20 protein-coding genes and 1 pseudogene are annotated in these 42,364 nt (G+C 70.3%); 4 read left to right on the top strand and 17 right to left on the bottom strand.

What is annotated here, in order from left to right; translation table 11 throughout:
* The 6 genes from FJV41_RS20220 to FJV41_RS20195 all read right to left on the bottom strand — a co-directional run.
* The coding region (locus FJV41_RS20220) for a condensation domain-containing protein (protein WP_246137303.1) at positions 1-643 on the bottom strand (643 nt) is incomplete at its 3' end.
* Between the two features lie 112 nt (positions 644-755).
* A complete protein-coding gene (locus FJV41_RS20215; protein ID WP_246137302.1) occupies positions 756-5,126 on the bottom strand; it encodes a type I polyketide synthase in 4,371 nt (1,456 codons plus the stop codon).
* Positions 5,127-5,146: 20 nt separating this feature from the next.
* Positions 5,147-6,439, bottom strand: a complete 1,293-nt coding sequence (locus FJV41_RS20210) for a glycosyltransferase (RefSeq protein ID WP_141644150.1) — start codon at positions 6,437-6,439, stop codon at positions 5,147-5,149.
* Between the two features lie 41 nt (positions 6,440-6,480).
* Positions 6,481-11,172, bottom strand: coding sequence for a type I polyketide synthase (locus tag FJV41_RS53765; RefSeq protein ID WP_141644149.1), 4,692 nt, complete (start codon positions 11,170-11,172; stop codon positions 6,481-6,483).
* 21 nt (positions 11,173-11,193) lie between these two features.
* Positions 11,194-15,756 (bottom strand): type I polyketide synthase, encoded by a 4,563-nt coding sequence (locus FJV41_RS20200; RefSeq protein ID WP_141644148.1) that lies wholly within the window; start codon positions 15,754-15,756, stop codon positions 11,194-11,196.
* A 7-nt stretch (positions 15,757-15,763) separates the two neighbouring features.
* On the bottom strand, positions 15,764-22,237 hold the full coding sequence (locus FJV41_RS20195; RefSeq protein WP_141644147.1) for a MupA/Atu3671 family FMN-dependent luciferase-like monooxygenase: 6,474 nt from the start codon (positions 22,235-22,237) through the stop codon (positions 15,764-15,766).
* A gap of 381 nt (positions 22,238-22,618) precedes the next feature.
* Here FJV41_RS20195 and FJV41_RS20190 point away from each other — a divergent pair, with 381 nt between their 5' ends.
* Entirely contained in the window at positions 22,619-23,971 is a 1,353-nt protein-coding gene (locus tag FJV41_RS20190; RefSeq protein ID WP_141644146.1) for a cytochrome P450, read from the top strand.
* 27 nt (positions 23,972-23,998) lie between these two features.
* Here FJV41_RS20190 and hppD read toward each other — a convergent pair whose 3' ends face one another.
* Entirely contained in the window at positions 23,999-25,072 is a 1,074-nt protein-coding gene (hppD, locus tag FJV41_RS20185) for a 4-hydroxyphenylpyruvate dioxygenase (protein WP_181790794.1), read from the bottom strand.
* 199 nt (positions 25,073-25,271) lie between these two features.
* On the bottom strand, positions 25,272-26,909 hold the full coding sequence (locus tag FJV41_RS20180) for a cyclic peptide export ABC transporter (protein ID WP_141644144.1): 1,638 nt from the start codon (positions 26,907-26,909) through the stop codon (positions 25,272-25,274).
* 177 nt (positions 26,910-27,086) lie between these two features.
* On the opposite strand from FJV41_RS20180, the gene FJV41_RS20175 reads away from it, so the two are divergent.
* Positions 27,087-28,106: an Lnb N-terminal periplasmic domain-containing protein gene (locus tag FJV41_RS20175; RefSeq protein WP_141644143.1), complete on the top strand. Its 1,020-nt coding sequence runs from the start codon at positions 27,087-27,089 to the stop codon at positions 28,104-28,106.
* On the opposite strand, the gene FJV41_RS20170 is transcribed toward FJV41_RS20175, so the two are convergent.
* The 3 genes from FJV41_RS20170 to FJV41_RS20160 form a co-directional block, all read right to left on the bottom strand.
* Complete coding sequence (locus FJV41_RS20170) at positions 28,095-28,841, bottom strand: hypothetical protein (protein ID WP_141644142.1); 747 nt, start codon at positions 28,839-28,841, stop codon at positions 28,095-28,097. The genes FJV41_RS20175 and FJV41_RS20170 overlap by 12 nt on opposite strands.
* A gap of 74 nt (positions 28,842-28,915) precedes the next feature.
* Entirely contained in the window at positions 28,916-29,872 is a 957-nt protein-coding gene (locus FJV41_RS20165; RefSeq protein ID WP_141644141.1) for a ketopantoate reductase family protein, read from the bottom strand.
* A 73-nt stretch (positions 29,873-29,945) separates the two neighbouring features.
* On the bottom strand, positions 29,946-31,253 hold the full coding sequence (locus FJV41_RS20160; RefSeq protein ID WP_141644140.1) for a styrene monooxygenase/indole monooxygenase family protein: 1,308 nt from the start codon (positions 31,251-31,253) through the stop codon (positions 29,946-29,948).
* A gap of 239 nt (positions 31,254-31,492) precedes the next feature.
* On the opposite strand from FJV41_RS20160, the gene FJV41_RS20155 reads away from it, so the two are divergent.
* Entirely contained in the window at positions 31,493-32,494 is a 1,002-nt protein-coding gene (locus tag FJV41_RS20155) for a TIR domain-containing protein (protein ID WP_141644139.1), read from the top strand.
* 7 nt (positions 32,495-32,501) lie between these two features.
* Here FJV41_RS20155 and FJV41_RS20150 read toward each other — a convergent pair whose 3' ends face one another.
* The 3 genes from FJV41_RS20150 to dacB form a co-directional block, all read right to left on the bottom strand.
* Entirely contained in the window at positions 32,502-33,665 is a 1,164-nt protein-coding gene (locus FJV41_RS20150; RefSeq protein ID WP_246137300.1) for an alanine racemase, read from the bottom strand.
* Positions 33,666-33,733: 68 nt separating this feature from the next.
* On the bottom strand, positions 33,734-35,911 hold the full coding sequence (locus FJV41_RS20145; protein WP_141644138.1) for a prolyl oligopeptidase family serine peptidase: 2,178 nt from the start codon (positions 35,909-35,911) through the stop codon (positions 33,734-33,736).
* Positions 35,912-36,074: 163 nt separating this feature from the next.
* A complete protein-coding gene (dacB, locus tag FJV41_RS20140; RefSeq protein ID WP_141644137.1) occupies positions 36,075-37,562 on the bottom strand; it encodes a D-alanyl-D-alanine carboxypeptidase/D-alanyl-D-alanine endopeptidase in 1,488 nt (495 codons plus the stop codon).
* 232 nt (positions 37,563-37,794) lie between these two features.
* Here dacB and FJV41_RS20135 point away from each other — a divergent pair, with 232 nt between their 5' ends.
* Positions 37,795-38,736, top strand: a complete 942-nt coding sequence (locus FJV41_RS20135) for an SH3 domain-containing protein (protein WP_141644136.1) — start codon at positions 37,795-37,797, stop codon at positions 38,734-38,736.
* Positions 38,737-38,778: 42 nt separating this feature from the next.
* Here FJV41_RS20135 and FJV41_RS20130 read toward each other — a convergent pair whose 3' ends face one another.
* From FJV41_RS20130 to FJV41_RS52390, 3 genes and pseudogenes are all read right to left on the bottom strand, one after another.
* A complete protein-coding gene (locus FJV41_RS20130; protein WP_141644135.1) occupies positions 38,779-40,902 on the bottom strand; it encodes a DUF4114 domain-containing protein in 2,124 nt (707 codons plus the stop codon).
* Between the two features lie 199 nt (positions 40,903-41,101).
* Entirely contained in the window at positions 41,102-41,635 is a 534-nt protein-coding gene (locus FJV41_RS20125; protein ID WP_141644134.1) for a hypothetical protein, read from the bottom strand.
* 283 nt (positions 41,636-41,918) lie between these two features.
* Positions 41,919-42,364: pseudogene (locus FJV41_RS52390) on the bottom strand (hypothetical protein); the annotation flags it as partial.

Below are 42,364 nucleotides of genomic sequence, written 5' to 3'. Positions count from 1 at the left end.
CGGGCGCCTGTCCCGTGACCTCCGCCGCGTAGAAGGCCATCAGCTCGCGGACGAAGACACCCAGCGACCAGCGGTCCGTCACCAGGTGATGCATGGTGACCAGGGCCACGTGGTTGTCGGGCCCCAGGCGCAGCACCTTGCCGCGCAGCAGGGGGCCTCGCGCCAGGTCGAACAGGCGCTGGGACTCCTCGCTCGTGCGGCGCTCCACCTCCTCGTCCTGCTCCGCCTTGCCGAGCCGGGAGATGTCCTCCACTGGGATGGTCAGCAAAAGCTCCGGCACGACGACCTGGATGGGGAGCCCGTCGTCCCTCGCGGCGAACACGGTGCGCAGCGACTCGTGGCGTCGCACCACCTGATTCACACACCGCTCCAGCAGCGGGACGTCCAGCACGCCGGTGAACTGCACGGTGATGTGAACGTTGTAGGCGAAAGCCTCTCCGCCCTCGAGCTGGTCCACCACCCACAGTCGCTGCTGCGGGAAGGAAGCCGGTGCGGGCTCCGTTCCGGCGCGACGCGGAATGGTCCGCTCGAGCGCCTGCGTCGTCGTGGCCTGGAGCTGCCCCTTCTTCTCCTTGAGGAGCAACTCGTACAACGCGCGCTGCTTGGGAGTGAGCTTGTCGAGATTCTTGGAGCTACCGCTCATTGCTGGACTCCAACTTCGGGGCCTCCGCGACCCGGGGGGACCCAGGGCGGAGGAGAAGGTTGCGGGGGGCCGATGACGTGTCCTGCTCGGCCCGGCTGAAATTCAGTGCGGGCTAGCGCGAGCGTCGCGCCAGCTCGGCTTCAATCTCTTCGTCGCTGAGGTTGGACAGCTCCTCGAGCGCGGCTTGACTGGCGGCCTCTTCGAGCGCGGTCTGGTGGTCGGCCACCAGCTTCGCGAGAGAGGCCACGGTGGCGGCCTCGAAGAGCTTCGCCAGGGGAATGTCGAACTCGAACTGGGTGCGCAGGCGTCCGGCCACGCGCGTGGCCAGCAGCGAGTGGCCTCCCAGGTCGAAGAAGTTGTCGTTGAGGCCCACGGAGTCCACGCCGAGGACTTCCTGCCAGATGGCCGCGAGCTGTTTCTCCAGCTCGCTCGCGGGCGCCACGAAGGGCGTCTTCGCGCGACGCGGCTTGCCGGCCGCCCGCGCACCCGACGTGGGCTGGGACGTGTCGCGCTGAATCCAAAGCTTCCAGCGCTGGGCCAGGTCTCCGGTGGCGACGATGACGTGTCCATCCACGCCGAGCGTCACCAGGCGACGGACGGCCTCGGCGCCTTCCTGGGGCGTCATGGCGTACTGGTCCATGCTGGTGCGCACGTGGGTGTGCTTCGTCTCTTCCGGCCACGGGTCCCACGACGCGCTCACCCAGCGAGTCCCAGTTCCTCCGGAGCGGGCTTGCGCGAAGGCGTCCATGAAGAGGTTGGAGGACGCGTACGTCAGGTAGCCGAGACCACCGAGGACCGCGGCGTTGGACGAGAAGAGCAGGGCGAAGTCCACCGAGCGACGGCTCAGCACCTTCTCCAGCGCATACGTGCCGTAGACCTTCGGGCCGAATTGCGTCTCGGACTCGCCCCGACCAATCTCCGTCAGCGGGTTGTAGAGCGACGGGCCGTGGGTGACGCCCGCGCAGTGGAGCACGCCATGCAACGCGCCGAAGCGGGCCTCCACCTGCGTCACCGCCGCCTCCAGTTGCTGGGCGTCCGCGACGTCCGCGCCCACCACCATCACCTGCGCGCCGCTCTGCTCCAGCTCCCGTACGCGGAGGATGCGCTGGGCCACCGCGTCAGTCTCCGGGTGCGTGGCCAGATACGAATCCCATTCGGACGGCGCCGGCAGGGTGGTCCGGCCCAGCAGCGCGAGCCGTGCCTTGAGGGTCTGCGCCAGGTGCCTGGCGAGCATCAGGCCCACGCCGCCAAGGCCTCCGGTGATGAGATAGACGCCCTGCTCGCGCAGCGGCGCGTGCGCCTCTCCCGAGGGCTCCAGGCGGAGCGGCGCATGGGTCTGCGTGAAGCGCTGGTTGGAGCGCCACGCGACGACCGCGTCACGCGTGCGTTGACTGAACTCGGCCAGCAGGCGCTCCGCGAGCTTCTCCACGCCCGCGCTCCGAGGCTCGGGGGCAATCAAGTCGATGCAGCGCGTGGTGACGTGCTCCTGCTCCTGCGGAATCACCTTGCAGGGCCCCAGCAGCGTGGCCTTCTCCGGGAGGGCGGTGCCCTCGCCCGCGACGTCATGCAGCCGGTCCGTCACGACCTCCAGCCGCACGGGGCGGGAGGTGTCGCCCTGGGCGAGCGCCTGCCCCAAGTGCAGGAGGCTGTAGTAGCCCGTGTCCTGGACCTTGCGGAACAGCTCGGGCCCCGGGAGGTCCTCGCCCGACGAGGCGAGGCTCCACAGGTGGACCACCACGGACGGGCTCAGCTCCTGGTCCGCCAGGTCCTTCCACAGCGTGGCGTAGTCACCGCGCAGACGCGGGTCGAGAGCGTAGCGGCGCGCGGCGTCTCGCATGAACGCGCTCCCCTGGCGCACGCTCACCACGTCCTGTCCTGACTCCTCCAGTCGACGGCACAAAGCCTCGCCGACGCCCAGTCCATCCACGAAGACGACCCAGCAGCGACGCTCGGCCAGGGCCTTGCGGTCCAGGGCCACGGGCGCCGTGCGATGCCAGGCGGGCACGTGGAACCAGTCCGCCATGTCCACCAGCTTGCCCTGCGGCACCTGTGCCTGCGTGGCCTCGACGCGCGTGCCCGGAGCCACCCAGTAGCGCTGGCGCTCGAAGGGGTACGTGGGGAGCGGCACGCGGCGCAGGACACGGCCCTCGCTCACGGCTTCCCAGTCCACCTCCACGCCCTCCAGCCAGAGCTGGCCCAGCGTGCCGAGCACCGCCACCGGCGCGGGCTGGCTGTCTCCAGCCGCGGGCAGGCAGCCTCGCACCGAGCGCGTCCCCGTGCTTCCCGCCAACGCGCGCGCCCGCTCGACGAGCGGCCCCGTGGCCCCCATCGCGAGCACGACGCGCGACGGCTCCTTCACCAGCTCACGAAGCGCGTCGTCCAGGCGCGGCGCGCGGCTCGCCGCGTCCTTCCACGTCTCCGGTCGAGTCGCCTCGGCGGCGGTGAGCAGGGCGCCCGTGGCGAGAGAGTAGAGCGGCACTTCCGGCGCCTTCAGCGTGGAGGCGCTCGGTGACAGCTCGCGGCCCTCGCCTCGGGCGACCACCAACGAGAGGGCTTCCTCTAGCGGGAGCGTGCCCGCGAGGCTCGCGGCGATCCACGCGCCCGTGCCCTCACCGAGCATCGACTCGGGCTGAACGCCCCATGACATCCACAGGCGCGCCAGGGCATACGGCTCGACGAAGCCCGCGGCGGCGCTCACCGGGCCGGAGCGGCTGGGATGGCTCCCGTCCTCCGGATACAGCACGGCGCGCAGGTCCACGCCGAGCCGCGACTGGAGCAGCTCCGCGCAGCGGTCCACTTCCGCGCGGAAGGCGGGCTCCGAGCGGTACAGCGACTCCAGCGGAGCCTCCGCTCCGGCGTTGGAGAAAAGGAAGGACACGGGGCGGTTGCCCGTCTCGTGCGTGCCCGAGAGGACGCGCTGGGGCTCCGCCATGCGCAACACGCGCACGGCATCCTGCCCGTCGCGAGCCACCACTACCCGACGGTGCGCATGGGCCTTTCGGCCCACCTGGAGCGTGTACGCCACGTCCGCCAGCGCCTGTTGCGGCTGGGACTCCAGGTGCTGCGCGAGCCGAGCGGTGGCCGAGTCGAGCGCGGTGTGGCTGCGCGCGGAGAGCACCAGCAACTCCCACGGGCGTCCGGTCGAAGCCGACGGCGCGGGAGGTGCTTCTTCCAGGACGATGTGCGCGTTGGTGCCGCCGATGCCGAACGAGCTGACGCCCGCGCGCCGGGGCGTCCTGCCGCGCGGCCAGGGCTGCAGCGCGGTGTTCACGTAGAAGGGGCCGCTGTCGAAGTCGATCTGCGGGTTGGGGGACTCGAAGTGGAGGCTGGGCGGAAGCTGCTGATGCTTCATCGCGAGGATGGCCTTGAGCAGGCTCGCGCTGCCGGCCGCCGCGTCCAGGTGGCCCACGTTCGTCTTCACCGAGCCGATGGGCACCGTGCGACGGCCCTTCGCCTTCGCGCCGAACACCTTCGTCAGGGCGCGCAGTTCGATGGGATCTCCCAGCGCGGTGCCGGTGCCGTGCGTCTCCACGTAGGAAATCGTGTCGGCGGAGACTTCCGCCGCGGCGAGGGCGTCCTTGATGACGGTGGCCTGGCCCTGCACGCTGGGCGCGGTGAAGCTGGCCTTCACGGCGCCGTCGTTGTTGATGGCGGAGCCCTTGATGACCGCATGGATGGTGTCGCCGTCGGCCAGCGCGTCCTCCAGGCGCTTGAGCACCACCAGACCGATGCCGCTGCCGAAGATGGTGCCCGCCGCCTTCGCATCGAAGGCGCGGCAGTGGCCGTCCGGCGAGGCGATGCCGCCGTACTGATACAGGTAGCCCACCTTCTGCGGGACGTTGATGGCGACGCCGCCCGCGATGGCCATCCGGCACTCGTCCGCGAGCAGGGCCTGTCCCGCCAGGTGCAACGCGACCAGCGCGGTGGAGCACGCGGTGTGCACGGAGTACGCGGGCCCGCGCAGGTTGAGGCGGTGAGCGACGCGCGTGGTGAGGAAGGCCAGGTCATTGCCCAGGCCAATCTCGAACGGGTCCAGTCCACCCAGCGCCGCGGGGTTGGAGAAGAGGTTGAAGACGTACGTGTCCGTGCGCGCGCCGGCGTACACGCCGATTCGGCCCTTGTAGCGCTCGGCGTCGTAGCCCGCGTGCTCCAGGGCCTCCACGGCGCACTCCAGGAAGACACGCTGCTGCGGGTCCATCACCTCCGCTTCCTTGGGGGTGACGCCGAAGTAGCCCGCGTCGAAGAGGTCCGCGTCCTCCAGGACGGCGGCGGCCTTCACGTAGTTCGGGTCCGAGCGGATGGCGGCCGTGTCCAACGCGCTCGCCTCCAGGTCCGCGTCCGTCAGGAAGCTGATGGACTCCACGCCGTCCCGCAGGTTGCGCCAGAAGGCCTCCAGGTCGCGTGCTCCCGGGAAGCGCCCGGCCATGCCGACGATGGCGATCTCCAGTCCCGTGGTGTCCGCGTTGGAAGAATCCGTGGCCATGTCTCTCTCCAAAGTCCCGCTCAAGTTTCGACCTTCCTCGCCCGCTGCTGCTTCAGCGCCATCCGCCGGCGCTGTTGCCGCCCCTCGTCATCCGCGTCCGCCTCGTTCTCGGTGCCTGAGTCCGAGGCGAGCCCTACTCGACGGACCAGGTCCTCGAGGAGGTGACGCGCCTTCATCGTTCCGTGCTCCGCGCGGAGCTGCTCGCCCAGCCGCGCCGCTGCCGCCTGGAGGTCCGCGCGAGCGTGCACCGTGCTCAGCGCATCCCCGAGTCGCTCCGCGTTCAGCTCCCCGATGGGAAGCGCCGCGCCTCCACAACCCAGCTCCTGGACGACCTCGCCCCAGGTGAACTGGTCATACGTGTGCGGCACGACGACCTGCGGGACGCCCGCCCGGAAGGCCGCGCCCGTGGTCCCCGCGCCACCGTGATGCACCACGCACGACACCCGCGAGAAGAGCCAGGCGTGCGGCACCTGACCCAAGGCCCTCACTGTCGACGGGAGGGCGCGCTGCCCCAGTCCGCTCCAGCCGTGCTGGATGAGGGCCCGTCGTCCCGAGCGCACCGTGGCCTGTACCAGCGCCTCCGTCAGCGCCTCCGGGTCCGCGTGCGTCATGCTGCCGAAGGTGATGCAGACGGGAGGTTCGCCCTCCGCGAGGAACGCGGCGAGCTCCGCGTCCGGCGTGAAGCCCGGCTCATCGAGGAAGCAGTACCCGACGGTGTGGTGGTGCGGCGGCAGGTCCGCGGCGGGAGGCCGCACGTGCCGGCTCAGCGCGGTGAGCACGAGCTGATTCGAGAGGCCATCCACCAGCGGATTGTCCAGCGGCGGCAGGCCGTGGGCTTCGCGCAGGGGATTGACCAGTCCGCGCACGGCCGCCTGGAAGGCCGGGCCGCCACCACCACTGCCGCTGTGCTCCACCAGCACCGTGACGAAAGGCAGGTGCGTCAGGTCATGCACCATGCGCGCGGCGGGCTGGACGCGCCCGCTGATGAGCACGTCCGCGCCCCGACACGCGGCGCGCAGGTCCTCGAACATGCGGGGCAGTGACTCCACGAGCGGCTGGAAGAGCTGGAGCATGCCTCCGGCGGAGTGCACGACGTCCGGGCTCCCCATCATCGCCTGGGTGATGCCGCTCTGCGCCGCCCTCAGGTCGGGACCCACCGGGATGAAGTCGAGGTCATGGAGCTGCGCGAGCGCGCGGTACGAGGGCGCGGCGGCGAGCACGGGCTGATGGCCGTGGCGCTTCAGCTCGACGGCCAGCGCCACGAAGGGCTGGATGTCGCCGAGGGTTCCGAAGTTGGTGAGGATGGCTCGCATGGGGTGAGGGCGCGGGGAGGTCGAGGCGGAGCCGCGACGACTCAGTCGCCGTCCTCCGGCTCTTCGTCGTCCGCGCGTCGGCGAGAGCGCTGACGCTGGAGGTTCTGTTTGCGGCGCTGGACGGTGGACTCGCGCTCGTCGGCCTCGCTGTTCGCCGAGCCCGGTCCCGCCTCGGGAGGCTGGAGCAACGCCGCGAGGGCCTTCACCGTGACGCCTTCGTAGAGGCTGGACGCGGGCACGCTGACATTGAGCCGCCGCTTGAGCCGGTCGCTGAGCTGCACGGCGATGAGGGAGTCACCGCCCAGCTCGAAGAAGTTGTCCTGGATTCCAATGGGCGCCACGCCCAGCGTCTGCTGCCACAGGTCCGCCAGCGTCCGCTCCATGTCCGTCGTGGGCGCCACGTAGGCGCTGCGCAGGTTCGACGGCCGAGGATGCTGAGGGCGCGCCGCGGGCTCTTCGCGGAGCTCCTCGGACACGGAGGCCCGGGAGCCCGAAGACTGGCGTGCGGCCACGTCATGCGTGGACACCACCAGCCAGGGGCCCGTGGCATGCGCGAGCGCGCGGCTCAGGGCCTCCGCGCCTTGCTCGGGAGAGAGCGCCAGGCGGTCCAGCGCCTCGCCACGTGCGCCCGGGTGCGCGCCGTAGTCCTCTACCTTCACCACGTCCCAACCCAGGCTCAACCACCGCCGGCCTTCATGTGACGCGGCCTGGGCGAAGGCGTCCTGCCAAGCGCTCGCGGCCGTGTGCGCGACCGTGGCCATGCCGCCGAGCACCGCGGAGATGGACGAGGCCACCACGCGGAAGTCCAGCGCACGCTCACCCAGCACCGCGTCGAACAGGGCCAGCCCTCGCGCGCGCGGGTCGAAATGCCAGGCGCTCTCCTCGGGCCCCGTCTCGGAGACGAGTCGCGCCACCTGGTCTTTCGGGAGCCACGCCGCATGCACCACGCCGTGGAGCGCACCGAAGCGGGCCACGGCCGTGTCGACGGCTTCGCGCAGCGACTCCTGCCGCGTCAGGTCGACGGGGAGCACCACCACCTCCGCGCCCAGGGCCTCCAACTGCCGTGCCCGGCGGATCCGCTGCGTCCAGGCCTCGGTCTCACCGTGACTCGCGACGTGAGCGTCCCAGGTGTCGCGTGACGGAAAGCCCAGGGGCTCCAGGCAGACGAGCTTCGCTCCTGGCGACAGGCTGGCCAGCGCGCGTCCATTCATCGCGCCCAGGCCGCCCAGCCCATGGACGAGCAGGTACACGCCTCCAGGGCGCGCGCTTGGGTGGGGTGTGGGCGCATCGGGCAGCGGCAGTGGCTCCAGGGACTGGACCCAGCGATGCGGACCCCGCAGCGCCACCACCGTCTCCGCGGGCACCGAACGCAGCTCCGCGCGGAGGGCCCGGAGTCCGGTGGAAGAGAGGCTCGCCGCCGGGCCCGTCACCACGTCCACGTGATGGAACCGCAGGCTCGGGTGCTCCTGCGGAATCACCCGGCAGGGGCCGAGCAGCGTGGCCTTGTCGGCGCGGAGCGACTCGTCGCCTGTCACGTCGTGGACGTGGTTGGACACCACCCAGACGGTGCAGGGCCGCTCGGGCGCGAACTCGACGAGCGCCCGAGCGAGCGCGACGAGCGTGAAGTAGCCGCTCGCCTGGACCTGCGCGAAGGACGCGGGGACGTCCGGAGTCAGGCTCCAGAGATGCAACACGGTGTCGGGGAGCCTGCCCGCATCCCGCAGCGCACCGAGGAGCGCGCGCAGGTCCGGAAGCGAGCCCGGCGCCACGGTGTAGTCCCACTCTCCCGTGCGACTGAAGCCCGCACCCGGCCGCACGCGGAGCACCATCCGCTCCTCGCCGGGCTCCGGCGTCAGCAGGGCCTCGGTGGGAGACGACTCGTCCTCGAGCACCAGCCAGACGCGCGGGTGTGTCGCCTTCGCGGTGCGCCCGGGAGCAAGCGGCGCGCGCTTCCACGACGGTGCATGGAACCAGCGCTCCATTGGCGCCTGGGCGAGCGGGACCCCGAGCGTCTCGGTCGTGACGGGCGCGGCCTCGGCGTGAGGCTTCGTGTCGGGCTCCACCCAGAAACGCTGTCGCTCGAAGGGGTAGGTCGGCAGCGGAAGGCGATGGCGACGCTCCTCGCCGTGGAAGCCACGCCAATCCACGGTGACTCCGGCCTGCCAGAGTCCGCCCAGCGTCGTGTACGCGAGCGGCGGCGCGTCCGTGGCCACGGTGTCCTGCGGCGTGGGCATGGAGGCGAGCACCGGGCGTCCCGGGGTGGTGTCGGGATACCGACGCGTGAGCCGGCTCAGCACCTGTCCGGGTCCCACCTCCAGCACGACGCGCTTCGGGTCCGAGAGCAGCGCGTGCAATCCATCCGCGAAGCGCACCGCGCCACGCAGGTGCTGGGCCCAATACTTCGGGCTCGTCGCCTGCTCCGTGGTGATCCACGTCCCGGTGACATTGGAGACGAAGGGCAGGGTGGGGGGCCGCAGCGTCACAGCCGCCGCGCGCGCGGTGAAGGCCTCCAGGATGGGGTCCATCATCGCCGAGTGGAAGGCATGGGACGTGACGAGCACGTGGCTGCGTACGCCCGCCTCATCCAACTGGCGCTTCAACTTCTCCACGGCCTCCGTCGGCCCGGAGGCGACGCACTGCATGGGCGCGTTCACCGCGGCGAGGCTCAGTTCGGTGCCGAGATAGGGACGGACCTCGTCCTCGCTCAGCGGCACCGCCAGCATGGAGCCCGACGGCAGCGACTGCATCAGCCGGCCGCGCGCGGCGACCAGTTGAAGCGCGTGCTCCAAGGTGAAGACACCCGCGAGGCATGCGGCCACGTACTCGCCAATGCTGTGACCGAGCATCGCCGCGGGCTTCACGCCCCAGGACATCCAGAGCCGCGCGGTGGCGTACTCGAGGGTGAACAACGCGGGCTGCGTGAACTCCGTGCGCGCCAGCGTCTTCTCGTGCTCCGCGGGCTCTCCCGACTTCGGGTACATCACCTCGCGCAGGTCGCGCCCGGCCAGATGCGCCTTGAGCAGCTCGGCGCAGCGGTCCACTTCGGCGCGGAAGACGGGCTCCGCGTCATACAGTGCGCGCCCCATGCCCACGTGCTGCGAGCCCTGACCCGGGAAGAGGAACGCCACCGGGCGCTCCACCGCGTCCTGCGCCTCCGTGTGGACGCGTGCATCCCCTGTCGTGGAGAGCACTTCCACCGCGTCGCCCACGCTTCGCGCGAGGACGAAGCGTCGCTGCGCGAAGCGCTGGCGTCCCGCCTGGAGCGTCCAGGCCACGTCCGCGAGCTTCGCGTCGGGCTGGGACTTCAGGGCCTCGGCCAGTCGCTTCGTGCTGGCCTCCAGCGCGGAGGCCGTGCGCGCGGACAGCGGCAGCAACTGCCACGCGCGACGCGGGGCCGCGCTGTCGAGCGACCGAGGCGCCTGCTCCAGCACCACGTGCGCGTTGGTGCCACCCACGCCGAACGAACTCACGCCTCCGCGCCGGGGCAGTGCGCCGGCGGGCCAGGGCTTGAGCGTCGCATTGACGTAGAAGGGACTGCCGTCGAAGTCGATGGCCGGGTTGGGCCGCTCGTAGTGGAGGCTGGGCGGCAGCTCTCCGTGCTTCACGGCCAGGGCTGTCTTGATGAGGCCGGTGATGCCGGCGGCGGCGTCCAGGTGGCCGACGTTGCCCTTGACCGAGCCCAGCGCGCAGAAGCGCCGCCGCTGCGTGGAGGAGCGGAAGGCGCGCGTGAGGGCCTCCACCTCGATGGGGTCTCCAAGGGGCGTCGCGGTGCCGTGGGCTTCCACATAACCGATGGAGTCCGCGTCCAGTCCGGAGGCCGCGAGCGCCTCCGCGACCACCTGGGACTGCCCTTCGATGCCCGGGGCGGTGTAGCCCGCCTTGAGCGCGCCATCGTTGTTGATGGCCGAGCCCTTGATGACGGCGTGCACCGTGTCGCCATCTCGCACGGCGTTGCGCAGCTTCTTCAGCAGCACGACGCCCGCGCCGCTGCCGAACAGCGTGCCCCGGGCCTTCGCGTCGAAGGGACGGCAGCGGCCATCCGGCGACGCCATCCCACCCTCGGCGTGTCGGTAGCCATGGAGGAAGCTGACGTTGACGGACGCTCCGCCCGCGAGCGCCATGTCGCACTCGCCATTGAGCAGGCTCTGGCAGGCCAGGTGCACGGCCACCAGGGACGTCGAGCACGCGCTCTGCACCGCGTGGCTCGCGCCCCGGAGGTTCAGCTTGTACGAGACGCGGGTGGCCAGGAAGTCGGTGCCGTTGCCGATGTTGACCTGCACCGGCTCGACGGACTCCAGCACGCGGGGATTCCGCGCCAGGTTCATCAGCAGATACGTGTTGAGCGTGGCCCCGCCGTACACGGAGATGGCGCCCGGGTAGTCGCGCGGCGAATAGCCCGCGTGCTCCAGCGCCTCCCAGCAGACCTCCAGGAAGACGCGGTGCTGCGGGTCCGTCAGCTCCGCCTCACGCGGCGGCATGTCGAAGAAGGTGGCATCGAAGGACTCGGGCTCCGGCAGCACCGCCGCCGCGCGCACGAAGTCGGGGTCCTCCACCAGCTCCGGAGCAACTCCCGCCGCGAGACACTCCTCGGGGGTGAAGAAGCGGATGGACTCCACGCCGCCGCGTACGTTCGCCCAGAACTCCGCCGTGTCGCGGGCGCCAGGAAAGCGCCCGGACATGCCGATGATGGCAAGGTCCGCGTCGTCGATGTCTGCTGGCTGCTTCACGTCCACGTCATCCACTCCTTGACTGCTTCACTCACGGCGACTGCGCCGCTCCCTGCGCTGGGCTCCCCGGTTCTGACTCGTCTCGAAGCTGGGGGACTCCTCCGGGGCGGGCAGTCCTCCCAGTCGCTTCGCCAGCGCGGCCACGGTGGGAGCCTCGAAGACGGAGGTGAGGGGGACTTCGCGCCCCAGCTCCCGCTTCAGGCGGCCGACAATCTTGAGCCACAGCAGCGAGTTGCCACCAAGGTCGAAGAAGTTGTCGTGGATGCCCAGCCGCGCCAGTCCGAGCTGCTCCTGCCACACCTTCGTCAGCGCCAGCTCCACGTCATCCGTGGGCGCCACGTACTCGGTGCCGAGCTGGGGCCGCTCGTGCGTCGCGCCACCCGCCGCGTCCGCGTGCTTCCCCGTGCCCTCGCGCCGCACCCAGCGCGCGACGCGCGCGACCAGGTCGCCGGTGGACACCACCACCTGTCCACTCAGGGGAGACTCCACCACGCGGCGGAAGGCCTCCACTGCTTCAGTGGGCGACATGGCGAACACGTCGATGCTCGTGCGGACCTCGCGAGTCACCTCGTCCACGCCGGGCCAGCCGTCCCAGTTGGTGCTCAGCCACCGGGTCAGCCCCTCGCGCGAGCGGGAGATGGCGAAGGCATCCAGGAAGGCGTTCGCCGCGCCGTACGCCGCGAGCCCCAGTCCTCCGAGCACCGCGGCGTTGGAGGACACGAGCAGCACGAAGTCCAGGGGCCGGCCCGTCAGCGCGCGCTCCAGCGCGTAGGTGCCATGGACCTTGGCTCGGAAGTGGGGCGCGCAGGCCGCCGCGTCCAGTCCGGAGAGCAGTGCCACCGCGCCTTCACCCGCGAGTCCCGCCGCGTGAATCACTCCGTCCACCGCGCCGAAGCGAACGTCCGCCTCCGCGAGCGCCATGCGCAGCCGCGACTCGTCCGCCACGTCCGCGCGGACCACCAGCACCTCCGCGCCCGCTGCCTCCAGGTCCTTCACCGCGCGCTGCTTGTGCCCGCCCGGGTCCACTTCCAACCCCGCGCGGCTCACCAGGATGAGCCGGGCCTGATGGGCGCTCGCCAGATGCCGCGCGAGCAGCAGGCCCACGCCACCCAGGCCGCCGGTGATGAGGTACACGCCGCGCGCCTTGAAGGGCTGCGCCGGCACGCCATCCTGTTCGAGCCGCAGCGACTCATGCGTCTGCGCCAGCCGGTGCGTCCCTCTCCAGGCGACCACGGGCTCCGGGGTGTCGGAGGTGAGCTCGCGCAGAAGGGCGCTCGAGGTCATCGCCACGCCGCCAGGGCCCAGGTCCACGTAGCGGCAGGCCAGGGTGTCGTGCTCCTGGGGAATCACCTTGCACAGCGCGGGCAGCGTGGCGTGCTCGGGATTGACCGCGTCCGTGCTCTCCACGTCGAACGCTCCGCGCCCCACCACCGTCAGCTCCACGGGGCCGGGAAGGGATTCCTCCGCCAGCGCGCGCGTCAGCCGCAGCAGGGGATGGAACCCGCGCTCCTGAAGCTGGTCGAAGCGGGCCTCGGCCGACTCGTGCTCCGCGCCGTCGAGTCCATCCAGGCTCCACAGGTGGACGATGCGCTCCACCTTGAACTCCTTCGCCTTCAGGGCCAGCAGCAAGAACGTGGGCTCCTCCGCGTCCATCGGGTCCAGGCTGAAGTGGTGCTCGCCCAGCTCCTGGAGTCGAGCACCGCGTGACACGCGCGCCACGCGGTGACCCGCGCTCTCCAGTCGCGCGGCCAGCGCCTCGCCCACGCCACCCGCATCCACGAACACGACCCAGTCGCGCACCGTGCTGGCGCCCGCACGAGGCAGGGGCAGCGGCGCGCGACGCCACGAGGGCAGGTAGAACCAGCCGCCGACGTCCGACGTCTTGCGCGCCGCGCCTCGCCGCTGAGTGGACGGGGCCTCCGGTGCGAGCCAGTAGTCCTGTCCCTCGAAGGGATAGGTGGGCAGGGGCACGCGCAGGCGCCGCTTGTCGCCGCGCACCGCGTTCCAGTCGACGCCGATTCCCGCCGCCCAGAGCTTGCCGAGCGTGGCGGTGAGCAGTTCCTCGTCGGGCACCGGGTCCTGCGGATGGCGCAGCGAGGGAAGGACTGGTGGCGCCTGGGGCCCCGTGAGCTGGAGGCGCGCGAGCGTGCTCAGCGTGCGGCCGGGGCCGACCTCCAGGTAGACGCGGTGGGGCAGCTCCGCCAGCGTGCGGATGCCATCGCCAAAGCGCACGGTCTGCCGCAGGTGACGCGTCCAGTAGACCGGGTCCGTGGCCTCCTCGGGCGTCATCCATGTGCCGGTGACGTTGGACATCAGCGGCAGCGTGGGCGCGTTGCGCTGGAGCGTCCCGATGAACTCCTGGAAGCGCGCGAGAATCGGCCCCACCAGATGCGAGTGCGCCGCCACGTCGATGGGGATGTGACGGAACTCCACCTCACGTCGCGTCAGCTCGGCCGCCAGGGTCTCCACGGCTTCCACCGTGCCGGCCACCACGCACTGAGAGGGGCCGTTCACGGCCGCCAGGGACAGCGTCTCCCCGAGCAGGGGCCGCACTTCCGACTCGGGCAGCGGCACGCTGAGCATTCCGCCACCCGGCAGCTCCTCGAAGAGCTTGCCGCGCAGCACCACCAGCGCCAGCGCGTCCTCCAGCGAGAAGACGCCCGCGAGACAGGCCGCCGTGTACTCGCCCAGGCTGTGGCCGATGACGGCCTCGGGCTTCACGCCCCAGGACTCCCAGAGTCGGGCCAGGGCGTACTCGATGGTGAACAGCGCGGGCAGCGCCAGCGAGGTCCGCTTGAGCCGCTGGCTCGCGCTCGCCGCGGAGTCCGCGTCCGGGTACATGACGGGCTTCAGGTCGAAGCCGAGTCGGGGGCGCAGCAGCGTGCAGCACTGGTCCACCGCTTCGCGGAAGGCGGGCTCGGCGGCGTAGAGACCCCGGCCCATGTCCGGGTACTGCGCGCCGCCGCCCGGGAACATGAAGACGGCCGAGGGCGTGGCGGAGCCGGGCGCGAGCGTGAAGAGGCGCTGCGGATCTCTCGTCTCCAGCACACGCACGGCATCGTCCCTGTCGCGGCACACCAGCACGCGACGGAGGTCCAGCGCCTTGCGCCCCGATTGCAGCGTCCACGCCACGTCCGCGAGCTGCTGCTCGGGATGCGCCTTCAGGTGCGCCAGCAGGGCGGTGGTCTGCTTCTCCAGCGCCGTCTGCGTCCGGGCGGAGAGCACCAGGAGCTGCCAGTCGCGAGGCGCATCGCCCGGCCGGACGAGCGGGGACTCTTCCAGGATGAGGTGCGCGTTGGTGCCGCCGATGCCGAACGAGCTCACCCCCGCGCGGCGCGGCGTGGCGCCTTCGGGCCAGGGCGTGAGCGCGGTGTTGACGTAGAAGGGGCTGTTGGCGAAGTCGATGCGCGGGTTGGGCGTCTCGTAGTTGAGGCTGGGAGGCAGCTCCGCGTGCTCCAGGGAGAGCACCGTCTTCACCAGTCCGGTGACTCCCGCCGCGGCGTCCAGGTGGCCCACGTTCGTCTTCACCGAGCCCAGGCCGCAGAAGGCGCGCTTGTCGGTGCCGGCGCGGAACACGGTGTCGAGCGCCTGCACCTCGATGGGGTCTCCGAGCGGCGTCGCGGTGCCGTGGGCCTCCACGTAGCTGATGGACTCCGGCGTCACCTCCGCGATGGCCTGGGCCCGGGCGATGACCTCCACCTGGCCCTCCACGCCCGGCGCGGTGAAGCCCACCTTCATCGCGCCGTCGTTGTTGATGGCCGAGGCGCGGATGACGGCGTGGATGGTGTCGCCGTCGTTGAGTGCATCCTCCAGGCGCTTCAGCACCACCACGCCCGCGCCGCTACCGAAGAGCGTGCCCTGGCCCTTCGCGTCGAACGCGCGGCAGTGGCCATCCGGAGAGGTGATGCCACCCTCCTGATAGTGGTAGCCGGTGCGCTGCGGGACGTGCACGGACACGCCGCCCGCGAGCGCCACGTCACACTGGTAGCCCAGCAGCGACTGGCAGGCGAGGTGCGTGGCGACGAGCGACGTGGAGCAGCCCGTCTGCACCGTCAGGGCCGGACCCTTGAGGTCCAGGTGATAGGCCACGCGCGTGGCGAGGAAGTCCTTGTCGTTGGCCACCATGGCCGGGAAGGTGTCCTCGGCCTGCTGGAACTCCGCGCGCGAGAGCAGGTTGAAGAGCAGGTAGCTGCTCAGGCTGGAGCCCGCGTAGATGCCCGTCGTCCCCGGGATGCGCCCCGGCGCGTAGCCCGCGTGCTCCAGCGCCGTCCAGACGCACTCCAGGAAGATACGGTGCTGTGGGTCCAGCAGCTCCGCCTCACGCGGGGCGTAGCCGAAGAAGCCCGCGTCGAAGCGGCCCGGCCGCTCCAGCACCGGCGCCGCGCGGACGAAGTGGGGGTTGGCCAGGAAGGCCGGGTCCACGCCCAGGGATTTCAGCGCGTCGTCGGAGAAGAAGGTGATGCCCTCGACTCCGTCGCGCAACAGGCGCCAGAAGGCGGCCACGTCCTCCGCGCCGGGCACGCGCACGGCCATGCCAACGATGGCCACCGCCAGCCCCAACTCCCCCTGGTACTCCGTGTGACGCCCCATGAAAGTCCTACCCCTGTTTCCTGGCCCGTTGCTGCTGTCGTTTCAGGCTTTCGAGCTGGCGCTTCGCCCGGTCCTGCGCCGTCTCCACCGATGAGGCACCCGCCGGAGTCCCCTGCCGCAGGAAACGCGCGAGCGCGCTGACGGTGGGGTGCTCCAGCAGCTTGAGCAGCGGCAGCTCGCCCCCGAGCGCCGCCTTGAGTCGTGTGTGCACCTGGACCATGAGCAGCGAGTGCCCACCCAGGTCGAAGAAGTTGTCGTTCACGCCCACCTGCTCGACCTTGAGCACTTCCTTCCAGATTTCGGAGATCTGCTGCTCGATCTGGCTCTGCGGCGCCACGTAGGCCGCGCGTGAGGAGCGCGCCGCGGTGGGCGCGGGCAGGGCCTTGCGGTCCACCTTGCCGTTGGGCGTGAGGGGCAGCGCCGGCAGGTCCACCACCAGCGACGGCACCATGTGCTCTGGCAACCGCTGCGCCACCGCATCGCGCAGCGCCGCCGCGTCGACGGCGTGTCCGTCACGCGCCACCACGTAGGCGACCAGTCGCACGTCGCCCGGGGTGTCCTCGCGGGCCACCACCACCGCCTCGCGGACCTCGGGGCGCGCGCTGAGCACCGCCTCGATTTCACCCGCCTCGATGCGGAAGCCGCGCACCTTGAGCTGGTGGTCCACGCGGCCCAGGAACTCCACCGTGCCATCCTCGCGCCAGCGAGCCCGGTCTCCGGTGCGGTACAGCCGCGCGCCCGGCTCGCGAGCGAACGGGTCCGGCAGGAAGCGGTCCGCCGTCAGCTCCGGACGTGCCAGGTAGCCGCGCACCACGCCCGCGCCGCCGATGAAGAGCTCTCCGGGCACGCCCACCGGCACCGGGCGCAGCCGCGCGTCGAGCAGGTAGAACTGCGTGCGCAGGAACGGCGTGCCGATGGAGACCACCGGCCCGGCCTCGCTCTTCACGTCGTGCGTGGACGACCAGATGGTCGTCTCCGTGGGGCCGTACATGTTGAGCAGCCCGGAGCCCTCGCCCAGGACCTGGCGCAGCGACGCACCCAGGGAGGAGGGGAGGGCCTCGCCGCCGACCATCAGCCGGCGCAGCCCGCCCACCGCCTCGGAGGACTCGGGCTCGGCCAGCAGCGCGCGCGCCAGCGACGGCGTGCATTGCAGGTGTGTGACGGCGTGCTCGCGCAGGTTGAGCGGGATGGAGCGCGCGGTGCCGGAGCGACGGCCATCGCGGTCCGCCTGGAGCTTCACCTCGAGGAGCAGGGGGAGGCTGGCCAGCACCGTGTCCGCCGGGATTCCGAAGTCGATGAGGCACCCCACCTCGTCCACGCCCAGGGCCCGCAACCGCTCCATCTGCTCGCGCACGGAGCGCGGTGTGCCGAACAAACCGCTCGTCTCGAAGTAACGCTCGAACGCCTGCGCCGCCAGCCGATCCAGATCCGCCTCGGTGGCCGTGTTCAGGTCCACGCCCAGCGTCTGCCCCAGGCCGCGCATCAGGTCCGCGGAGCTGCGCAGGTAGTCGCGGAAGGGCTTCTCCACCACCGAGCGCACCTTGGCGGCGTCCTCGCCGATGAAGGTGTGCAGCATCAGCGTGACGTGGCCGTCACCCGCGTGGCCCGCCGCGCGCCAGGCATCGCGGTAGAGGACCAGCTTCTTCTCCAGGTCCTCCCACGTCTGTCCCAGCAAGTGGGTGAGGACATGGCAGCCCAGGCGTCCCGCCGTGAGGAACGTTTCGGGGTTGCCCGCCGCCGTGAGCCACACCGGCAGCTCCTTCTGCACCGGACGGGGCCGCAGCGTGACGTCCACCTGCGCGCCCGCGCCGCCCGTCATCCGCAGCGTGTCACCGCGCCAGAGGCGGCGCACCGTGTCCAGCCCCTCCAGCATCAGCTCGCGCCGCTTCTCGTAGCGCTCGGGCGCGAAGACGAAGTCATTCGCGTGCCAGCCGGAGGCGACGGAGATGCCCACGCGGCCCCGGGACAGGTTGTCGACGAGGGCCCACTCCTCGGCCACGCGGACCGGGTGGTGCAGGGGCAGCACGACGCTGCCGGCGCGGATGGCCACGCGCTCCGTCACGGCGGCAATGGCGGCGCCCGCCACGGAGGGGCTGGGGTACAGGCCTCCGAAGGCGTGGAAATGGCGCTCCGGCGTCCACACCGCCGCGAAGCCATGACGGTCCGCGAACTTCGCGCCCTCCAGCAGCAGCCGGTAGCGGTCTCCCGACGACGCCTCCGCGTCATCCGCGAAGTAGAAGAGGCTCAGCTCCATCGACTTGCGCTTCGCGGCCGAGGCCCGGGCGGGCGCCTTGATGGATGCGCCCTCGCCCTGCACCACGACCTTGAAGCCGCGCGTGAGCGTCCACAGCAGCTCCAGCACGGAGATGTCGAAGGAGATGCTGGTGACGGCCAGCCACGAGCCCACGGGCTGATGGCCGATGCGCGCATCCATCGCGGTGAAGAAGTTGGCCACGCCGCCGTGGGGCACCATCACGCCCTTGGGCCGCCCCGTGGAGCCAGACGTGTAGATGACGTACGCCAGGTGGGCCGGGCTCATGCCGAACGGGGGCGGGCTGTCGCGCCGCTCGCCGTCGGCCAGGGCCACGCTCTCCAACGTCACGACGCGCGCCTTCCCCGGGGGCACGGTGCCCTCCAGGTGCGTCTCGGTGAGCAGCACGGCCGCGCCGGAGTCCTCCAGCATGTACGCCAGCCGCTCGCGGGGATAGTCCGGGTCCAGGGGCACGTACGCGCCGCCCGCCTTGAGCACCCCCATCATCGCGACGACCATGGCGGCCGAGCGCTCCACGCACAGGCCCACGCGCACCTCGGGCCCGACACCCATCAGCCGCAGGTGCCACGCCAGCGCGTTGGAGCGCGCGTCCAGCTCCGCGTACGTGAGCGTCGCGTCGTCACCCACCACGGCCACCGCGTCGGGCGTCTTCGCCGCCTGGGTGCGGAACTGCGCGTGGATGCACGCGTTGTCGTCCTCCGACTCCGAGGGCGTCAGGTCATTCCAGTCCACCAGCAGCCGCCGCGTCTCCTCGGCGTCGAGCAGGGGCAGGTCCTCCACCCGCGTCTCGGAGGAGTCCACCGCCGCGCGCAGCAGCGTCTCCAGGTGCCTGGCCAGGCGCGCCACGGTGGCGGACGAGAAGAGGTCCGTGCGGTACTCGAGCGCACCCGTCAGGCCGTCCGGCGTCTCCGCGAGCGACAGCTGGAGGTCGAACTTCGACGTGCCCTCTACCGCTCCGTCCGGCACGGGCAGCACCGGCTGCCACTGCATGCCCGGCACCGTCAGGTCCGTGGGAGGCAGCGCCTCCAGCAAGAGCGCCGTCTGGAACAGCGGGTTGTCCGCGCCACCCCGAGGGGCTCGCGCCGCGCCGACGACTTCCTCGAAGGGAAGGTCCGCGTGGGACAGCGCCTCGTGGAAGGTCTGACGCGTCCGGGAGAGCAGCTCGCGGAAGCTCGGCTGGCCCGCGAGGTTCGCGCGCAGCACGAGCGTGTGCGCGAAGAAGCCCACCACGTCACGCAGCTCGGGGCGCTCGCGGTTGGCCACCACGGTGCCCACGGCGAAGTCCTCCTGCCCGCTGTAGCGGTGCAGCAGCGCCGCCCAGGCCGCCGACAGGGTGACGAAGAGCGTGCAGCCCTCGCGACGTCCCAGCGCGCGCAGCGACTCCACCAGCGGACGCTCCAGCGTGAGCCGGTGCAGCGCGCCCTGGAAGCCCGGCTCCCGGGGGCGAGGGAAGTCGGTGGGCAGCTCCAGGCGTGACAGGCCCGCGAGCTGCTTCGCCCAGTACGCGCGCTGTCCGTCCAGCAGCGCGCCCAGACCCTGCTGCCAGCGCGAGAAGTCCGTGTACCGGAAGGCGGGCAGCGGCAGCTCGGCGGTGGCCCCGGAGACCTGGGCCCGGTACAGCGCCGCCAGCTCACGCGCCAGCACGCCGATGGACCAGCCATCCGTGGCGATGTGGTGCTGCGTCATCAGCAGCACGTGCTCGTGCTCACCCAGGGCCACCAGCGACGCGCGCACGGAGGGACCCTCGGCCAGCCGGAAGGGCTCTCGCGACTGCTCCAGCGACAGCCGTCGCAGCTCTCCTTCGCGCACCTCGGGCTCCAGCGTGCGCAGGTCGAACCGGGGGAGCGCCAGCGGGGCGGGGGCACGCGTCACCAGGCGCGGCTGTCCCTCCACCTCGGGGAAGGCCGCGCTCAGCATGGGGTGCCGCGCCAGCAGCGCGTCCAGGCTTCGGCGCAGGGCCTCCGCGTCCAGCGGGCCCGTGAGCCGCAGCTGGAAGTGGAGGTTGTAGAGCGCGCTGTCCGGGACCAGCCGGTCCAGGAACCACAGCCGCAGCTGGCCCGACGACATGGGCAGCTCACCCTCGCGAGGCCCCGAGGTCAGCGGCGGCGCGACGAGCGAGGCCACGGGCCGGATGCCCTGCCACGCCTCCAACAGCCGCGCGGCGGCCGACTCCAACGTCGGGCTGGTCCAGAGGAAGGCCGCGGGCAGGGCCACGCCCAGCTCGGACTCCAGCAGACCGTGCAGCTCCAGCACCATCAGCGAGTCCAGGCCCAGGCTCGCCAGCTCCGTGTGGCCCTGGAGCTTCGCGGCGTCCAGGCGCAGCGTGCGCGCCACGGCGTACCGCAGGAAGTCCGCGACATGCGCGGGGCGCTCGGCCTCGGACGCGGAGGCCAGCAGCTCCTTGAGGGGCAGGGACGGCGTCGCGGGTGCTTCGATGACCTCGGGCTCCGTCACGGAGGCCTCGACGATCTCCAGCTCACCCGCGAGGTATGCGGCCTTCGTCGCGCGCCGCTGGATCTTCCCGCTCGACGTCTTCGGGATGCTGCGCGCCTGGAGCAGCACCACGCCATGCGCGTGGACGGAGTGCTGCTCCGCGAGCACGCGGCGCACCGAGGCCACGACGGCCGAGGCATCGAAGCCGTCGCGCACGTCCACCTCGGCCGCGAGCACCAGCCGCTCCTCGCCCTCCACGTCCACGCTGAAGGCCGCGCAGCAGCCGGCGCGGATGGCGCGGTGGGCGCGCTCCGCCTCCAGCTCCAGGTCCTGGGGATACAGGTTGCGGCCCCGGATGATGAGCAGGTCCTTGAGCCGTCCGGTGACGAAGAGCTGCCCTTCGGGCGACAGGAACGCCAGGTCTCCGGTGCGCAGGAACGGGCCCTCGCCCGAGGCCAGCCGCGCCTCGAAGGCGTGCGCCGTCTCCTCGGGCCTTGCCCAGTAGCCTTGCGCCACGCTCGGACCCGACACCCAGACCTCGCCCACGGCGTTCGCCGCGAGCGGCTCACGCGTCTCCGGATGGACGATGAGAACCCGCTGATCCGGCGCGCTGATTCCCGCGCCCACCAGCGTGCGCACGCGCGCGCCCTCCACATCCGAAGCCGGCGCCTCCGCGCGACCCTGCTCCAGCGACTCCGCGGTGAAGCGTCCGTGGACGAAGGCTTCGCCCTGCGTGCCACCCGTGACGATGAGCGTCGCTTCGGCCAGGCCGTAACAGGGGTAGAAGGACGTGCTGCGGAAACCACAGGGCGCGAAGGTGTCCGCGAAGCGCTCCAGCGTCTCGCGCCGCACCGGCTCCGCGCCGTTGAAGGCCAGGTCCCAGCTGCCCAGCTTCAGCTTGGCCCGGTCCTCCTCCGTCGCCTTCCGCACGCACAAGTCGTAGGCGAAGTTGGGACCTCCGCTGCACGTCGCCTGGAAGTGGGAGATGGCCTCCAGCCACCGCAGCGGGCGCTGCAGGAAGGAGATGGGCGACATCAGCGTGCAGGGGAAGCCGAGATACATCGGCTGAAGCACTTTTCCGATGAGCCCCATGTCGTGGAACATGGGCAGCCAGCCCATCCCCGACGAGCGCGACGCATCCAGCCCGAACCCTCGGGAGATGAGCGCTTCGTTGTGGAGGATGTTGGCATGGCTCACCATCACCCCCTTGGGATTGCCCGTGGAGCCGGACGTGTACTGGAGGAACGCCAGCGTGCCGCCCTCCAATTCCGGGCGCCGCCATTCGGCCGCTTGAGACTCCGGCACCGCGTCGCTGGCCAGCCACGGCAGCTCCGCCAGCTCCGGCGCCTGCGGCTTGAACAGCTCCGACATCTCCAGGATGAAGCTCGTGGTGAGCACGTAGCGCGCGCCGCTGTCCTGGGCGATGGCGCGCAGGCGGGGCAGGGTGCGCTCCAGGCGTGTCGGGTCCGGCGGATAACAAGGCACCGCCACCACGCCGCCGTAGAGACAGCCCATGAAGCCCGCGACGAACTCCATGCCGGGCGGATACAGCAGCAGCGCACGCTGTCCCTGCGCCCCGGAAGCCCGCAAGAGCGCGCCCAGCGCGCGCGCCCGCGTGTCCAGCCGTGCGTAGCTCCACTCCTCGATAGGGCCGTCGACGTCTCCCGATTCGAGAAAGCGATACAGCAGCGAATCACCCTGTGTCTGCGCGCGATGGCACAGCAGATCCACGAGGTGGAGAAAGTCACCCGGTGACGGCTCGTTGCGCTGTTTCATCCCTGCTCCCAGGCGGACGGCTCGCGAAGTTGGTTCCGCGGGCCCGAGGAGTAGGCCGCTCCTGGGACCGCTTCAGTCCAGTTGGCTGCTGGTGAAGACCTCGCCCCTCAACAGCGGGCGGATTCGACAATCCGCCTCGCGGGAGGTACGGCCATGGAGCTCCCCCCGATCTGCCGCGAGAGGCCCGCTACCGCGCGGTGGCACGGCACCGTTGCTGGGAGCCGTGAACGAGGAAAATTAGGTCGGAGGTGAAGCATGCCCTCTGCCTTCATCCCTTGTTTTATCTGGAATGTCTAGTCAGCCTAGAACCGCGCTAACTCCTTGGTTTGTCAGGGGGTCAGGCACTTCTGATAAACTGGAAAGATTCGCTCCCGAGACCGCATGGCTTCGACTCCAGCTTCGTCTTACCCCCCGGGTCCCCGGGGTCTCCCCATCTGGGGCAACCTCCTGAGCCACGAGAAAGACCCGTTGGGTCTCTTCGTCGAGAGTTTCCGAGCGCATGGTGACGTGGTCCGCTTCAAGTTGGACGCCAAGCCCACCTACATGTTGAGTCATCCGGACCACGTCCGGTACTTCCTCACCGAGAACGCCCCCAACTACGCGAAGCCGGAGCTGGTGGACGACCCGTTCCTGGGCAACGGGCTCTTCGTGAGCGAGGGGAACTACTGGCGGCGGCAGCGGCGGCTCGTCCAGCCCGCCTTCCACCGGGAGCGGCTGGCCGGCCTGCTGACGGGCATGGTGGACCTCATCCAGCGCAAGCTGGCGCAGTGGGAGGCCGTGCGGGAGCCGGGGCGGCGGTTCGACATCGCGGAGGAGATGGGGGTGCTCTCGCTGCGGATGACGACGCGGGCGCTGTACTCGGATGAGCCCGACGAGCCGACGGCGGAGGCCATGCGCCGGATGATGTGGATGCTGAACGACCGCGGCTCGTTCCTGTACCGGCTCCTGAAGTTGGAGCGGCTGCCCATCTACAAGAAGAAGTGGGCGGACTTCTTCGCCACGTTGCGGCTGCTCAATGGCAAGGCCAAGGAGGTCATCGTCCAGCGCAAGCAAGGCGGTCCCGAGGACGACATCATGGCCATGCTGCTGGCGGCGAAGGACCGCGACACCGGCGAGGGCATGACGGACAAGGAGCTGCGCGACGAGTTCATGAACCTCTACTCCGCGAACGAAGGCGCGGGGGCCGCGCTGGCCTGGGCCTGGCATCTGTTGTCGACCCACCCGGAAATCGCCGACCGGCTGGCCGCCGAGAGCGCGGCGGTGCTCGGTGGCGGGGCGCCGACCCTGGAGTCCCTGCCGCGCCTGCGCTACGCCATGCAGGTGTTCGAGGAGACGCTCCGGCTCTATCCCACGGCCTGGAAGCTGGTGCGCGTGGCCAAGGAGGCGGACACCGTGGGTGGCTACCGCGTGGAGCCGGGCACGGTTGTCGTCGCCATCACCTACGTGCTGCACCGGCACCCGGAGTTCTGGTCGTCACCGGAGACCTTCGATCCGGACCGCTTCGCCCCCGAGTCGCGCGGGGCGCGCCACAAGTTCGCCTACATTCCGTTCGGCGCGGGCCAGCACATCTGCATCGGCAACAACCTGTCGCTGATGTTCGGCGCGCTGGTGCTGGCGATGGTCTCCCAGCGCTTCCGCCTGCGCGCCATTCCCGGGCGGAAGGTGGACATCTATCCGGGCATCTCGCTGCTCCCCCGGGGCGGACTGCCGCTGACGCTGGAGCCCCGGAAGTGATGTGACGTGCGTGGCCGCGGGCTCGTCTCAGCCCGCGGCGCGCGTGGCCTCCTGCTCCTTGGCCGCGTAGAGCGCCTGGATGTTGGCGCCACCGAAGCCTCGGGCCTGCTGCCGCTGGATGACCTCGAAGAAGAGGGTGCGCCGCGCGTGCTGGGAGCGGGTGAAGACCTGCAGCAGCACGCCCCAGGCGTCCCGGTCCATCAGGATGTTGCGCGCCTGGAGCAGCTCCCGGCGGAACGGGCCCAGGGTGCCGAGCCTCGCCTCCAGGTCCTCGTAGTACCCCCGGGGCGCGTCGAGCAGGCCCACGCCCCGCTGGGTCAGCGCATCCACCGCGCGGGTGATGTCGTCCGCGAGGAACGCCAGGTGCTGCACGCCCGAGCCACCATGGGCGTCGACGAAGTCCTCGAGCTGTCCCCTCCGCGCACCGGCGACGGGCTCCTGCAGCGGGAAGCACACCTGTCCCCCCGCGGCCTGCACCACCCGCGAGCTCATCCCGCTGTACTCGGTGCGCACGTCTTCCTGGTGCGTCTGCGCGAAGCCGAGCACGTCCACGTAGAACCCCACCGTGTCCAGCAGCCGGCCCCGCTCCAGGGCGAAGGCGAAGTGGTCCACCCCGGAGAACAGCGTCGCGCCGCCCGAGGGCCCCGCGTCCACCGGCAGGTATGCGCCCGGGAGGTACGCACCCGACGGCGTGTCGCGCTGGATGAACGAATGCACCCAGTTGCCTGGCCCCGCGATGGTGGCCTTCACCACGCGCTGGCCATCGGCTTCGTAGGTGAAGGGCTCGGCCACCGCCCGGGCGCCCCGGCTCACCGCCTCGCGAAAGGCCGTGTGCGCGTCCGGTGTCCCCAGCGCGATGTCTCGCACGCCGTCGCCATGGGCCCGCACGTACGCGGCGACTTCACCCTCGGCGCCCAGCGCGGACGTGACGACGAGCCGCGCGGCTCCCTGCTCAAGCACGAAGGAGCGACGGCCGGGCAGCCCCGTCTCCGGTCCACCGCTGGCCACCATCCGGAAGCCGAGCGCGTGGCAGAAGTAATAGGCGGAGAGCGCCGCGTCGCCCACGAACAGCTCGGCATGCTCCACCCGCGTGAGCTCCACTCGGAGAACCTCGATTCAAGTGGGCGAGGCCATTCCAGGCCAGCCCGATGGGAGCGCGAGACGGTGATTGCGTTGCAATAAGTCTTATCACGGATTGCCGCCGTAAACCTCTCAGCATGTCATCCGCGAAAGGTGTCGGACGCTGTATCACCCGGTGCTCACGCCGAGACATCACGTGGGGCGATGTATCACCCGCGGCTCACGCCGAGACGGCGGTGGGGGCGGTGTCTGGCATGGAGACGAGCTGTCCTGATTCGAGCTTGAGCAGACGGTCGGCCAGGTGGAAGTAACGGTCGTCGTGGCTGATGACGAAGACGAGCTTCCCCTGGTTCTTCAGCGCGGGGAGCATCTCCCGGTAGAACAGCTCGCGGAAGAGGGGGTCCTGGTCCGCGGCCCACTCGTCGAAGACGTAGATGGGGCGGTCCTCCAGGAACGACGTGAGCAGGGCCAGGCGCTTGCGCTGTCCCTGGGAGAGCGACACCGTGGACAGCTTGCCGTCCTCCACGCGCACCTTGTGCTGCAACTGGAGCCGGGACAGGAAACCTTTCGCCTTCTCCTCGAGCCCGGGTTGGTCCAGGCCGAGCATGCGCTCGAAGAGGTGGAAGTCGAAGAACACGGAGGAGAAGAGCTGGCGGTAGGAGCGGCGGTTGGCGGCGGTGATGGGCACGCCGTCCACTCGCAGCTCCCCCTTCTCCGGCGAGTACAGTCCGGTGAGCAGCTTGGCCAGCGTCGTCTTGCCGCTGCCGTTGCCGCCCACGAGGAAGACCAGCTCGCCCCGGCGCATCATCGTGTTGATGGGGCCCAGGGTGAAGGTCGCGCCGTCCTGCTCGCGGTAGTAGGTGTGGGTGATGTCCACGAGTTCGACTCGCTCGAACTTCGTCGGCACGGCGCCGTCGGCGGGAGGCTCCGGGTCCGCCAGCGACAGGCCCAGTTTCTCCAGCTTCTTCATCGCCACGTGGCTGCGAGACAGGGCGGGCCACTGGTTCATCAGGCCGTCGAGCGGCTGTTGCAGGTACAGCACCACCAGCGCGTACGCGGCCAGCGTGGACATCTCCACCGTCTGGAACCGGGGCACGCCGAAGAGGATGACGGCGATGACGGCCATCACCATGAAGCCGCCCCAGCTCCCGGTGATGATGAAGAGGTTGTTGGTCGTCAGCGAGACACGTGAGACCTCCTCGGCCGTCGGCTTGAGCTCCTTGTTGAAGAAGTCCTCGCTGCGCGCGTGGTGGAGCTGCAGCTCCTTGGCGCCGTCGATGAGCGTCCTGAAGTTGGAGTACAGGGCGTCCTGGCTCTCGCGCCGCTTGTAGAACTGCGAATACGCGTAGCGGTTGGGGATGGCCACGCTCGCCATCACCACGGCGATGACCGCGAGGATCATCATCAGGAGCGGCCCGGACAGCCACGCCAGGTAGACGAGGCAGCCCGCGAGCGTCGCCAGGCAGATGATGACGCCGGGGATGACGGAGATGGTGCTGTTGATGACGGCGATGTCCTCCGTCAGCGCGGCCAACAGCTTGTGCGGCCCGGCGCTCTCCAGCTTGCTCAGCGGGGCCTCCAGCATGCGCCGACACAGCGACAGCCGGAGGTCCAGCAGGGCCACCTGCTGCATGGAGCTGAGCTGCATCTGAGACACGATGCGCAGCACCAGCACCGCCACCGCGAAGCCGAGGAACGCGGGCATCAGCGTCAGCGCGTCCGCCACCGTCCGGGACGTCAGCGCCTGGTTCATCACCGCGACGAGCGCCGCGCTGCATGCACCCGTGAGGATGCCCAGGAGCGCCGCGAGAATGATGGGGAGTTTGGACTTCTGGAAGAGCAGGGCGAGCAATGACACGACGGCTCCCGGAGACCCGGAGGGACCTGAGAATCGGGCCCTCGCCGCTCTCATACGTCATTGCCGCGCGAAGTGATACCCGGGGACAGGCTGCTTATCGGGTTATCATGGTGCCAGGCGGGACGGGGTTGCGCCGCCCTTGGCGGCCGGCCCGGGGGCGCGGAATACTGGGCGGATATGCGACTGCCCTCCCTCGTCCCCAACGTCCTGACCGCCCTGGTGCTTTTCGGGGGGACCGCCTGGGTCGGGCTCGCGCTCGCCTTGACAGGGGCGGGGCCCGAAGGGGCGCACCTCCTCAGGGCATTGGGTGCCCTGGTCGTGGCGGGCCTGGCCCTCGTCGTGTGGCGGCGGTTCGGCTCGCGGTCGGGCGCGGTGGCGGTGGTGCTCGCGGCGTGTGGGGGGCTTCACGTCTGGGCCTGGTCCCAGGCGCCGTCGACCGAGCGCGACTGGGCGCCGGACCTGGCACGGATGGCTCGCGCGGACGTGGAGGGCTCGCGGGTGACGATTCACGACGTGCGCGACTTCCGCTACCGGAGCACGACGGACTGGGATGCGTCCTGGTACTCGGCCGCGTATGACGCGCGCGAGCTGACGGGGGCGTGGTTCATCGTGGAGCCGTTCTCCGGCTTCTTCGGCGCCGCGCACACCATGGTGAGCTTCGGCTTCTCGGATGGGCGCTACCTCGTCTTCTCCGTGGAGATTCGTCGCGAGAAGGGGGAGACGTTCTCCGCCGTGGGAGGGCTGTTCCGCCAGTTCGAGCTCGTCTACGTCGTGGGGGACGAGCGGGACCTGGTGCAGCTGCGCTCCAACCACCGGCATGACGACGTGTACCTCTACCCGGTGAACGCGTCGAAGGAGCGCATCTCCGACTTCTTCCTGGACATGGTGGCCCGGATGAACGCGCTGCACGCGAAGCCGGAGTTCTACAACTCGCTCTCCAACAACTGCACCACCAACCTGGTGCACCACTTCGAGAAGGTGAGCGCGGTGAAGGTGCCCTATGACCACCGCACGCTGCTGCCAGCCTTCTCCGACGCGCTGGCGTACGAGCTGGGGCTCATCGAGACGGACGCGCCGCTGGAAGTGGTGCGCGCGCGGCACCTCATCAACCCGCGCGCGCTGGCGGCGGCGAACCAGCCGGACTTCTCGCGGCGCATCCGGGAGACGCAAGCGCGCGCGGCCGACTCAGCTCCCTGACGTCGCGCTCAAGACAGGGGCCGGCCCGGCCTCCAGGTGGCGGACGTAGTGCGCCTCCAGCGTGGAGAAGTAGCCGCGCTCCTCCCACAGCAGGGCGAGCAGCCGGTCCGCCAGCGACTTCACCTCCGCGCTCTCGCCCGGCTCGGGCGCGCGGGGGCCCACGTTCCTGGGGTTGAGGAACACGCGCGTGGCCTCCGCCACCAGCAGCCGGCTGCTCGCGAAGAGGCGCCGCAGGGCCTGGTTGACGGGCCTGGCATCCACCTCCGCGCAGGCCGCGACGATGGCCGCGTGGATGGCTCGAGGCTTGTCGCCCTGCAGGCTCAGCGCGTCCAGGTCTCCGCGCTCCAGCGCGTGGTGGAGCAGGTAGCCGTGGTGCAGGGACACGGAGGCCACGTCCACGCAGTCCTTCACCCACAGGACGAAGAAGACCTTCCGGAAGAGCTTCTTCACCGGAAGCAGCATCATCCCCTTGAGGTAGCTGGCCAACCGCCCGCCCAGCGTGCGGCCCAGACTGGAGCCCGCGAGCGCCTCCACGGCCTGGTTCGGCGCGCGCAGCCCGCGCTCCTCCAACAGCGAGCGGACCAGCTGCTCGCGCACCTGGAAGAGGGCGTAGTCATCCAGGAAGGGGACGGGGATGAGGGGCGTCAGCCCGGAGGCGACGGCATGCAGCGCCACTCGCCCCAGGGGCGGAGACGACGGAGGGCTCGGCGTGGGACGGGGGCTCGGCTCGCTCATCACTCATCTCTATGCGAAATCCGGCGGACGATTGCGTCAGGCCGTCGGCCCGCTCGGTCGGTGGACGGACAGGCTCAGCCCTGACGCGCGCCGCGCACGTGGGGCATCAGCACGGAGTACAGGGTGCTCATGACGGGCGTGGGGACGCCGAGCGCATGGCCGCGCCGGGCCACCGTGCCCTGGAGGTATTCGACCTCCAGCGGCTTGCCCGCGTCGAAGTCCACCATCATCGACGGGCGGATCTCCGGGGCCATCGCCTCCATGAAGCGCATCACGTCGTCGGGACGCGTGGTGGTGGAGACGCCCTCCGCGGCGGCGACGCGGAGCACCTCGGCGGCGGCCTCGCGGAACATCTCCCGGAAGAAGGGGACCTCTCTCAAGGGGCCAATCGAGGAGCGCGCGGCGGTACAGAAGCCGGACATGGCGGCGAGGAAGGCGAGCTTCTCCCAGAGGGGCGCGCGGATGTCGGCCACCGCCTCCGCGTTGAGGCCCGCCTGGGCGAGCACGTCCCGCAGCGCCTGGACGCGCGGGGAGACGCGCGAGATGTCACCGAACGCCTCGCCCAGCACCACCCGGTGCAGCGTGCCCGCCTGACGGATGACGCCCGGCTCGGTGATGGCGGTGGAGATGTACGTCGTCCCTCCGATGACCGCGGCCTCGCCCACGGCGGCGGCCACCTCGGAGGGGCTGTCCACGCCGTTCTGGAGCGTGACGACCACCGTGCCGGGAGCACCGTGCGAGGGCTGCTCCTTCGAGGCGAGCAGCGTCTTCACCTGGGCGAGCACGCTGGCGACGTCGTAGTTCTTCACCGCGAGCACCACCACGTCCACCGGCCCCAGCCGCGCCGCGTCCTCTTCGGCGCGGACGGGGACGGTGAAGTCCCCCTCCTGACTGAGGATGGTGAGGCCCCGCTCCCGCATGGCGCGCAGATGCGAGCCTCGGGCAAGGAAGCCCACGTCGTGCCCCGCGCGCACCAACCTCGCGCCGTAATAGCCGCCCACTCCACCCGAACCGACGATGCCAAATCGCATGGCTCGCGAGGATAGCGAAGCGCCGCCGCTCCCGCAGGAGCGTTTCGACGGCGCCTCGCCCGGACTTCGAGTCTCAGCCGGCGAGAGGCCGGATTCTGGCTCCGGTGTCCCAGCCCAGGGCTCCGGACGCGGCCAGCACATCCGCGCTCGGCGTTCCCGCGTGGGCGATGAACTCCGCGGAGGCGTCGGGCGAGGCACAGGCGGAGAGGATGCGCTCGGGAATCATGAAGGCGCTGACGATGGCGTCGGCCACCCGGTTGTCCCGGCTGCCGGCGACCAGCAGGTCGATGACGTGCGGCGGAGGCGGCTGGAGCAGCGCGTTCGTCCAGTCCGTCGCCGGGGCGACGGCGCTCCACATCCGCGCCTCCGTGTCTCGGCAGAACGTCTCGTCGAAGGGGCGCTCGGACAGGAGCGCGTCCTGGATGGCGATGGCCAGCGTGAAGGCGGAGGCCGACGCGGCGTTGGCGCCCTGGCCCGCGATGGGGTCGTTCGTCACATGGGTGTCGCCCACCGCCATGACGAAGCGGCCCTCGCCCACCTGGGCCCAGGCGCGGCGCACCACGGGCGTGAAGCCTCCCTGGAGGAAGTCCAGCGGACCTCGGACGCCGAACTCCGTCGGGTCGATGCGCTCGTAGGTGGCGGGCGCGTGGCGGCGCATGAGGTCCAGCAGCATCGCGTCGAAGGCGGCGGGGTCGTCGTCGCGCTTGAGGGAAATCATCGACGCCAGCTCGCTTCCGGGCACCGCCTCGATGAGCGTGCTGGGGACGCGGCCGTGGCGGGTGATCATCTGCGACTCGAAGACCTCGCCCTGTCCCGGCACCAGGTTGACGTGCATGCCGAAGGGCTCCGGCATCCGCAGGCCCTTGAGGATCGCCGCGAACAGCACGCGCGGAGGCCGGGTATGCGGCGACAGCTCCGGCACGCGCGGAAACAGCGCGTTGAGCCCATTGCGCCCGGAGGCCACCACCACCAGCGCATGGCGCCGCGTCAGGCCCTCCAGCGCGACGTTGTCCACCGGCGCGACCTCCAGTCGCCCTCCGCGCTCCACGAAGGCCTCCGCGAGCCGGGGCTGATAGAGGCGATAGTCCACGCAGAGGCTCGGCTCGAGGACGCGCCCCTTCACGCTGAACGGATGCGGCCCGTGGACGTGGATGGCGCAGCGGTTCATCGCCAGCTCCGGCGCGCCCCAGAAGTCCACCCACAGCTCCCGCTCCCGTGCGCGAGTGGGCGCATGGTGAGTCACCGTGTTCAGAAGTCGGCCTGCGCGAAGGGCGTCTGGCTCCTGCTCCGCGTAGAGCGTGACGGGAATGCCCTGCGAGAGAAGCTTCAGACCCAGGTGCAGTCCGGCAGTGCCGGCGCCGACGATACCGATGCTCGCCATCTGTCTCTCCTTCACTTTTCCCGACTTGAAAGACTTTGCGTCGGGACGGCCCCTCAGGGGATGTGGGGTTCCCCGGGTGTTCCGGGGTGCGCAGGGCTCCATATCACAATGTGAATGGAGTTCTTTAGACTGGTCATACCCCGAGTCTCAGGAACATGGGGGTCCCCGGGCACCCGTTCGCGATTGGACCGTTGGGTTCCAGGTTGGGGCCGGACAGTCGGCGGCCCTACAGTCGAGGGATGAGCGCGGCCCTCGACGTGGTGCTGGAAGTGGGCGACGTCACCGAGATGACGGCGGATGTCGCCTTGTTCAAATATGCACAAAAGCTGTACGGCGCGGCTGGCGAGGCGTCACGGCGGCTGGAGGCCGTGGGCGTGCCGCCGGTGCAGGTCGCGGTGCAGCCGGGCGAATTCCGCTTCGTGGAGACGAAGGGCGCGCTGGCCTCGCCGCTGGCGCTCTTCATGGGCACGGTGCGGCTGGGCGAGTTCGGCTACCACGAGATTCGCCAGTTCGCGTTGCGCGCGCTGAAGGCGCTGGAGGCGCACGCCTCGGTGAAACACGTGGCGGGCACGGTGCACGGCCCCAACTACGGGCTCGACGAGGATGAGGCGGTGCTGGCCTTCGTGGGCGGACTCATCGAGGCCTTCCAGCGCGGCACGGGCCCCAAGGGGTTGGAGCGCTTCACGGTGGTGGAGCTGGACATGCGCCGTGCCCTGCGGCTGCGCAAGGCGCTGGAGCGGGGCCTGGGTGGAACGCCGGGCGTGGAGACGCTGCCAGGGGGAGGTTTCCGGGTGCGGCGCAGCAGCGCGTTCGTGCAGGCGCCGTCCATGGCCAGCGCGGGCACGGTGTCCATGGGAAAGCCTCACGCCTTCGTGGCGATGCCCTTCACGCCCGAGTTGGAGGACACGTACCACTACGGCATCCAGGGGCCCGTGAAGGCGGCGGGTCTGCTGTGCGAGCGCGTGGACCAGGCCGTGTTCGACGGGCCCATCATCCAGCGAATCAAGGAGCGCATCGACACGGCGAAGGTCGTCATCGCCGACCTGTCGCTGGCCAACCCCAACGTGTACCTGGAGGTCGGCTACGCGTGGGGCAAGGGGCGGCCCACGCTGCTCCTGGTCCGGGACGTGAAGGAGCTGCGCTTCGACGTCGCGTCCTACCGGTGCATCGTCTATCGCAACATCCGCGAGCTGGAGTCGGTGCTCTCGCGCGAGCTGGAGCGGCTCGACAAGCTGGTGTGAGCGGAAGCTACCAGCCGCGCGCGGCGACGGCCCAAGTGGCCGTCACGGTGTCGCCGCGCAGCACGTGGAGCCGCTCGTGCAGATTGACGGCGGCGCAGACGTGGTTGGGGACGACGCGCAAACGGTCCCCCACGCGGGGGCGCCAGGACGTGCCAGAGACGTCGAGCAGGCCGTGCTCCTCGGAGACGCTCCGGACGACGAGCTCGGGCCTGTCCAGGAGTGCGCCATAGCCACCCGTCGGGGCGAGCCCTTCCTCCTTGGCCAGGGCCTTGGAGCCCGCGTCGACCACCACCTGGCCGGGGACGGCGGTGCTCACCACGGTGGTCAGGACGGAGAACGCGCACTCGTTCCAGGCGCAGGCGTTGAGCGCGGCGGTGTTGCGGTCATTCAGCACGTTGATGCCGGGGCGGATCTCCGTCAGGCCTTCCACTTCGTGCGAGCGCCACAGCATGGGCGTGGAGCCTCCGCTGACGACGTCGGGGCGGAGTCCCTCGGAGGCGAGCGCGTCCACGAACTCGCGCACGCGCGCTCCCTGGTCCTTCAACGCGGACTCCTGCTGCTCCACCGGCACGCGCACGTGGCCTGGATAGAAGATGATGCCTCTGTACGTCACGCCGGGCGTGGCGGCGACCGCGCGGGCCAGGGCCACGGCATCGGCCGGGCTCTGCACGCCCACGCGGCGCATGCCCAGGTCCAGCTCCACGAGCACCCCCACGGTTCGCCCCGCGTCCCGGGCCGCGTGGCCCAGTCCCTCCAGCGCCTCCACCGAGTCGAGCGCCACCGTGAGCCGCGTGCGCCGGGGCAGGGCCATCAGCTGCGCGAGTCGGCTTGGGCCCACGGGTGGGTAGGCCAGCAGCACGTCGTCGCAGGCGGTGGCCATGACCGCGGCCTCGCGCGGCGTGGCGACGGTGGCGCCCATGGCCCCGGCGGCGAGCTGGAGCGCGGTGAGCTCCGCGGTCTTGTGCGTCTTCGTGTGGGGGCGCCAGTGCAGGCGGTGCTCCCGCGTGTACGCGGCCACGCGCGCGAGGTTGGCTTCCACGCGGTCCAGGTCCACGAGGGCGGCGGGAGTCGTGAGCGCTTCGAGCGGGAGCAGGTCCATGCGGCGCAATCTGGCACCGCGCGCGCTGGCGCTCCAGGTGTCCGTGGCCAGCGCGTGCCCTTCACCTGACACGACGAGGCCCACCTCGGGCCCGGAGCGTTTCCTCCAGGTCCAGGGCGGGCCTCGCCAGCGTCAGCGTGTTACTGCGGCTTGGGGGCCGCGACCTTCTTCGCCGGCGGCAGGTACTTCACGCCGAGCTGGCTGAAGATGAACGAGTACGCGTCCACCTCCTCCTCGATGCGGGCGTTGAGCGGGGTGCCGGAGCCGTGGCCCGTCTCGGCGTCGGCGCGCAGCAGGATGGGGCTCTTGGCCGCCGTGGCCGTCTGCATCCGGGCCACCATCTTCCGCGAGTGGAACGGGTCCACGCGCGGGTCATTGGCGCCGGAGGTGAACAGCACGGGCGGGTACTTCGTGCCGTCCTTCACGTTGTGGACGGGCGAGTAGGCCAGCAGCGCCTTGAACTGCTCGGGGTCCTTCACCGTGCCGTACTCGGTGACATTGAACTGGCCGTTGGACGTGCGCTCCGAGCGCAGCATGTCGTAGAGGCCCACGCGGGCCACCACGGCGCCGTACGCCTCCGGGTGCTGGGTGACGACGGCGCCCATCAGCAGGCCGCCGTTGCTGCCGCCCTGGATGGCCAGCTTCTTGGGCTGCGTGTACTTCTGGTCCACCAGCAGCTTCGCGCAGGCATAGAAGTCGTCGAAGACGTTCTGCTTCTTCGTCAGCGAGCCCTCGGCGTGCCACTTCTCGCCGAACTCCGAGCCGCCGCGCAGGTTGGCGATGGCGTAGACGCCGCCCTGCTCCAGCCACAGGCCCGCCAGCGGGCTGAAGCCCGGGCTGATGGAGATGTTGAAGCCGCCGTAGCCGGTGAGCAGCGTCGGGTTGGTGCCGTTGAGCTTCGTGCCCTTCTTCTTGAGGATGGTGAGCGGAACCTTGGTGCCGTCCTTCGACGTGGCCTCGGTGCGCACCACCTCCACGTCGCTCACGTCCATCGGCGAGGTCTTGGCCAGGGCCGTCTTGGTCACCTTGCCGTCCGCGGGCGTGAAGCGGTACCAGGCCTGCGGCTGCACGAAGCTGGAGTTGCTGAAGTAGATGTCCTCGCCGCCCGCGCTCACCAGTCCGCCCACCGACGACACCGGCGGGGTGGGGACCAGGCCCAGGTCCTTGCCCTTCAGGTCCACCATGCGCAGCTGCGACGGGCCGCCGAGCTGCTCGCTCACGTACAGGCGCGACTTCGTCGGGAAGAAGCCCTGGACGCTGGCCTCGCCCTCGGGCAGCAGCACCGTGGCCTTGTCCAGCGTCGGGGTGGCCAGGGCCAGGCGCAGCACCTTGCCGCGCGGCGCGTCCTGCCGGCTGAGCAGGTAGATGGCGCCGTCATGGCCAAAGCGGGCGCGGATGACCTTGTCCGCGAACTTCGTCACCTGCGCCCACTTCCCGTCGGGGCCGTGGAGGTACAGCATGAACTCGCCGCCGTCGCCGTTGGCGACCATCGCCGTGATGAACTTGCCGTCGGGCGATGTCTCCAGCTCCGTCATGGCGATGCGCGGGAAGTCCTTGCCCAGCGCGTACGTGTCCTTCTCCGTGGGCGTGCCCAGCTTGTGGAAGTACACCTGCTGGAAGAAGTCCCGGTCCTCCGCCGGGCGCTCCTCGCCGCGCGGATAACGCGTGTAGAAGTAGCCCGTTCCGTCCGCGTTCCACGCGAGGCCACCGCCCGCCGTGCCGCCGTTGACGCGAGGGACGACCTCGTTCGGCAGCGGCTTGCCCGTGGCCACGTCATAGACGGAGACGTCGCCGCTCTCCGTGCCGTTCTTCGACAGCGACACCGCCAGCTTCTTGCCGTCCAGCGTGGGCTCGATGAAGTCGATGGTGGTGTGGCCCGACGGGTCGATGACCATGGGGTCCAGCAGCGAGCGCTCCTTCGACGTGTCGTCAGCGGAGCCAATCACCACCACGTACGGCTGTTGCCGGGGCGGCTGATACTTGACGCCGATGAGGGTGCCATTGGCCTCCGTCAAACCCGCGTAGCCCGGGGACTTCCAGGACAGCAGCTCGGCGACGCGCTGACGGATGCCCTCGCGGCCGGGCAGCCTGTCCAGGATGGCCCGCGTGTGGGCGTTCTGGGCGTCGTTCCACTGCTTCACCTTCGCGTCATCGGTGGCCTCCAGCCACTGGTAGGCGTCCTTCACCTCCGTGCCGTGGTAGGTGTCGACGACCTCCTTCTTCTCCGTGACGGGCGGCTTGGACGCGCCCTTGCCTGCGGCCGGGGACGTGAGTGGCAGCAGCAGTGCCGCCGCGGCCAGTGCGGTTGTCAGCTTCATGTTCACCTCGGGGATAGGGAAAGGCGGACGCAGCCTGCCACGTCCTATCCTCCGGGGCGTCGGTTCCCGACAGGGGAATGTCGCCACGGAGCCCGTGTTCCCTCGGGTTGCTTCCAGGCGTGCGCTGCGTCAAAGCCGCCGGGGAATTCGAGAACGCCCGTCGTCACGGGGCGCGCAGGGGAAGCTCGACCAGGGCGGCGGCGAAGCGATCGAAGGCCTCGTTGGCGGGGAGGGCGGTGGTTTCGTCCATGTTGCCGAGCATCAGCGCGAAGACGACGCGCGGGTGCTCGGCGTCACCGGGCCGGTCCACGACGCCCGCGAAGCACTTCTGTCCGGAGAGTGTGCCCGTCTTGGCGCGGATGCGGCCCGCGGTGATGGCGGTGACGGGGCGGGTGGCCAGCGTGCCGTCCACGCCGGCCACGGGCAGGCTGTCCACCAGCGCGGCGCCGTAGGGCTCTCGCAGGCTGGTGAAGAGCACGCGCGCCAGGCCTCGCGCGGTGGCCAGGTTGTAGCGGGACAGGCCGCTGCCATCGACGGGGCGCAGGTCCCGGGCGGGGATGCCGCGACGGGTGAGCTCCTCGGCCAGCGCGGTGCGCAGCGTGGCGTAGCCCTCCGTGCCGCTGCGCTCGCGCGCGAAGCGCAGGCCCAGCCGCTCCGCGTAGAGGTTGAGGGACTCCTTGTTGGTGGCCTTCACCAGCTCCGACAGGGGCGGGCTGACCAGGGTGACGAGCGGCTCCGGCACGGGCGGGCGCAGGGGGCCGGGAGCCTCCAGGGTGGCGGGCAGGCGGGGCACGCCGCGCTTGAGCAGGGCTTCCTCCACGCAGGCGGAGAAGAGGACCTGGGGCTCGTCCACGGAGAGCTTCACCGCGGCGGAGCGGGGGCACTGGTTGACGGGGGAGCGCCACACGCAGCGCACGCCGGGGGCACCGCGCTGGCGCGTGCAGGAGAGGTTCGCGCGCTCCGCGTTCGGGTCCACGCGGACGACGGCGGAGAGCGTGGCGAAGGCCGGGGTGAGCTGCACGGTGGGAGGCAGCGCGCAGTCGGCGCCGTCCGCGCGGGACAGCGCGAGGTCCACGACGTTCTCCCGGAAGACGAAGGGCGTGGGGGCGGCGCTGTAGGCATAGGCGGCGTCATCCCAGGCCCAGCCCGGACCGAAGGCGGCCTCCACGTCGTCGGTGCCTCGCACGCGCACCTGTCCGCGCCACTGCTGGACGCCGCGCGCCTGGAGCGCGTCCGCGACCTGCTCGCAGGCGAGCGCCGTCTCCGGAAAACGCCACGAGCCCAGCGACGGGTCACCCGAGGGGTCCACCACGAGGTCGCCAAGGTACAGCCCGTTCGTCAGCGTGCCCTCCAGCGTCACCGGCGTCTGGAAGCGGAAGTCCGGACCGAGCGCGGAGAGCACCGACGCGGTGGAGACGACCTTCATCGTGGACGCGGGCAGCAACCGGACGTGCTCCCGGTGCGCGAACAGTGGCTCGCCGGTTCGCGCGTCCAGCACGAAGGCGCTCGCGAGCGCGCCCTCGTCCTCCAGGGTGGCGAAGAGGCTGCTCGCCACCGAGCCCACGGTGCGAGCTTCGGGGCGCCGCGCATGGTGGCAGCCGGCGAGCATCGAGGTGGCCAGCAACAGGGAGAGGGGCAGGGCTTGGCTCATCACGCGCGCCACGCTAACCCTGACGGAAGTGGGTGTCATGCGGCGAGGTGCGGGGGAGGGTGAGCCGCACCAACCCGGCCGTCCGGTATGCGACCCGGCTGTCCTCCCTTCGTGTGACTCGGCTCATCGTGTCACCGGGGCCGCATGAGAGGAATTGGGTGCGGGGCCTTGCTTCGAGGGGAGGGGGTGTTGGAGAAAGGGCGCGGGTTGTTCCCACCAGGGATGGTTCCGCATGTTTCCCGGCTTGTGGCTGTCGTTGCTCCTGACGCAGACGTCCGCGCCCTCGCTCCACTACACCGCCGAAAAGGTGAAGGAGGGGCAGCAGCGCACGCCGGAGCAATTCGCCTTCACGACCTGGGAGCCGTCCTGCGAACTGGAGACATTGTTCGTGGGGGTGGATGAGGCGAACCTCCGGAAGGAACCCTCGACGGAGGCGGCGGTGGTCGCCGTGCTGCCCCTGGGCGCGGCCGTGCGAGTGCAGGAGCGTGGCACGGCGCGTCTGAAGGTGGGGGAGTACGTCAACCACTGGTACTCGGTGGAGCATGTGGACACGAAGGGCACCGCGGAGAAGGCGGACGACGCGGTCTTGCGGGGCTGGCTCTTCGGCAACACGCTGACGCCCTTCCGGTTCGAGGAGGACTTCGACGGGGACGGAGAGAAGGAGGTCGCCACGGTGGTGATGAGTGGGGACTTCAAGATTCGCGTCCGGGTCCTGGAGCCGAAGCTGAAGCCTCCCTTCCGAGTCAGCAGCGTGGACGCCAGGCCCGCGGGGGAGAACTGGCGCCAGGTCAGTGGCGGACCGGCGGCGGTGACACTCGTTCCCTCGAAGACCGCGGGAGTCGTCCTGCTGCGGGTGGACTCCACCCCCGAGGAGTGTGGCGACTACAGCACCACGTACGTGAGCTACACCGTGCCAGGGAACAAGAAGGGTGTCCTGGGCACGGCGAAGCTGGCGCTGTTGCTGGAGGGCGTGTCGGAGGCTCCCGGTGTCTCCCGATACGAGGTCTCCTTCCAGGCGCGGAAGAAGGAACTCACGATGGTGAGGACCGATGAGCAGGAGGATGAGTCCGGCAATGTGCTGACGACGAAGGCCCAGACGCGCTACCAGCTCAAGGACGGCGTCTATTCCGAGCTGACGCCGGCGGACTCCTCCGTGGCGGAGTCGAAGCCCTGACGGACGACGAGTCCCCGTCACGAAGGGACTCGTCGCCGAGCGTCAGTGCGTCGCGGGGACTGGACTCAGGGGCGTGAAGCCCAGCTCGTAGCCGATGTCCACGTTGGAGATAACCAACGGACACCAGAAATTCGGGTGGGTGAGCCGGGCCTTCCAGCAGAGCTGAGAACCTCCGGACGGCGGAAGGCTCATCACGGCTTCGTTCTGTCCGGGCTCGAAGGGTACGTTCAACCAGGTGGGCGCGGGATTCGTCTGGCAGCTCCCATTCGCGCACACGTTGCAGTCCGAGGCGACGGCGTACGCGATGCCGAAGGTGCTCGCTGATTGCTGGCACTCCAGGGGAGCCCAGTCGGTCTTGCGAACGCGCAGGCGGGAGATGGCGCACTGGCCATCCAGGGCGGGGCTGATGACGTTGGAGCGGACGTTGCCTGGCACGCGAGTGGCCTGAAGGAGGAGCACCACGTTCGTGAAGTCCCGATCGCCTCCTCCGTTGAGGTCCTCGATGCCGAGGATCCAGCTGCCCGGGCTCGTGGTCACCGCTTGCACCTGGAAGTGCGGCATGTTGCCGTTGCTGACCCTGGGCACCCAGCTTCGCGCCTTCGGCAGGACGAGGTTTCCATAGGCGGGCGTCCCGAGCAGGTCGTGGGAGGTCTCTTGGAGCCAACCACAGAGCGGCTGGCTGGTGGAGGCATCGGGGCAGGTGTAGTCCATGGGCCTGATGGGATTGCAGCGCGGGTCACGCGCACAACCCAGGTTGTACTGGGCCACCGGAGAGGTTCCGCGGGCATCCTGATCCAGGTTCCAACCCGGCTTCGAGAAGAAGACGGACGTGGAGGTCTTCAGGTGCAGGCTGCACCGGCCATCTATCGCCTTCATCAGGCAGGGATACACCGTGCCGTCACCGTTCGGGTCGTGGGTGGCGTCGTAATAGGTGACGAGGAAGAAGACGATCTCCCGTCCCGCCTGGATGCGCCCCAGCTTCACGGTGCGGTCGGCCGGAGTGATGCCAGGGTCCGGGTTGGTGGTCCGAAGCACTCCGTCCGGCGTGTACGCGGAGGTGTCGTAGTCGGGAAGGCCGTCCTCGAAGGACTCGCTCCGGTCTTGGACCGGGCCCAGTTGTTTGAAGGTGGTCCTGTTGGGGTCGTCGTCAGTCAACAGGAAGGCCAGATGCCCGAGTCCCATGTTGGCATTCGCGGGCGCCGCGGGCTCGAGCAGATTGGGGATGCGCGCGAAGAGGCCTCCGTCCGAGAAGCCGGTGGATGGAGTCTGCGCGACAGCGAGTGCGCCGACGACATCCACGGGGATGAGGTTGTTTGTCTGTCCCGGTCGGGCGTCCGCGAGCAGGACATCGGGCGAGAAGACCGGGTTGCAGGTTCGGTCCATCGCCAGTTCCGGCTGGCTGAGGAAGCCATTGACCGAGAGGAAGGGTTGGGAGCAGCGGCGAGTCGTGCCGATGTAGGGCCGTGATGCATGGAAGCCGGACGGAGGCGCGAGGTTGTAGATGTCCTCGTGGAGGTCGGTGATGCCGTTGTTGTTGGCGTCGCTCAGGAAGTCGTCGCCGGAGTATTCGGGGGTCCCGCGGGTGTCGACATAGCCGCGCGCGATGAGGTCGTCGTAGTACATCCAGCCCAGCGAATGGGATGCCAGGGCGTCGGTGCTCAGGAAGGACAGGGACAGCTCGACGTCCGAGGCGAACATCATCAACTCGCCGCCGAAAACGGAGAGGAGCGGCTCCGGATAATTCAGCGCCGAGTTCGATAGGAGGGACACGTTGTCGAGGGACTGGAACTGGCCTTCCGCGAAAGGGGGCTGGTGGTCGTCGTTGAGGGTGGGGCCCACTTGGAAGGAGAAGTCCACTTCGGAGGAGAGGCCCTGTGCGTTGGTGACGGTGACCTTCACGGGGGCGCTGCCGGGGATGATGCAGTCCGGGGCGGTCCAGGTGATTTCGCTGCTGTCCTCGCCGTTCAGCTGGGTGCTCAGCTCTCCCATGGTGGCGGTCCAGGTGAAATTGATTCGACCGCCCTGGGGATCACGTGCCCTCACCACCAACCGCGCGGTGCCGCGCGAGGGCACGACGGACTGGGACTGGCTGCTACCGAGAATCAGGGGCGGTGGAGGGGTCCTCGCGGCGGCTGCCCGGGTGCCCGTGGCCAGCAGTGCCAGCATGACGACGAAAGCCAGGCTTCGTGGAACTTGAGTTAGAATCAATGACAAGACAATCCCCCTCGGATTGACGGTTGATGGATGCTGCCCCCGTGCTGAATCCAGCCTTCCGAGGGCGCGCTCATGGACGCCGGAGCGTGCACCGACTGACGGTGCGCGCTCACGCCGCGATGCCACGCTTTCTCCAGGGGGATGGGTCGAATCAGAACCGGCCGACGAGTCCCGCGAAGCCGCCATCCCTCGACGCGCCCACGGTGGGGGCGACCGGGAGCCCCTCGTCTCGCCGCGGACTTCGCGCGGAGAGCCCACCCCCGCTGAATCGGTGCGACAGCTCGTTGAGCAGGAGCGCGCCCGCGGCGGGAATCAGCAGACTGAGCACGATGTGCGTGCCTCCCTCGGTCACGAGCGGTTCGCCCGGCGCGTTGTCCCCCGTCATCAGGGCAACGACCACCGTGCCGAGCCCGCCGCCCAGCACGCTGAGCGCGAAGTCGCCGTTGCTCCCGAGGGCCCGGCCCGTGGCGAAGACCCCGATGCCGGCGCCGCCAGCCATGCCGATGAAGATGGGAACCAGGCTTTGTCCGCAGTGGATGGTGGCGGGGAAGGAGCCGCAGCTGGTGAGCTTGCCCATGGAGAAGAGCCCTCCAATGGTTCCGCCAGCGGCGGTGCCCGCGGCGCCGCCCAGCAGCGTTCCCGCGAGTCGGACGCGGGTGTCTAAGGGCGTGGAGGCGCCTCGCACGCCGCTCGGGTTGTCTTCATTCGCCGAGGTGAGGGGGGGGACTGAGGCCTTCCTGGGCGAAGGACGTGAAGGACAGCAACGCGACGACGAACAGTGTTGGGAGACGAGCGGTCATGACAGACACCCAAAGCTCGTGCGCCCGGCCGGGCACTTCACTTCAGGGTGGGGTGTGGGAATGGCCAGGAATGACATGCGCGAGTGGCCCGAGTCCGCGCATGACTGGCGAGGCCACAATAGCCGAACGCCAGCTGGCCGACGCAAGTGACCGGTGGTCTCAGCCTCGCTAGAACCTGCCAGCGACTCCACCCATCAGCCCGCCGTGAGGCGTCACCCGGAAGGTGAACGTGGGCAGCGGCGCTCCCTGGCTGCGTGTCTGGGAAAAGCGAGACACCGCGGGCGGCTCTGAGCGGGAGAGCTCATAACCCAGCATGGCGCCGATGGGAGGCAGGGCCAGGAGGGTGATGATTCCGAAGGCGTCTGCCCCTTCGTTGGCGAAGAACCCCAGCGCGCCCGCGCCAGTGCCCGCCAGCCCGCCCACCACGGTCGCCAGGAGCGACCCGCGCCCCCTCATCACGCTTCCGGCCGCGTAGGTCCCCATCGCCGAGCCCAGCGCCATGCCCGCGAAGCCCGCGACGATGGGGAGGGCGCAATCCTCGTCGATGAACGCGCAGTCCCCCACGAGGGTTCCTCCGAGCAGTGCCAGGACGCCGCCTCCCACCATCCCCAGCC

The sequence above is a fragment of the Myxococcus llanfairpwllgwyngyllgogerychwyrndrobwllllantysiliogogogochensis genome (assembly GCF_006636215.1).
Lineage (GTDB): Bacteria > Myxococcota > Myxococcia > Myxococcales > Myxococcaceae > Myxococcus > Myxococcus llanfairpwllgwyngyllgogerychwyrndrobwllllantysiliogogogochensis.
The sequence above is the reverse complement of the archived record's forward strand: the minus strand, read 5'-3'. Positions and strand labels throughout refer to the sequence as shown.

What these genes read in the sequence shown, in the direction of transcription:
- FJV41_RS20160 (WP_141644140.1), bottom strand. Translation starts at nt 31,253, where the DNA reads ATGGCGAGCATCGGTATCGTCGGCGCCGGCACTGCCGGACTGCACCTG.
- FJV41_RS20175 (WP_141644143.1), top strand. Translation starts at nt 27,087, where the DNA reads ATGCGACTGCCCTCCCTCGTCCCCAACGTCCTGACCGCCCTGGTGCTT.
- FJV41_RS20190 (WP_141644146.1), top strand. Translation starts at nt 22,619, where the DNA reads ATGGCTTCGACTCCAGCTTCGTCTTACCCCCCGGGTCCCCGGGGTCTC.
- dacB (WP_141644137.1), bottom strand. Translation starts at nt 37,562, where the DNA reads ATGAGCCAAGCCCTGCCCCTCTCCCTGTTGCTGGCCACCTCGATGCTC.
- FJV41_RS20170 (WP_141644142.1), bottom strand. Translation starts at nt 28,841, where the DNA reads ATGAGCGAGCCGAGCCCCCGTCCCACGCCGAGCCCTCCGTCGTCTCCG.
- FJV41_RS20215 (WP_246137302.1), bottom strand. Translation starts at nt 5,126, where the DNA reads ATGGCCACGGATTCTTCCAACGCGGACACCACGGGACTGGAGATCGCC.
- FJV41_RS20195 (WP_141644147.1), bottom strand. Translation starts at nt 22,237, where the DNA reads ATGAAACAGCGCAACGAGCCGTCACCGGGTGACTTTCTCCACCTCGTG.
- FJV41_RS20200 (WP_141644148.1), bottom strand. Translation starts at nt 15,756, where the DNA reads ATGGGGCGTCACACGGAGTACCAGGGGGAGTTGGGGCTGGCGGTGGCC.
- FJV41_RS20145 (WP_141644138.1), bottom strand. Translation starts at nt 35,911, where the DNA reads ATGAAGCTGACAACCGCACTGGCCGCGGCGGCACTGCTGCTGCCACTC.
- FJV41_RS20135 (WP_141644136.1), top strand. Translation starts at nt 37,795, where the DNA reads ATGTTTCCCGGCTTGTGGCTGTCGTTGCTCCTGACGCAGACGTCCGCG.
- FJV41_RS20155 (WP_141644139.1), top strand. Translation starts at nt 31,493, where the DNA reads ATGAGCGCGGCCCTCGACGTGGTGCTGGAAGTGGGCGACGTCACCGAG.
- FJV41_RS20165 (WP_141644141.1), bottom strand. Translation starts at nt 29,872, where the DNA reads ATGCGATTTGGCATCGTCGGTTCGGGTGGAGTGGGCGGCTATTACGGC.
- FJV41_RS20210 (WP_141644150.1), bottom strand. Translation starts at nt 6,439, where the DNA reads ATGCGAGCCATCCTCACCAACTTCGGAACCCTCGGCGACATCCAGCCC.
- FJV41_RS20130 (WP_141644135.1), bottom strand. Translation starts at nt 40,902, where the DNA reads ATGCTGGCACTGCTGGCCACGGGCACCCGGGCAGCCGCCGCGAGGACC.